The 57,671-nt window shown below is 43.3% G+C and carries 51 protein-coding genes and 1 other RNA gene (2 of these 52 only partly in view); 32 read left to right on the forward strand and 20 right to left on the reverse strand.

Annotated elements, in window-relative coordinates:
- The 11 genes from murG to RM544_RS12015 all read left to right on the forward strand — a co-directional run.
- On the forward strand, window positions 1–85 hold the 3' portion of the coding sequence (gene murG / locus RM544_RS11965; protein ID WP_311362023.1) for an undecaprenyldiphospho-muramoylpentapeptide beta-N-acetylglucosaminyltransferase. The gene continues 1,025 nt to the left of window position 1, outside the view; the window shows 85 of its 1,110 coding nt (coding positions 1,026–1,110); the start codon falls outside the window, past its left edge; it ends in the stop codon at window positions 83–85.
- A 46-nt stretch (window positions 86–131) separates the two neighbouring features.
- The gene (murC, locus tag RM544_RS11970) at window positions 132–1,571 is read left to right on the forward strand and encodes a UDP-N-acetylmuramate--L-alanine ligase (protein WP_311362104.1); all 1,440 of its coding nucleotides are present in this window, start codon (window positions 132–134) and stop codon (window positions 1,569–1,571) included.
- A complete protein-coding gene (locus RM544_RS11975; RefSeq protein WP_311362024.1) occupies window positions 1,571–2,554 on the forward strand; it encodes a D-alanine--D-alanine ligase in 984 nt (327 codons plus the stop codon). Before murC ends, RM544_RS11975 begins: the two co-directional genes overlap by 1 nt.
- Before the next feature lie 112 nt (window positions 2,555–2,666).
- Window positions 2,667–3,410 (forward strand): cell division protein FtsQ/DivIB, encoded by a 744-nt coding sequence (locus RM544_RS11980; protein ID WP_311362105.1) that lies wholly within the window; start codon window positions 2,667–2,669, stop codon window positions 3,408–3,410.
- A gap of 17 nt (window positions 3,411–3,427) precedes the next feature.
- On the forward strand, window positions 3,428–4,657 hold the full coding sequence (gene ftsA, locus RM544_RS11985) for a cell division protein FtsA (RefSeq protein ID WP_311362025.1): 1,230 nt from the start codon (window positions 3,428–3,430) through the stop codon (window positions 4,655–4,657).
- Window positions 4,658–4,737: 80 nt separating this feature from the next.
- Window positions 4,738–5,895, forward strand: a complete 1,158-nt coding sequence (ftsZ, locus tag RM544_RS11990; RefSeq protein ID WP_311362026.1) for a cell division protein FtsZ — start codon at window positions 4,738–4,740, stop codon at window positions 5,893–5,895.
- 152 nt (window positions 5,896–6,047) lie between these two features.
- A complete protein-coding gene (gene lpxC, locus RM544_RS11995; protein ID WP_311362027.1) occupies window positions 6,048–6,962 on the forward strand; it encodes a UDP-3-O-acyl-N-acetylglucosamine deacetylase in 915 nt (304 codons plus the stop codon).
- Between the two features lie 250 nt (window positions 6,963–7,212).
- On the forward strand, window positions 7,213–8,085 hold the full coding sequence (locus RM544_RS12000; protein ID WP_311362028.1) for a peptidoglycan DD-metalloendopeptidase family protein: 873 nt from the start codon (window positions 7,213–7,215) through the stop codon (window positions 8,083–8,085).
- A gap of 199 nt (window positions 8,086–8,284) precedes the next feature.
- Window positions 8,285–10,981, forward strand: coding sequence for a preprotein translocase subunit SecA (gene secA, locus RM544_RS12005; protein ID WP_311362029.1), 2,697 nt, complete (start codon window positions 8,285–8,287; stop codon window positions 10,979–10,981).
- 43 nt (window positions 10,982–11,024) lie between these two features.
- Window positions 11,025–11,420 carry an 8-oxo-dGTP diphosphatase MutT gene (gene mutT / locus RM544_RS12010; protein ID WP_311362030.1) on the forward strand — a complete coding sequence of 132 codons (396 nt, stop codon included), beginning with the start codon at window positions 11,025–11,027 and terminating at the stop codon, window positions 11,418–11,420.
- A 38-nt stretch (window positions 11,421–11,458) separates the two neighbouring features.
- A complete protein-coding gene (locus tag RM544_RS12015) occupies window positions 11,459–11,875 on the forward strand; it encodes a DUF3592 domain-containing protein (RefSeq protein WP_311362031.1) in 417 nt (138 codons plus the stop codon).
- On the opposite strand, the gene RM544_RS12020 is transcribed toward RM544_RS12015, so the two are convergent.
- Together RM544_RS12020 and RM544_RS12025 are read right to left on the reverse strand one after the other, a co-directional pair.
- Window positions 11,828–14,920, reverse strand: a complete 3,093-nt coding sequence (locus RM544_RS12020; RefSeq protein ID WP_311362032.1) for an efflux RND transporter permease subunit — start codon at window positions 14,918–14,920, stop codon at window positions 11,828–11,830. The genes RM544_RS12015 and RM544_RS12020 overlap by 48 nt on opposite strands.
- A gap of 11 nt (window positions 14,921–14,931) precedes the next feature.
- Window positions 14,932–16,092: an efflux RND transporter periplasmic adaptor subunit gene (locus RM544_RS12025; protein ID WP_311362033.1), complete on the reverse strand. Its 1,161-nt coding sequence runs from the start codon at window positions 16,090–16,092 to the stop codon at window positions 14,932–14,934.
- A gap of 186 nt (window positions 16,093–16,278) precedes the next feature.
- On the opposite strand from RM544_RS12025, the gene RM544_RS12030 reads away from it, so the two are divergent.
- Complete coding sequence (locus RM544_RS12030; protein WP_311362034.1) at window positions 16,279–16,863, forward strand: TetR/AcrR family transcriptional regulator; 585 nt, start codon at window positions 16,279–16,281, stop codon at window positions 16,861–16,863.
- Window position 16,864: 1 nt separating this feature from the next.
- Here the strand turns inward: RM544_RS12030 and RM544_RS12035 are convergent, their stop codons facing one another.
- From RM544_RS12035 to nadC, 8 genes are all read right to left on the reverse strand, one after another.
- On the reverse strand, window positions 16,865–17,773 hold the full coding sequence (locus RM544_RS12035) for an aspartoacylase (RefSeq protein WP_311362035.1): 909 nt from the start codon (window positions 17,771–17,773) through the stop codon (window positions 16,865–16,867).
- Window positions 17,774–17,791: 18 nt separating this feature from the next.
- On the reverse strand, window positions 17,792–18,025 hold the full coding sequence (gene yacG / locus RM544_RS12040) for a DNA gyrase inhibitor YacG (protein ID WP_311362036.1): 234 nt from the start codon (window positions 18,023–18,025) through the stop codon (window positions 17,792–17,794).
- Window positions 18,026–18,097: 72 nt separating this feature from the next.
- Complete coding sequence (zapD, locus tag RM544_RS12045) at window positions 18,098–18,850, reverse strand: cell division protein ZapD (RefSeq protein ID WP_311362037.1); 753 nt, start codon at window positions 18,848–18,850, stop codon at window positions 18,098–18,100.
- 155 nt (window positions 18,851–19,005) lie between these two features.
- Window positions 19,006–19,605 carry a dephospho-CoA kinase gene (gene coaE / locus RM544_RS12050; RefSeq protein ID WP_311362038.1) on the reverse strand — a complete coding sequence of 200 codons (600 nt, stop codon included), beginning with the start codon at window positions 19,603–19,605 and terminating at the stop codon, window positions 19,006–19,008.
- Between the two features lie 111 nt (window positions 19,606–19,716).
- The gene (locus RM544_RS12055; protein WP_311362039.1) at window positions 19,717–20,595 is read right to left on the reverse strand and encodes a prepilin peptidase; all 879 of its coding nucleotides are present in this window, start codon (window positions 20,593–20,595) and stop codon (window positions 19,717–19,719) included.
- A gap of 182 nt (window positions 20,596–20,777) precedes the next feature.
- A complete protein-coding gene (locus RM544_RS12060) occupies window positions 20,778–21,986 on the reverse strand; it encodes a type II secretion system F family protein (RefSeq protein ID WP_311362040.1) in 1,209 nt (402 codons plus the stop codon).
- A 78-nt stretch (window positions 21,987–22,064) separates the two neighbouring features.
- The gene (locus RM544_RS12065; protein WP_311362041.1) at window positions 22,065–22,499 is read right to left on the reverse strand and encodes a pilin; all 435 of its coding nucleotides are present in this window, start codon (window positions 22,497–22,499) and stop codon (window positions 22,065–22,067) included.
- Between the two features lie 207 nt (window positions 22,500–22,706).
- A complete protein-coding gene (gene nadC, locus RM544_RS12070) occupies window positions 22,707–23,564 on the reverse strand; it encodes a carboxylating nicotinate-nucleotide diphosphorylase (protein WP_311362042.1) in 858 nt (285 codons plus the stop codon).
- 207 nt (window positions 23,565–23,771) lie between these two features.
- Between nadC and ampE the strand changes: the two genes are divergently transcribed.
- From ampE to RM544_RS12115, 9 genes are all read left to right on the forward strand, one after another.
- Window positions 23,772–24,659, forward strand: coding sequence for a beta-lactamase regulator AmpE (gene ampE, locus RM544_RS12075; RefSeq protein ID WP_311362043.1), 888 nt, complete (start codon window positions 23,772–23,774; stop codon window positions 24,657–24,659).
- A 294-nt stretch (window positions 24,660–24,953) separates the two neighbouring features.
- On the forward strand, window positions 24,954–25,712 hold the full coding sequence (locus RM544_RS12080; RefSeq protein WP_311362106.1) for a GntR family transcriptional regulator: 759 nt from the start codon (window positions 24,954–24,956) through the stop codon (window positions 25,710–25,712).
- Between the two features lie 138 nt (window positions 25,713–25,850).
- Complete coding sequence (gene aceE / locus RM544_RS12085) at window positions 25,851–28,523, forward strand: pyruvate dehydrogenase (acetyl-transferring), homodimeric type (RefSeq protein ID WP_311362044.1); 2,673 nt, start codon at window positions 25,851–25,853, stop codon at window positions 28,521–28,523.
- Between the two features lie 14 nt (window positions 28,524–28,537).
- A complete protein-coding gene (gene aceF, locus RM544_RS12090) occupies window positions 28,538–30,541 on the forward strand; it encodes a dihydrolipoyllysine-residue acetyltransferase (RefSeq protein ID WP_311362045.1) in 2,004 nt (667 codons plus the stop codon).
- 120 nt (window positions 30,542–30,661) lie between these two features.
- Complete coding sequence (gene lpdA / locus RM544_RS12095) at window positions 30,662–32,080, forward strand: dihydrolipoyl dehydrogenase (protein WP_311362046.1); 1,419 nt, start codon at window positions 30,662–30,664, stop codon at window positions 32,078–32,080.
- Between the two features lie 300 nt (window positions 32,081–32,380).
- The gene (locus tag RM544_RS12100) at window positions 32,381–32,623 is read left to right on the forward strand and encodes a DUF1289 domain-containing protein (protein WP_409220053.1); all 243 of its coding nucleotides are present in this window, start codon (window positions 32,381–32,383) and stop codon (window positions 32,621–32,623) included.
- Between the two features lie 96 nt (window positions 32,624–32,719).
- On the forward strand, window positions 32,720–33,547 hold the full coding sequence (locus RM544_RS12105; RefSeq protein ID WP_311362048.1) for an HDOD domain-containing protein: 828 nt from the start codon (window positions 32,720–32,722) through the stop codon (window positions 33,545–33,547).
- 90 nt (window positions 33,548–33,637) lie between these two features.
- Window positions 33,638–34,450, forward strand: coding sequence for a DUF481 domain-containing protein (locus tag RM544_RS12110; protein ID WP_311362049.1), 813 nt, complete (start codon window positions 33,638–33,640; stop codon window positions 34,448–34,450).
- A 104-nt stretch (window positions 34,451–34,554) separates the two neighbouring features.
- Window positions 34,555–35,307 carry a DUF481 domain-containing protein gene (locus RM544_RS12115; RefSeq protein WP_311362050.1) on the forward strand — a complete coding sequence of 251 codons (753 nt, stop codon included), beginning with the start codon at window positions 34,555–34,557 and terminating at the stop codon, window positions 35,305–35,307.
- A gap of 69 nt (window positions 35,308–35,376) precedes the next feature.
- Here RM544_RS12115 and RM544_RS12120 read toward each other — a convergent pair whose 3' ends face one another.
- Complete coding sequence (locus RM544_RS12120; protein WP_311362051.1) at window positions 35,377–36,120, reverse strand: tryptophan 2,3-dioxygenase family protein; 744 nt, start codon at window positions 36,118–36,120, stop codon at window positions 35,377–35,379.
- Between the two features lie 137 nt (window positions 36,121–36,257).
- Between RM544_RS12120 and RM544_RS12125 the strand changes: the two genes are divergently transcribed.
- Complete coding sequence (locus tag RM544_RS12125; protein WP_311362052.1) at window positions 36,258–36,710, forward strand: Lrp/AsnC family transcriptional regulator; 453 nt, start codon at window positions 36,258–36,260, stop codon at window positions 36,708–36,710.
- 91 nt (window positions 36,711–36,801) lie between these two features.
- Here the strand turns inward: RM544_RS12125 and serA are convergent, their stop codons facing one another.
- The 6 genes from serA to ssrS all read right to left on the reverse strand — a co-directional run bounded on the left by serA (window position 36,802) and on the right by ssrS (window position 41,759).
- On the reverse strand, window positions 36,802–38,031 hold the full coding sequence (serA, locus tag RM544_RS12130) for a phosphoglycerate dehydrogenase (RefSeq protein WP_311362053.1): 1,230 nt from the start codon (window positions 38,029–38,031) through the stop codon (window positions 36,802–36,804).
- A 222-nt stretch (window positions 38,032–38,253) separates the two neighbouring features.
- On the reverse strand, window positions 38,254–38,907 hold the full coding sequence (gene rpiA / locus RM544_RS12135) for a ribose-5-phosphate isomerase RpiA (RefSeq protein WP_311362054.1): 654 nt from the start codon (window positions 38,905–38,907) through the stop codon (window positions 38,254–38,256).
- Window positions 38,908–39,044: 137 nt separating this feature from the next.
- On the reverse strand, window positions 39,045–39,641 hold the full coding sequence (locus RM544_RS12140; protein WP_311362055.1) for a 5-formyltetrahydrofolate cyclo-ligase: 597 nt from the start codon (window positions 39,639–39,641) through the stop codon (window positions 39,045–39,047).
- Window positions 39,642–39,665: 24 nt separating this feature from the next.
- Window positions 39,666–40,607, reverse strand: coding sequence for a nucleoside hydrolase (locus RM544_RS12145; RefSeq protein ID WP_311362056.1), 942 nt, complete (start codon window positions 40,605–40,607; stop codon window positions 39,666–39,668).
- Between the two features lie 31 nt (window positions 40,608–40,638).
- Window positions 40,639–41,535: a ribokinase gene (locus tag RM544_RS12150; protein WP_311362057.1), complete on the reverse strand. Its 897-nt coding sequence runs from the start codon at window positions 41,533–41,535 to the stop codon at window positions 40,639–40,641.
- Between the two features lie 40 nt (window positions 41,536–41,575).
- Window positions 41,576–41,759: non-coding RNA, 6S RNA (gene ssrS / locus RM544_RS12155), on the reverse strand.
- A gap of 357 nt (window positions 41,760–42,116) precedes the next feature.
- Between ssrS and RM544_RS12160 the strand changes: the two genes are divergently transcribed.
- From RM544_RS12160 to RM544_RS12180, 5 genes are all read left to right on the forward strand, one after another.
- Window positions 42,117–43,088, forward strand: a complete 972-nt coding sequence (locus tag RM544_RS12160; RefSeq protein WP_311362058.1) for a PEP-CTERM sorting domain-containing protein — start codon at window positions 42,117–42,119, stop codon at window positions 43,086–43,088.
- 197 nt (window positions 43,089–43,285) lie between these two features.
- On the forward strand, window positions 43,286–43,855 hold the full coding sequence (locus RM544_RS12165; RefSeq protein WP_311362059.1) for a UPF0149 family protein: 570 nt from the start codon (window positions 43,286–43,288) through the stop codon (window positions 43,853–43,855).
- Between the two features lie 23 nt (window positions 43,856–43,878).
- The gene (pepP, locus tag RM544_RS12170) at window positions 43,879–45,201 is read left to right on the forward strand and encodes a Xaa-Pro aminopeptidase (RefSeq protein WP_311362060.1); all 1,323 of its coding nucleotides are present in this window, start codon (window positions 43,879–43,881) and stop codon (window positions 45,199–45,201) included.
- Between the two features lie 14 nt (window positions 45,202–45,215).
- Window positions 45,216–46,529, forward strand: a complete 1,314-nt coding sequence (locus RM544_RS12175; RefSeq protein WP_311362061.1) for an FAD-dependent oxidoreductase — start codon at window positions 45,216–45,218, stop codon at window positions 46,527–46,529.
- 18 nt (window positions 46,530–46,547) lie between these two features.
- Complete coding sequence (locus RM544_RS12180; RefSeq protein WP_311362062.1) at window positions 46,548–47,744, forward strand: FAD-dependent monooxygenase; 1,197 nt, start codon at window positions 46,548–46,550, stop codon at window positions 47,742–47,744.
- A 21-nt stretch (window positions 47,745–47,765) separates the two neighbouring features.
- Here RM544_RS12180 and RM544_RS12185 read toward each other — a convergent pair whose 3' ends face one another.
- Entirely contained in the window at window positions 47,766–48,665 is a 900-nt protein-coding gene (locus RM544_RS12185) for a DMT family transporter (protein WP_311362063.1), read from the reverse strand.
- Between the two features lie 5 nt (window positions 48,666–48,670).
- Window positions 48,671–50,263, reverse strand: a complete 1,593-nt coding sequence (locus tag RM544_RS12190) for an amidohydrolase family protein (protein ID WP_311362064.1) — start codon at window positions 50,261–50,263, stop codon at window positions 48,671–48,673.
- A gap of 247 nt (window positions 50,264–50,510) precedes the next feature.
- Here RM544_RS12190 and RM544_RS12195 point away from each other — a divergent pair, with 247 nt between their 5' ends.
- Window positions 50,511–51,626 (forward strand): alkaline phosphatase D family protein, encoded by a 1,116-nt coding sequence (locus tag RM544_RS12195; protein ID WP_311362065.1) that lies wholly within the window; start codon window positions 50,511–50,513, stop codon window positions 51,624–51,626.
- A gap of 59 nt (window positions 51,627–51,685) precedes the next feature.
- Window positions 51,686–52,186: a hypothetical protein gene (locus RM544_RS12200; RefSeq protein WP_311362066.1), complete on the forward strand. Its 501-nt coding sequence runs from the start codon at window positions 51,686–51,688 to the stop codon at window positions 52,184–52,186.
- Here RM544_RS12200 and RM544_RS12205 read toward each other — a convergent pair.
- Window positions 52,162–53,007, reverse strand: a complete 846-nt coding sequence (locus RM544_RS12205) for a LysR family transcriptional regulator (protein ID WP_311362067.1) — start codon at window positions 53,005–53,007, stop codon at window positions 52,162–52,164. The genes RM544_RS12200 and RM544_RS12205 overlap by 25 nt on opposite strands.
- 474 nt (window positions 53,008–53,481) lie before the next feature.
- On the opposite strand from RM544_RS12205, the gene gcvT reads away from it, so the two are divergent.
- From gcvT to gcvP, 3 genes are all read left to right on the forward strand, one after another.
- Entirely contained in the window at window positions 53,482–54,564 is a 1,083-nt protein-coding gene (gene gcvT / locus RM544_RS12210) for a glycine cleavage system aminomethyltransferase GcvT (RefSeq protein ID WP_311362068.1), read from the forward strand.
- A 63-nt stretch (window positions 54,565–54,627) separates the two neighbouring features.
- Window positions 54,628–55,017, forward strand: a complete 390-nt coding sequence (gene gcvH / locus RM544_RS12215; protein ID WP_311362069.1) for a glycine cleavage system protein GcvH — start codon at window positions 54,628–54,630, stop codon at window positions 55,015–55,017.
- 137 nt (window positions 55,018–55,154) lie between these two features.
- Window positions 55,155–57,671: the 5' portion of an aminomethyl-transferring glycine dehydrogenase gene (gene gcvP, locus RM544_RS12220; RefSeq protein ID WP_311362070.1), read on the forward strand. 408 nt of this gene lie beyond the right edge of the window; only the first 2,517 of its 2,925 coding nucleotides appear in the window; its start codon is at window positions 55,155–55,157; the stop codon falls past the right edge of the window.

Genomic DNA, 57,671 nt, shown 5'->3' on the forward strand with positions numbered 1-57,671 from the left:
CGCCAGACAGTTAAGTATACAAGATGCCACCCAACGGGTTGCGCAAGCTTGTATACAAGAAGGATTAAGGAAGAATAGTGAGTAATCGAGATAAGGCCTCGGCTAATAAAGCAAGTTTACGCCCGCATAAAATGAGGCGCGTACAGCGATTGCATTTTATTGGTATTGGTGGCGCTGGAATGGGCGGTATTGCCGAGGTCGTCTTAAATTTAGGGTATGAGGTGAGCGGTTCTGATGTGAAAAGCAGTGCGATGACCGGTCGCTTGGAATCCCTTGGGGCAAAAGTGTATTTAGGTCACGATGCCTCAAATATTCAGGATGTTGATGCGGTTGTCGTTTCAAGTGCAATTAACCCTGAGAACCCAGAGATAGCGCTAGCCACCGAAGAGCGTATTCCAATCATCAGAAGAGCTGAAATGCTCGCAGAATTAATGCGTTTTCGCTATGGCATTGCCGTCGCAGGAACGCACGGTAAAACAACAACAACTAGCTTGATTGCCACTATCTTTTCGCAAGCGAAACTAGACCCTACTTATGTTATCGGTGGCTTACTCAATAGCGCTGGCACCAATGCAAAACTGGGAGATAGTAAGTATTTGATTGCGGAAGCTGATGAAAGCGATGCGTCATTTTTACATTTGCAACCCACAGTGTCGGTAGTCACTAACATTGAAGCTGACCACCTAGAAGCGTATCAAGGCGATTTTTCAAAAATGAAATCGGCCTATATTGAATTTTTACATAATTTACCTTTCTACGGTTTGGCTATTGTTTGCGGAGATGATCCGGTCATCAATGAACTGCTTCCTAAACTCGGTCGCAAATACATTACCTACGGACAGCAAGCGCACAATGATTACCAAGCTGTGGATGTGCGCTTCGAACTCAATTACAGCTACTTCATCTTGAAACGCAAAGGACTTTGCGATTTGCCCGTTAAGCTGAGCTTGCCAGGTATTCACAATGTTTTGAATGCCAGCGCGGCGATTGCCACAGCCTGTGATGAAGGAATAAGTGATGCAGATATTCTGCTCGCCCTCGAGAGTTTCCAAGGTATTGGGCGACGCTTTCAAGTCTTGGGCGAATACCAGAATGACTATGGTGAAGCCATTTTGGTAGATGATTACGGGCATCACCCAACAGAGGTTTCGATGACAATTTCAGCAGCTCGAAACAATTGGCCAGATAAGCGTCTTGTCATGATTTATCAACCGCATCGTTACTCTCGAACGCGAGACTTGTATGAAGACTTTGTCGAAGTCTTATCACAAGTTGATACTTTATTATTGCTCGATATCTACGCAGCAAGTGAAGCGCCTATTGAAGGTATTGATAGTAAGTCACTTTGCCGTTCGATTCGTCAACGAGGCAACTTGGAACCTATCTATGTGAGTTCACAAGATAACTTGATGAAGATACTTGCTGATGTACTGAGTGACGGTGACGTAGTTTTTGCGCAAGGCGCGGGTAATATTGGCGATATTGCACAACGGCTTGCAAGCACTGGCTTAGACAAGACAAATTTACTTGCTTCGATGAAAGAAATACAGAGTGGTGAGGTAAGCGGCTAATGACGAACGCAAATCTAGGGTTTGACAATAAAACCATCCAGCCAAGTGATTTTGGTAAAGTTGCAGTCCTGTTTGGTGGCCATTCGGCGGAACGTGCAGTGAGTATGGCTTCAGGCTCATGTGTGTTAAGCGCTTTGCAAGAGGCGGGCGTGGATGCACACAAGTTTGACCCAGTCGAGTACCCCATTGGCGAGTTACTTACGCAGGGTTTTGATCGTGCATTCATTATTTTGCATGGCCGTGGTGGAGAAGATGGCAGTATGCAAGGTGCATTGCAGACTTTAGGTATGCCTTACACCGGCACCGGTGTCTTAGGTTCAGCCTTAGCCATGGATAAAGTTTACTCCAAGCAAGTTTGGTCGGCCTTGGGTTTACCCACGGCAAAATACCGCGTGGTGAGAAAGTCGGATATTGCTGGGGGCGCTGGTGTTGCAAGCTTAGATTACGATGAGATTCTCGCCTATTTAGGTGGCGTTGCTATGGTCAAGCCTGCACGCGAAGGTTCTAGCATTGGCATGGCTAAAGTGTCTGACCAAAACGAATTGTGCGCTGCGATTGCTGAAGCGTTGAAATACGACGACGATGTATTGGTAGAAAGCTATATCGATGGACCAGAATATACGGTTAGTATTCTTAACGGTCAGGCTCTTCCTTCCATTAGGATGTCTACACCCCACGTATTTTATGATTATGATGCAAAATATCGAGACTCAACAACCGAATACTACTGCCCAAGTGGCTTAGACGACAGCACAGAAAAAGCCTTGGGTGAATTGGCCCTTTCTGCCTTTTCCGCGCTGTCAGGAATTGGCTGGGGCAGAGTGGACGTCATGCGCACTTCGGATGGGAGTTTTATGCTACTGGAGTCAAATACAGTCCCGGGTATGACAGAAACCAGCTTGGTGCCGAAAGCAGCAAAACAAGCTGGGATGAGTTTCCAAGAACTCGTATTACGAATTCTAATGTCGAGTTTGGAGCGGTAACTTGGCAGAAAAACGGTCGCTTCAACGTACATCAAAACGGCAAGAGTTGCTTGCCGCTGATCCCGCGACCAGTAAACAAAATGAACTCGCTGCCTCGGATGCGCCAGATGAATTGGAAAGAGAGTCTGACGCTAACCGATTGAGTGGCTTTATCTTTTTCCTTTTAGTGATTGGTGGTTTAGTTTTTGGCGCGATAAAAGTGCAAGCATGGCTGCAAGATGAGCAGCAATTACCGGTTCAGCGGATTATCTTCAGTGGTGAGAGGAAAGTGCTAGAGGATGCTCAAATGGAAGCGTCGATTCGTGCGTCGCAAAAAGGCAGTTTCTTTGCTCTCGATGTTAACGAAGTTCACCTCTTGCTGGAAGATATGCCGTGGGTGTATCGGGCATCGGTGAGGAAGCGTTGGCCAAGTAGTTTGCATATTTACTTGATTGAGCAAGTCCCCGTCGCTTCTTGGAATGATGATTTGTTGCTGAATACCCAAGGTGAAGTGTTTGATGGTGGCAAAATGTCGGCGGGTTTACCAAAGCTTTTTGGCCCTGGTGGAAGCGAAAAAACGGCGCTTGCGGGATTCAATGCCATGCAGTCATTGTTAAGTGAAACTGGTCTGTCGATTGATGAACTATTTTTGAGTGAACGCTTTGCTTGGAGAGTCAAATTAAACAACGGAATCAAGCTAAATATAGGTCGCCAACAGTTTATCGATAGGTTACAGAGTTTTATTGATATTTTTCCCTTATTAAAGGCACAAAATAAGGCGATTAATTACATTGATTTAAGGTATGATATAGGCCTTGCTGTAGGTTGGCAAAAAAATGATGAAAAAGTACAAGAAATTACTGATAATAATGATTAAAATGAGTGAAGAAAAACATGTCTAAGACAATGGATAGAGACTTAATTGTTGGTTTAGACATAGGCACCAGTGTGATTAAAGCCATTGTTGGCGAATTGCTAGATGATGACAGTATTAGTATCATCGGTGTAGGCACACATAAATCCCGTGGTATGGATAAGGGTGGTGTGAACGATTTGAACCTAGTGGTTCAGTCTGTTCGACAAGCGGTTAATGAGATGGAATTGATGGCCGACTGCAGCGTATCTTCAGTATTTATGTCAATTTCAGGGCGTCACGTACAGTGCCAGAATGAAAGTGGCATGGTGCCCATCAATAATCAAGAAGTCACCCAAGATGATGTCGACAACGTCATCCATGCCGCTCGCTCTGTGCCTATGGCTGCAGAACGTAAATTATTACATGTTTTGCCACAAGAATTTGTTATCGATGTACAAGAGGGAATTAAAAACCCCATTGGTATGTCTGGCGTAAGAATGGAAGCAGCCGCACACATCATTACGTGTGCCGACGATATGGCAAAGAACTTAGTGAAATGCGTCGAGAGTTGTGACTTGAGCGTCGACCAAACTATTTTCTCAGCATTGGCCTCAAGTTATGCCGTGTTGACAGATGATGAAAGAGAGCTAGGTGTTTGCGTCGTCGATATTGGCGGCGGCACAATGGATATCGTGATTTACACTGACGGCGCTATTCGACACACTGCCGTGATTCCATTAGCTGGTAATCAAATTACTAGCGATATTGCTAAAATATTCCGCACGCCAATGAGCAATGCGGAAGAAATAAAAACGAATTATGCATGCGCACTAAAAGATATGGTCAGCATGGAAGAAAGTATTGAGGTACCAAGTGTTGGTGGAAGACCAGCTAGAGTCATGTCACGCCATACTTTGGCAGAAGTGATTGAACCTCGATACCAAGAATTGTTTGAACTTGCTTATGAACAGATCAAAGCGAGTGGCCTTGAAGAGCAGATCGCAGCGGGTTTAGTTATCACTGGCGGCACTGCTAAAATGGAAGGCGCTGTTGAGTTTGCTGAAGAGATTTTCCAAATGCCAGTAAGAGTAGGAAATCCTCATTCAGTGCGTGGATTAGCAGAATATGTGGACGATGCCTGTTTTGCTACAGCGGTAGGTCTGTTACAGTATGGTAAACAAAATATAAATAATAAAAGAACGTCTTCAAAGAAAGGCGAAGATAGCGTGTTAAAACGCATACAAAGCTGGTTTAAGGGCGAATTTTAGGGGGCCTTTAAGAAAGCGCTAAATCAATATGAAACCGAAATAAAAAATATAATTAGGTTTCAGTACACCGGAGAAGCAGAATGTTCGAGCTAATGGACAGTCAAAGCGACGAAGCCGTCATTAAAGTTGTTGGCGTCGGAGGTGGCGGTGGTAACGCCGTCGAATATATGGTCAAGCAAGTGATTGAAGGCGTAGATTTTATCGCCATGAATACCGACGCCCAGGTATTAAAAACATCATCTGCACATACAAAATTACAAATTGGTAATGAAGTTACCAAAGGGCTTGGTGCGGGTGCCGATCCAAATGTTGGTCGTGAAGCGGCACAAGAAGATCGTGAGAAAATTCGTCAAACTCTTGAGGGCGCTGACATGGTCTTTATTACTGCCGGAATGGGCGGTGGTACAGGAACTGGCGCAGCACCAGAAGTTGCAAAAATTGCCAAAGAAATGGGTATTCTAACGGTTGCTGTTGTTACCAAACCGTTTCCTTTCGAAGGTAAAAAGCGTTCAGACTTTGCAAACCAAGGTATTACTGAGTTATCAAAGCACGTTGATTCATTGATCACAATACCAAACGAAAAGCTACTCAAGGTTATGGGTAAGGGTACGCCTTTACTTCAAGCTTTTAGTGCAGCAAATGATGTACTTCGTGGCGCAGTTCAAGGTATCGCCGAACTAATTACTCGCCCGGGTTTAATCAACGTCGATTTCGCCGATGTGAAAACTGTCATGTCTGAAATGGGTACAGCGATGATGGGTAGTGGCATTGCTTCTGGTGAAGACCGTGCTGAAGAAGCAGCTGAAGCAGCGATTGCCTGTCCATTACTTGAAGATATCGACCTTTCAGGTGCACGCGGTATTCTAGTTAATATTACTGCCGGACTTGATTTCGCTATCGATGAGTACGAAGTTGTGGGTAATGCGGTGAAAGCCTTTGCTTCTGAAAACGCGACGGTTGTTGTCGGTACGGTTATCGATCCAGAACTTAGTGATGAAGTTCGTGTTACTGTCGTTGCAACGGGTATCGGCGCAGAAAGAAAGCCTGACATTACTTTAGTGAATGATAATGCGCGCGTTAATGCAACGGGACGCGATTATGCATCTAGCACTAATGAAGTAAGAAGTTCTGGTGGTACTGATGGTAACCAAGCCTTAAAACTTGACGATGAAGCACAGCCAGGCAGTGAATTAGAGTATCTTGATATTCCAGCATTTTTGCGAAAACAAGCAGACTAGGGCGTTCAACCCTAGTGCTGTCGCTATTTTGCTACAGTGGTCTGAACAGTTTGTTTTTTGACAAAAAAAGCTTGAAATATTGTAACTCTTTGACATTAAAGGGGTGAGCAAGTATACTGCGTGCCGTTTTTCTGTTTGGTGAACAAAATTAAATGATAAAACAACGTACTATCAAAGAATCTGTTAAAGAAACAGGTATCGGATTGCACAAAGGACGCAAGGTAACCATGACCTTGAGACCCGCGCCTGCAAATACCGGTATTGTGTTTCGTCGCGTTGATTTACAACCTTATGCAGATATCCAAGCCAAAGCTGATTCAGTCGGCGATACTATGCTATGCACATGTATTACGAATGAAGATGGCCACTCCATACACACAGTTGAGCATTTAGCTTCTGCACTGTCTGGACTTGGTATAGATAATATTATTGTTGAAGTGGACAGCCACGAGCTTCCAATCATGGATGGCAGTGCGTCTCCGTTTATCTTCCTACTCCAAAGTGCCGGTGTGCAAGAGTTGGATGCCCCTAAAAAGTTCATCAAAATAACCAAAACAGTACGCGTTGAAGACGGTGATAAGTGGGCTGAATTTCGCCCGCATGATGGCTTTAAAGTGAATTTCGAAATTGACTTTGAACATCCAGCGATCGCTGCAAGCAGACAGAAAGTCCAACTCGACTTCTCCACAGACTCCTATGTCGACGAAGTTAGCCGAGCGAGAACCTTCGGTTTCATGAAAGATTTAGAACTCATGAACTCTATGAACCTCGCGTTAGGCGGTAGTATGGACAATGCCGTTGCGTTAGATGAATACAGAGTATTAAACCCTGAAGGTTTACGATATTCAGATGAATTTCTAAAACATAAGATACTAGACGCTGTTGGTGACCTTTATTTAGGTGGCCACAGTCTTATTGGCGAGCTTGTTGCATATAAAACAGGGCACGGTTTGAACAATAAGTTATTGAATGCAATACTCAATGATGCGAGTGCATGGGAATACGTTGAGTTTGAAAATGAAGAAAGTTTGCCCATTCGTTATATTGAACCTTCACTAGCTTTCTAGCAAAGGTTTTATAAAACAAAGGGTAGCGCTACATTTCGCTACTCTTTTTTGTTGGGTATTATATAAGATAACTAGGTGTCTTATAGAAAATTCACTTGTGCCGATAACCTAGGTAGACTATAAGTCATAAAAGTCGCCATCAACCTTTTTGTTGGCGACACCAAAATGCCGATAATGGCTTTTTATAAAAACGAAGCGATAAGCTTTTATCCTTCAAAGTAAACATATTAAATAGGTCGACGAGAGTAAAATGAGTTTTACCATCTTATATAAAGGCAAGAATCGCCGATTTGCGAAGCGGATATCCGCTCGTAAGTTGTTGAGCCTTTCTGTGATGGCTTCTTTACTCTTCCTTATTTCTAGTCGCTCTACAGAATCAGTCTATGAAAACCATGTGAGAGTCAACGTGGTGAAGACGGGGCTTGAAGAACAAGCTAAGCTGGTTCAACAACTACATACAAATACTGAGCAACAGTTAGGTGGCATTGTCAATCAGTTGGCTACCTTGCAAAATCGCATCAATCAGATGGAGACGCTCACTGCTACGATGGCAGAAAATGCCGGATTAAACGCAGAAGACTTCACCCTTAGCGAAGAAATGAAAGCACTTGACCTCAATGAGGTGTCGCTAACAAATCAGATTGCGAAGATGTCTGATACTCTAGATTTTAAAATTCAACAACTCACAGCCCTTGAATCTTTGATGATGGGCCTCAATATAGAACAAGAGAGTGAGTTAGGCGGACGTCCTGTAGGTAAAGGATGGCTGTCATCTTATTATGGCGTGCGAAAAGACCCGTTTACAGGTCGACCAGCAATGCACAAAGGCATCGATTTCGCAGGCAAAGCCGGAGACGATGTCATTTCTACAGGTGCTGGCGTAGTAACTTGGTCCGGCGATAGATATGGATATGGCAAATTAGTAGAAATTGATCATGGTAATGGTCTTAGAACAAGATACGGACACAACGCCGACTTAACTGTTGAAGTAGGCGATGTAGTAACAAAAGGTCAAACGATTGCAGTCGTTGGTAACACAGGTCGCTCTACAGGTGCACATGTGCATTACGAAGTCTTGAAGAACGGCCAGCAAATCGACCCACTTCCGTACGTTTACCGCTAACAATCCCCCTATCGAACATTATTGTTCAAATGCTGGTCAACTACATACAAGCTCACCAACTTGCGCTTAGCTAAGTGGCATAGAACGCAGAAAAAGCGCTCTTTTGTTATGGATAGCCTAGGTTTTATAGTTTATTCGTCTCATAATTGTTATTATGTCGGCGTTTTTTATTTTAGTCATTTTTGGAAAATCAAATAGCATGTTTGCAAGCATTTTTAAGAAAGTATTTGGCAGTCACAACGACCGGTTACTCAAAAAATTAAAAAAGACAGTTGTGGTGATAAATGGTTATGAGCAAGCATTTGAAGCCCTATCTGATAACGAAATACAAGCTAAAACCACTGAATTCAAAGAGCGCCTAGAAAAGGGTGAATCTCTTGAAAAGATTGCACCAGAGGCCTTTGCTATCGTTCGAGAAGCGAGTAAGCGTGTATTCAACATGCGTCATTTTGATGTTCAAATGAAAGGTGGTTTAGTTCTACATCAAGGCAAGATTGCTGAAATGAGAACGGGTGAAGGTAAAACCTTAACGTCTACCTTACCAACGTACTTAAATGCGATTACCAATAAAGGTGTTCACGTAATTACCGTGAATGATTACCTAGCTAAACGTGATGCTGATTGGAGCAGACCGTTATTTGAATTCTTAGGTTTAAGCGTTGGCTGTAATATTCCGGGTATGAATCCAGCTGAAAAACGTGAAGCCTATCAATGTGATATCACCTACGGTACTAATAACGAATTTGGCTTCGATTACTTAAGAGACAATATGGCGTTCAGTCCACAAGATCGTGTACAACGTCCGCTGCACTATGCGGTGATCGATGAAGTAGATAGTATCTTAATCGATGAGGCGAGAACGCCGCTAATTATCTCTGGTGCAGCTGAAGATAGTTCAGAATTGTATCGAGAAATTAATAAAATTATTCCTGAGCTTCAGCAACAGGAAAAAGAAGACGAAGAAGACAATATTGGCGATGGTCACTACACCATTGATGAAAAAGGGAAGGACATACACCTGACCGAAACGGGTCAAATCTATGTAGAAGAGTTGCTCAAGAAACACAAAATGCTGGAAGAGCATGAGTCTTTGTTTGCAGCAGCCAATATCTCCCTGTTGCACCATATTAATGCCGCATTGCGCGCCCACAAGCTGTTCTCAAAAGATGTTGATTACATCGTGAAAGGCGACGAAATAGTCATTGTCGATGAGCATACTGGTCGTACGATGGAAGGTCGTCGTTGGTCGCAAGGTTTGCATCAGGCAGTTGAAGCAAAAGAAGGCGTTAACATTCAAAATGAAAACCAAACGCTAGCCTCCATTACATTCCAAAACTATTTCCGCTTGTATGAAAAGTTAGCTGGTATGACAGGTACCGCCGATACAGAAGCGTTCGAATTTCGTCATATTTACGGTCTAGAGACGGTTGTTATTCCAACTAACAAACCGATGATCCGTGATGACCGCGCAGATAAGATCTATTTAACGGCAGCTGAAAAATATGACGCCATTGTGCAAGATATTTTGTCATGCGTTGAACGTGGACAACCGACGCTTGTAGGTACCGTATCAATTGAGAACTCTGAGTTACTCTCTTCAGTGTTAAAGAAAGCGAAGATTGAGCACAAGGTACTCAATGCAAAATTCCACGAACAAGAAGCGGATATTGTAGCAAACGCGGGTTTACCCGGCGCGGTGACAATTGCAACCAACATGGCCGGCCGTGGTACTGATATTGTGTTAGGTGGTAACTTACAAGCTGAAATTGATAAGCTGAAAAAGCCTACCGAACAACAACTCGAGCATGTCAAAGCCGAGTGGAAAAAACGTCACGATGCTGTTTTGGCTTCCGGTGGTTTGCATATCATCGGTACAGAGAGACATGAGTCACGTCGTATCGATAACCAATTAAGAGGACGTTCCGGTCGTCAAGGTGACGCAGGTTCATCACGTTTCTATCTTTCTCTCGATGATGCTCTTATGCGTATCTTTGCCTCTGAAAAAATGGGCAACATGATGAAGCGCTTAGGCATGGAGAAAGGTGAGTCGATTGAACACCCTTGGGTATCTCGCGCTATCGAGAATGCACAGCGCAAAGTAGAAGGACGTAACTTTGATATTCGGAAATCTCTGCTTGAGTATGATGATGTTGCTAATGATCAGCGTAAAGTTATCTATGAACAACGTAACGAACTGCTTGACGAAGGTGATATTGGAGCGACCATTGCTAACATCCGCAAAGATGTTGTCTCTGACGTTATCGACCAATACATTCCGCCACAATCCTTAGACGAAATGTGGGACATCAGCGGTTTGGAAGAGCGCTTAAGAAGTGATTTTTCAATCGATTTGCCAATTCAACAATGGCTTGATGATGACGATAAATTGTTTGAAGAGAAGTTGCGTGAGCGTATCGCTGAAGACGTAGACAAAGCCTACGCCGAGAAAGAAGAAGCGGTAGGTGCAGATGTTATACGTCAATTCGAAAAAGCGGTAATGTTGCAAAGTTTAGATAGTTTATGGAAAGAGCATTTAGCCGCCATGGACCATTTGCGTCAAGGCATTCATTTGCGTGGTTACGCGCAAAAGAACCCGAAACAAGAATACAAGCGTGAGTCTTTTGAGTTGTTTTCTCAAATGCTTGATACCTTGAAGCTTGAGGTGATCAGTATTCTTAGCCGCGTGCAAGTTCAACAGAAATCAGATGTAGAAGCGGTGGAAGAGCAACGCCGTGCAGCTGAAGTTGAGAAGAAGTTCGAGCATGAGTCAGCGAGCGCTACCGAAGAGAAACCGCAAGCTGCAGTGCAGCGCTCTGGACCTAAAGTAGGGCGTAATGATCCATGTCCTTGTGGTTCGGGGAAAAAATATAAACAGTGCCATGGTAAGTTGTCGTAAGACACTTGCCTAAGTATCTTTTGACTACGATAAGAGAGCAGAAGTGAAACAAGTTCATGTAGCAGTGGGTGTCGTTTGTAGAAACGACACCTTTTTTGTTTGTAAGCGCTCGGTGGAACAACATCAGGGCGGTAAGTGGGAATTTCCCGGTGGTAAGGTTGAAGCTCATGAAAGCGTCGAGGAGGCACTCACGCGTGAGCTAATGGAGGAAATTGGTATTCAGCTAAGCTCATCCGAAAACCTTATCGAAATCGCACATGACTATGGTGATAAGCGAGTATTATTATCTGTGCTGATAGTAGATGCGTTTACAGGCGAACCCTATGGAAAAGAAGGCCAAGACAGTCAATGGGTAGATTTATCTGGCTTGGCAAGCCTAGATTTCCCTGAGGCGAACCAGGCAATTATTCAAGCGCTTGTTGAGAGAGCCCAATCGTAAACTCAATTTTAATATTCAAACACTGAGTGGAGTCTGTCATGGTAAAGAGGAATGCGGCTATCGCGTCGCTCATCGTTGGTTTATTGCTAAGTGCCCTAGCTTACTTGTTTTACGCTAACTCTCAAACCTACTTATCTACCGCGAAACAGGCCACTGGGTTTGTTACTGAAGTGCAAGCATTCACTGAAAAAGACGAGTTGTCTTATAAGGTCTATGTTACGTTTGACTCAGAAACGAGAAAAGACGTGCGCTTCGTTTTCGACATTGTGAAAGACAAAGACGCATTTACGGTAGGTCAGAGTATCGACTTAGTCTATAGCCCACATGTTAACGAAACCGCCGTCGAGACCTCACTTTTCGACTTATGGGGTTTCGCTATCTTGTTCGCTAGCATTGGCTTTATCAGCTTACTCGCTGGCCTCTTTCTGTTGTTTTCCAGGCATTCTGAACAGTAAGCTATAAAGCACGGGCACAACGCCCAGCGTTAGCAACGAGCCAATACCAAGTCCAAAAGCTAAGGCAGAGGCCATGCCAAAAAACAGCGCATCTTGGCTAATAATTAACGGTAACAAACCTAATATGGTGGTGACTGTCGACATGACGATCGGGCGTAGTCTGCGCATACATGCCTCTACCAAGGCTTCATACTGATCGTCCTGCTCTTTCCTTTCTATATCAATGCGGTCTATCAAAACGATGGCATTATTCACAATAATACCAGCCAAAGCATATAAACCTAGGATGACCATAAAGCCAAAGTTAGCTTGCACCGTGAGCAAACCAAGCACTGCGCCAATGAGAATAAGGGGAACAGTTAAGATCACGATGCCAGCCCGGCGTAAGGAGTTGAACTGTGCTATTAATACCAGCATAACAACAGCCAAGCATAAGGGGAGGTTAGCATTTAGTGAGGCTTGAGATTCTTTTGAATCTTTAACTACACCGTCAAATTCAAGGCGATGAGCTGGAGGTAGCTTGGCTCTAATTTCGTCAAACTGTGATTCAAGTAGCGGAACCATATCTTCTGCGGTCATGTACAAGTTTTTAGCTTCGATAGTCACGGTTCTGAATAGATTCTCTCGAGCAATGCGCGCATATTGCGGGGTAAAACGAATATCGGCTACTTGCTCTAAAGGCACGTTAATATTGCGTTGTGCAGAATACACATTAATGTCATAAATACGACTCAAATCGAAACGGTCTTGTGCTTCACCACGGATCAGGATCGGGATAAGATCGTCACCTTCTCTAAACTCAGAAATAACACGACCAGAAAAGAAAGTTTCTAATGATCTCGCGATATCGGCTGAAGTGAGACCTGCTCTTTTTGCTCTAGCTTGGTCAATTTGCACATCAAGCTGAATCACCTTATTTTCCCAGTCATTCTTAATTTCAACAGTACCGTCTAGCTGTCTAAATATCTCCTGAATTTCAAGTGCAGTTTTATAGATGAAGTCTTTGTCTGGACCAATTACCTGCACATCAATTTTATTAGAATCGCTCGGACCTAAGAACATCTTGGTCACGCGCGCATTCACTTGAGGAAAGTGTTCAGCGAAGTCTTCACGAAGTTTCGCAATGATTTCATCTTGGTAACGCCTATCACTTAAATTCAGCATGATGAAAGACTTGCTGGCTTCGGGTGTGATTGGTGTGAGCGATAAAACAAAACGAGGCCCGCCAAAACCACCGTACGCAGCATAATTATCTACATGAGAATAACGCTCTTTATTATCCAATTTCGTGAACACGTCATTCAATACGGCTTCCGTTTCTCGCATCGATGAACCTGCAGGCAGATCAATATACGCGAGTACTTGTGCTCGGTCTGAGTCAGGGAAGAACTTAACGGGAACGGTGCTCATCGCCGCCCCGGCACCAATAAAGAGCAGCACCGATAATATGATGGTGAATGCCCGATACTTCAGAACAAAATGCAGAATACTTTTATACGCGGGATTAAGTAAATCAAAGAAGCTAGCGACTTTGGCTTGCAAAACATTTGGCTTTTTAGTCCCTTTGTCCCTGATAAATAAATAACACAGAAAAGGAGTGACCATTAAGGATAATAACCAAGATGTGAACAAGGAATAGATAATGACAATAGACACCGAACGTGTGTATTCACCTGAGTCACTTTCAGCCAACATTAATGGCAGAAATACCAACATGGTTGTTGCCGAAGAGGTTAATAAAGGTATCGCTAAGGAACTGCCGATATTCGACACAATGTCTCTGCGCTTTTCACCATTCTCCAAACGCTTCTTGAAGTCTTCTGCAACTACTATCCCATTATCGACGAGTAAACCCAATGATATGATTAAGGTTGCTAAACTCATGCGTTCTAGGGCCATACCGCTGAAGTTCAATATGGCTAGCACAATTAATACGACGGCAGGAACGATAGCACCAACGATGATCCCAATACGAAAACCTAAAAACAAGATAACCACCCCAAGGACGATTGCGAGGGTTTGAATCACGTTCATGGATACACCATCGACAGCAGCATTCACCTGGTCTGCTTGCCGGGTGATCACATTTAAGTAGATGCCGGCTGGCATCTGCTGTTCAAGCTCCTTAATCATGGCTTCAAGCCGAGGACTGAATTCAGTGACGCTGTAGGTGTTATTCTTTGCTACCGCAAGCACAATTGCTCTCTTGCCATTAAAATAAGCGGTTTGAAAAGCTGGGTCTTGAGTTGTTCGGTATACTTTTGCAATATCTTCAAGGTGAATGGTACTGGTTGAGTTGGGTAGGGTGAAAATGACTTCGCGCAAAGATTGGATATTAGAGAAGTCACCGCTAGGCACTACATTAAAACTCTTTCCACTTAAGTTGATGGTGCCGCCAGAACGCAGCACATTCTGCTGTTGCAATGTATCTATCAACTGATTTGGTGACAGCCCTAGTTGCGCCGCTTTCACATCAGATACTTCAATCACGATGTTTTCTTGTTGCGCGCCCAGAATATCGACTGATTGGGTGCCCTCTACGGTATACATCATGTCCCGAGCATGTTGCGCCATGTCAAACATATCGCCCATGGAAATACCATCATCGGCCTGCAGGGCAACCGTCAAAATAGCAACGTCACCAAAATTATCATTGATGATATGATCTTGCGTGCCGTCAGGAAGTTGATTTTGAACTTTATCTAATTCATTTCTTACCTTGTCCCATATTTGGTCTAGGTCAAAAAAGCGGTCATATAAGTCAACATAGACAACGGAAGTTCCCTGCATCGAAATAGACCGAATCTCTTCAACTTCATCAACATTACGCACGCCTTCTTCCACCGTCTTGGTGACAAGCAGTTCTATCTTTTCAGCGGGCATACCGGGGAAGTTAGTCGTAATCACCGCTTCACGGATTTTTATTGAAGGGTCTTCCTGCGCAGGCAATGTAAAATAGGAAATGCCACCAAAAATCATCAGTGATAAGACTAGAGTCATAATAAGTCGGTTGTATTTCAAACCAATGTCGGAGAGATTTAACATACAGCTATCCCTTATTGGTTATATATACGGGTTTCGGTCTCAACTACGGAAACGCGTTGTTTGTCGCGCAGGAAGTCTAAACCAGTGCGCACAATGCGTTGTTCTGCTCGCAAGGGCGTTTGGACCTGAATACGGATCACTGCGCTATCAGACTTTAATTCCATAATATCGATAAGTGTTTTATGCACTTTTAAGTCATTGGCTTGGTTCTCTGTCGGCTCAATGAGATAAATAAACGATTCTTTCCCATCGGTACTAAAAGCACTGAGCGGAATGTCAAAAAGCGCTTCATTGTCATAATCAGATTTTACTTGCAGTATCAGTTCAGCCGACATGCCGGGATAAAACCCTTGATGATTTTCATCAAAGGTAACCGTGATAGGAAACGCATTGGCTACAGACGCTTGTGCGCCAATTTCGCTCAATGTTGCAGGGAAGCTTTGCTTAGTATCGATTGATGGTACCACAACGCGCACTTTATCAAATAAACTCACTTTACCAATTAGGCCTTCTGGGATGGCGGCACTGACTTCAAGCTTCGCATTGCCTTGAATACTTAATACAGATGAGCCAGCTACAATTTGTTGCGATGGTTCAACCATTCTCGCAGAGACTCTGCCCGCATAAGGAGCATGCAGTTTTGTATCTGAGAGGTTTTCCTTGGATAGGGCTAAAGCACTGCGTGCTACTTCTACTCGTTGCTGTGCAATGTCGTAGCTGGCTTTTGCATTATCTAAAGCGGCCTGGGCCACTAAACCTTGCTTTCTTAGCGTATTATTTCTCTCGAAGGTTTGTTTAGCATCAGTGAGCGCCGCTTCAGCCTCACCTAAGTTGCTTTCATTTTGTTTAACCGCTAGCACATAGACAGCAGTGTCCAACTCAGCTAATAACTGACCCTGTTCAAATGATTGGCCTAGATCGACATGCATTTTGGCAACAACCCCAGTAACCTCAAATGATATTGATACAGCATCGGCGGCCTGAATCGTTCCGGTTAAGTGTCTTTTACGTCCCTCAGAGGCGGGCACTAAAACAGTTGACCATACTTTTTTTCCAGCAGGCACATCTTCACCAGCCGATGTCGACTCGCTAGCGTCGGTCTCAGATTTGCTACATGCCGATAACACCATCACCAGAATGACCACTACACCGAAACCCATTTTAATTTGCATGACTACGCCTTTTATCATCTCCAAGCAGGAAAATAGAGCCTTCTCGGACAAATTTATAAACCAACATTTGCACTTTCTAAAAGTGTACTGTACTGTACAGTACCATCTATTTTGATGAATGTCATGAGAATCAAAAATTTTAATCACAAGCTCCTATTGGGGTTCTTAAAAGAGGAAGAAGCGTGAATGAGCAGTAGAACAGCGCAAAGTAGAATTTTAGAGACCGCACGCACACTATTTCTTCAGCATGGGGTTGCTGCGGTCACTACTGATATGCTGGCTAAAGCCGCTAAAACTTCAAAGATGACACTGTATAAGTATTTTCCGAATAAAGATGAGTTGCTTGAGGCTGTGGTCGAAAAGGAAGTGGCTAGAATTTATGAGCCTACAAGGGTCGAAATTAATAATCGTCAAGATTTTAAAAAGGTTTTACACTCTTTCTGCACTAATCTCTTAGATATTATCTTTGACCCGCAAATTGTGCGTTTTGACCAGTTAATGATCAGTCAGGCGCTAAGCAATCAAGAGATGTCGAAAGCACACTACAACCGCTGTTATTTACCTACAATAAAAGAGCTTGTTCGTTTAATAAGCGTTGGAAAGAAGCAGGGTTATATTACGAAAAAACAATCATCGAATGTGCTAGCAGACATTGTTATTTCGTCAATTTCTGGCTTAACTTACACCCGAGGCTTGATGGGATTTCAAATCGATAACGAAGATGTTGGTGTGAAAGTCAAACAGGTATTGGATACGCTGTTCGACATTTAGATTAAATCCGAGTGAGCTTGGCTAAAGCGAACGCGATATTAAGGTGATAGTAAGCTGCCTCTCCAATAAAATGTGGGTATACAGCATCTTCACCCTCCCATAATATTTCTTGATGTTCAAAGCTCAGAAACGCAGGTGAGCCGTTACTCAGTTTATGAAAGTCTTTCCAATGGAGATCCGGGTGAATCATCGCCGTTTTGTTGTTTTCATCGTCAAGTGGAAACATCACTTCTTCGCTTAAGCGAAAAGCGTCAACTTCAGGATTCTCAACATTACCGGCCTGAGTGTTCCATGTTTCACAAAATGCCAAGATAAGACGTGTCATTTCTTCTGTTTGCAAATAAGCGTCTGGGCATAGTACCCCTTGAGCTTGTGGTCCCACTTCAATCATCAGGCCGCGTTTGCCCACCGTGCACAAATAGGCATGCTGTTTCATTGGACATTGGTCCTCAATGAGGATTATCGCTTCAGGCATATTGATTTTAACAAAGCGAGCCAACTGAGTATGGAAAGCATCGCTTTCTAATATAATGAGCGTTGGGCCCATATTGCTTGTCGTGTTATGAATATCAATGATTAAATCAATGCTGGATTCGTGTTTTGGGCCGTACTTAGTATTAAACTCAATTGCCAATTGATGCTCTAAACTCTCACCGGCGAGCCAAGATAACTTCTCTTGACTGAATTGACGGTTGAGGTCTTCTTCAACATAACGCGTGCGTTTGGCCACTGCCATTTTGTTCACTATTAAGGTGTCTATACTCAATGTTGTCGGGTTTGCAAAAACCTTCTCAGCAATTGACGGCTGTCGCTTGATATTGTTTAGCAGTTCAATGCCGGACAATTCATTGCCATGCGTACCAGCGGTAATGAGTACTTTTGAGATCGGTTCAAAAGGAGATGAGTTCATAGTGATGATGGGCTGCTCTTAATTATTGAAAAAGTCTTTTTCTTGTTTAGCGATCATAGCTTCGATATCTTCAATATCGATTTCTGGTACCGGAGCTTCAGCATCTTTATTGGCTCCGCTTGGAATTGCATTTTCTTCGTTTGCCCATTGACCTAAATCGATCAATTGGCATCTTTTCGAACAGAAGGGACGGAACTGGTTGTCGCTTACCCATTCGACGGTTTTCTTACAAGTGGGGCAATTTACGTTCATGCTTACTCTTTTTTATTGCTACTGATGGTTGGTTAACAGCGGACGTTATTTTTATAATAATAGTTTTTATCACTAACAACACGCAATTTCAAAATTGATATTATCGCTTACGCTACCCGAAGAACCTTCTTCCGGAACTAAGTGCATAAATCGAATGCCGTAGCGATATTTATTGCCGCTCAGTACAGGGTAATAGCCCTCGCTATTGGCACATCTAAGGCGAATTAAATCAATTTTATCGGTTACCACGCCTTGATAAAAGCCGTTGTTTGCAACGACCTGTTCGTATTGATTCCGCTCTCTCAAAAATTGCATGAGTAAGGTGATATTTTGGCGAACTAGACCGAGTTGCTGCACCCACATGTGAATATCTTTCTCGCGGACTGCTTTGGCTTGTTTCAACCAGCAAAATAAGTGAGGCAAATCAAAGCTCATGGCGCCACCAGGAATTGAGAAACGCTGGCGTATACTTGCTAAAAAACGGTCATCTTTTAAGCTTGAGCCGAGCTTATTAGTGCGCTTTAACTCGGATAGCAATTGGTGCAGTTTTTTTAGCGTCTGTTCTAAGGCTGCGCTGTCGATGTTGGGATGCTTTGACCAATGGACAAGGTTTTTTTCATGCACATCAATATCGCGAATGAAATCAGTTCGGATATCGAGTCTTTCAAGAAGGTCGAGCAAGGTAAAAAGCACGTCAAAAAAATAAAGGCTTTCATATTCACTATCGAATTCAGAGGTGTGATCGAGTTGCTTAAAAAGCTGTTCTAATCGCAAATAATTTCTCACCTTTTCACAAAGTGGGAATTCGTAAATTGCGATTGGCATTCAGGTCTCCTTTAAGCTCGATGTCCGTTTAGACAGAGTTTACAGGTTTTTGTTCATAATGTTTAGACAATGTTGCTCGAGAAAGAATGTATTTTGCATTGTCTATTATGCAATTGGACAATGCCGAGATACTCAGTATGACCTTTGCAAGCGTGTTAATAGGCCAGTTGCAGATAGTATTCGTGCAACTGTTTGACTTGTTCCTCTAAACGATAGATATCTTTGTCATTATAGATAATGTCATGGGCGACTTTGAGTCGTTGTTCACGAGTCGCTTGGGATTGCATAATGCCCTCGATGACAGACTTACTGCTGTTGTCACGAGCCATGGCTCGCATCAACTGTAATTGTTCGTCAATATCGACTACTAAGGTTCTATCAACAATTTCATCCAACTTATTTTCAATCAATAAGGGGACGCTTAAAATACAGTAGCGTGATTTTGCTTGTGCAGTTTGTGCCAGCATTTGCTCACGGATCATTGGATGTAGGAGGGCATTCAACCAAGCTTTGTCTTCTGGCTGAGAAAATACGATTTCGCGCAAAGCTGGTCGGTTAAGTTCGCCGTTTTTCAGCAGTATTTTGTCGCCAAATCTGGCAGCGATTGCTTGTAACCCTTTTGACCCTAGCGCAACAACGTCACGTGCAATCACATCGGCATCGATAATATCAATCCCCAGATCTGCAAACATATTACTGACAGTCGTTTTACCTGAGGCGATGCCGCCAGTTAATCCGATAATTAGCGAACTCATATTTAGTCTGTCCCTGTTAGCCTAAATTCTACTTACGTAGACTATATTACCGTGTGCCCTAATTACCTAGCAATGATTCTCTTGTTGCTGCCTTAGTTTTGGCCTTGCGAATTATACAAAACTCGATAAGTACCAATCTGCAATCGCATCACCATATAGCATGGTTAACCATCCTGCGGCAGCGAGATAAGGGCCAAAAGGAATTGCAAGATTGCCATCTTTGCGTTTGATGAACATTAAGCTAATGCCCACAATCGCACCGACAACAGAGGATAGTAGAATGACGATAGGCAAGTGTTGCCAACCAACAAAAGCACCGATGGCGGCGAGTAATTTAAAATCGCCGTATCCCATGCCTTCTTTACCGGTGAGTAATTTAAAACCCCAATACACTGACCATAAACTCAAATAACCGACCATTGCGCCTATGATTGCATCTACGGGGCTGATGGTTGATTCAAAACAACTAATGCCTAAAGCTACCCACAACATCAATAGAGTGAGTGAGTCAGGTAAGAGCATTTTATCTAAGTCGATAAAAGTCATTGCCACTAATAACCATGTAGCAAAGATAAAGGCAAATGCGGTTAAGCCCCAGCCCAGTTGAAATGCAACTAAAGCGGAAAGGACTGCGGTTAGCAGTTCTACAGCCGGATACCTCGCTGATATTGGCGTTTTGCATCCACTACACTTTCGGCCAAGTGCAAGCCAACTAATTACCGGGATATTTTCCCAAGCGCGGATTTTGTGCTTGCAGTTCGGGCAAGTTGAATCTGGTTTGATAAGGTTGAAAGTGGCTTGTTGACTAGGCTCTTTATCTGGGTTTTGCGTGAGTTCTATATCGCGTTGCCATTCTCGCTCCATCATAATAGGGAGGCGATAAATAACGACGTTCAGGAAACTGCCAACCAGTAGGCTCACAATAAAGGTGCACACAATGAATGCTGTAGGTGAGTCGGCAATCAATTGAATGATAGCAATATTTTCCATGAATAAATTCCAGATAGTAAATGATTTGTGCCAGTTTTAGGTAGTTGCTCTGACGGGCTTCTAAACAGTATATCGCCTGTGCAGTGCACTTACATTAAGGATTTTTATATTGTGAGTGTAATGGTTTGGTCGAAAATAAAAAACCAGCACAAGTGCTGGTTTTTAGATTCCAAATTTGTGACTTATACCACGTTACCCATTTCGAATATGGGCAAGTACATTGCCACAATCAGACCACCGATGACCACGCCAAGTACCGCCATGATCATAGGCTCAAGTAGGCTGGTTAAGCCGTCGACCATATCGTCAACTTCCGCTTCATAAATGGTAGCAATTTTATCTAGCATGCTGTCAACCGAACCAGATTCTTCACCGATGGCTATCATTTGCGTCACCATATCGGGGAAGATATTTGTTGCTCGCATCGCGACGTTCATTTGTAAACCGCCCGCTACTTCTTTTTTCACGAATAAAATCGCATCACGAAAAACTGCATTACCCGACGCGCCAGCAGCAGAGTCAAGTGCACCAATTAAAGGAACACCTGCAGCAAAAGTAGTTGACAGTGTACGTGTGAATCTAGCAACCGCTGCTTTTCTCAAAATCTCACCAATGACAGGGATCTTCAGAATCATTTTGTCGACTTTATCTCTTAGGTCAATTGACTTCGAGTGGGCTTTCTTAAAGAGTACTGCGCCAATAACAACCGCGACTCCGACGAAGGGGCCATAGTCTCGCATCATGCCCGATAGACCAATTACCATCTGGGTAAATGCAGGTAATTCAGCGCCAAAACCATTAAAAATTTCTTCAAACTGCGGTACCACAAATATCAATAGAATGGTGGTTACGATAAATGCCACGACCAAAACGGCGATAGGATAAAACATCGCTTTTTTGATTTTCGATTTCAGCGCTTCTGCTTTTTCTTTGTATAGTGCTATTCGATCATAAATCGTTTCTAGTGCACCGGATTGTTCGCCGGTCTCAACCAGGTCACAGTATAAATCATCAAATTTGTCAGGATGCTTACGTAAAGCGGAAGATAAGGGGTTACCTGATTTAACCTCATTGCCAATACTGTTCAGCAATTCACGCATAGAAGGATTGGCATGGCCTTGGGCAATCATGTCAATACTTTGAATAAGGGTAACACCTGCGCCAAGCATGGTCGCTAGCTGACGGGATAATACAGCAATGTCTTGTGCGGTGATTTTTTGCTTGCCACCAAACAAAGGTTTGGCAACTTTTTTTACTTTTGTGGCTGAGACACCTTGTCTACGAAGTAAGTTTTTTGCTTCATGAAGCGAGCCTGCGGTAATTTCACCTTTACCAGACTTTCCGCCCTTGGTAGTGCCAACCCAAGTGAATGTTTCTGCTGTTTTCGCCATGGTAATCTCTACTTGTGGAGTGTTGAGACAAAAAAGCCCAGTTAAACTGGGCTTTGAAACTTAGTTACTAGCCTTTGATTAGCAAAGAGTAGTTGGGTTACAGGTTGATACCCAAGTCACTTTACCGTTCGCATATGTTGCGTCTAGTAAGAATGTAGCTGGAGTTGAACCGTCTGCTTGGTAAATTTTAGAATTTACAGAAGCCGTCGCAGTGATGTCACCGTCAGTAGTTGTCATTAGTACACTGTCATTTGTCACGCCAGCACCGCCAGAAACGATGTTAGCAGGGATGCCTTCAGCACCACCGTCACAATCTGTGATTGCGCCATTGATTTGAGCACATACTTCAACAGCTGATTTTGCTGCTGCAGTTGCATTCGTTACTTCAGTGAACTTCGCTTTCTCTGTGTAACCTTGGTAAGCTGGTAACGCGATAGCTGCAAGAATACCGATGATTGCTACAACGATCATTAGTTCGATTAGTGTAAAGCCTTTTTGAGCTGAATTTTTCATGTTAAATCTCCGAGCGTGGTCAACGCGTTTTAAATATTTGTTTATGATTAGTTAAAAAGGTAAGTGCGGTAATTGCTTACCTCCTTAACCTCGAGACCAAGTATAAGAGGAGAGATTCATATGTGAAGTATGCAGGGGCATACTCAAGTCTTTGTTCCTACACATCCAAATATACCTAACAGTGACATGAGGGTATTTTGAGGAGCCTTAACTATAGGTGATTAACGATAAATCTATCGCGTTAACGTGCTTAGTTAATGCCCCTGAAGATATATAATCCACGCCTGTTGCAGCCAATTCTTGTAGTCTTTCAATCGTAATATTGCCAGACACTTCTAGCTTACATCTTTGTGCATTAATAAGAACTGCTTCTTCGATCAGTTTTGTTGAAAAATTATCTAACATGATGGTGTTGACACCCGAATTTATCGCTTGACGAAGTTCATCAAGATTTTCAACTTCCACTTCAATTGGTAGGCCCGGGTACATCGATTTTGCTTTGGAGACCGCATTCTCTATACCTTTGCATGCATCAATATGGTTTTCTTTAATGAGGAATGCGTCGTAAAGACCCATTCGATGATTGACACCGCCTGCGCATGCAACCGCATACTTTTGTGCTTGACGCATTCCTGGTAGGGTCTTACGAGTATCTAAGAGCTTGGTTTTACTGTGTTTTATTGCGTCAACATATAAAGCTGTTGTGGTTGCAGTTGCGCTTAAGGTCTGCAAAAAATTCAAAGCGCTGCGCTCAGCTGTCAAGATGCTTCTTGCGTTTCCAAGAATGTTAACTAAGGTTTGGTCGCATTCTACGCGCTCACCATCTTTGCATAGCCACTCTAATTGCACAGAGGGGTTAACTTGTCTGAATACTTCATTTGCCCATTCTACACCACATATTACAGCTGGCTCACGGGTGATGATTTTTGCTTGCATCTGTGTGTCTGCATCAATCAACATTGCAGTAATATCGTTTTGAGCATCAATTTTCCCGCCTAAATCTTCTAGCAGAGCATCGGTAACTTGGCGTGGAATATCGATTTGAAATTGTTTAATCAGTGACATATGGCTTCTTTTATTCTTTTTTTGGATGCGTTAAGCGGGTTATTGACGTAAATAATCAGACTACAATGTGGAATATTACTTGTTTCATCTTTATAAAGGAATATAAGTGCGCACTTTCTTGTTAAACATCTTGGCACTTATTTACTTGGCTCATATACTTACTTTAGTTCTGCTGATAATAGTTGTCCAATAACGCAAGGATATCCAATGACACTGATTTCACTTTTGATTGTAATGGCACTTGAAAGGGTGACTTCTAAAGCACCCGAATGGCACGTTCATGCTCTAGTTGGCCACTATATTCAGTTCTTGCAATCGCGCTCATGGTTTAGTCAAACTGCTTCCTTATTAAATGTATTGCTAATAATAGCGGCTCCCGCGGTGCTATTAATACTGATCGATCACTTAATCAATAATGGTTTCTTCACTTTTTTGCTACAGCTACTCACCTTGTGGGTTTGTCTAGGCTGTCCTATTACCCGTAAAAATTACAAGCGCTATTTACAAGCGGCGACAAGAAAAGATTTTGAGGCTTGTTCCTTACACAGTATTTCATTGGGAAATGAAGACGGCGATCTCACCAAAGTAGGTCGGCAACTCGTATTTATTAATTATCGCCAGTACGCTGCAGTTATCATTGCCTTTGTCATTTTCGGCGTGCCTGGTGTCGTGTTTTATTCAATTGCAAAAGAACTCCAAATATTCATGCATAAAATGAGTTCGTGTAACCCAGATAACATGCTTGAAGAAATTGACGACGAAGTGTTGGGCGAATGCAAAAAGGATAACGCTGAACTCGCAATCGATAAAGTGATGCATGTGATTGATTGGGTACCCGTTCGCTTAACAGGTTTAGGTTTCTTAATTGTGGGTCACTTCTCACGCGCACTTTCATTATGGCTTCCTTTATTGGTAGATACTAAAACCACATCTAAAGATGTTTTGGTGAGCGTTGCTGTTGCCGCTGAAGAAGTGGAACCTGATACACAAAACTGTATTGATGAACCGTGTATTTTAGTGAGGCTGGTAAAGCGAAATGTGATGTTTATGTTGGTGGGAGTATCCTTGCTCACAATGGTCGGAGCAGTCGCATAAACAGCATTTTGTTTCTATCATTGTAGAATTATATAAAAGCAAAAGTTCATGAATAACAATGACTTTTGCTTTTTTTTTGCCTGCAAGTTACACATTTAAAAAGCGTTAGCGTAAATAAAAATAGGCACTCAACAGTCTATTAGTTGCGACAGTACTTGTTCAAATGCAAAAAGTTGCTTACACTAGTTTGGTTAATTGGTATTACCATTGAGTGTTTAGTAACATTTTTATTTACATATCAATTCAACAAAACACGACTAAATTTGGCCACGAGGCGAACACTTGCACACAAGCATTAAACAACAAAAGCTGTCTGATGTTATTACCGAACGTTTAGAAACGATGATTCTAGACGGTACATTGGTGGCGGGTGAAAAGTTATTGCCAGAGCGTTTGCTCGCTGAAAAATTTCAAGTTTCTCGCCCTTCTTTGCGAGAAGCTATTCAAAATCTCCAAGCTAAAGGTCTTATCGAACGCAAACAAGGTGGCGGTACTTTTATCACTCAAAACCTGAGTGCGAAAATGACTGATCCCTTATTAGCACTCGTTGGCAGTAGACCAGAAACGCAATTTGACCTACTTGAATTTAGACACGCACTGGAAGGCATGGCTGCCTACTATGCTGCACTGCGTGGTCAGCCAGAAGATTATCAAGCATTGAACAATGCCTTGAATAGCTTACCGAATACATCAACAGACAGTAAGCAAGAAGCCATAGCGCTAGTTGAGTTCTACTTAACCATGGCAAAGGCTGCCCACAACATGGTGTTATTACATGTGATGCGCAGTATGCAAGGAATGCTGGTGGAGAACATCCAACGTAACTTAGAAATGTTGCGAGGTGGTGCCGATGTTGAAGCTCAAATAAGAGAGCAACGTCATGCCATCGTGAAAGCCATCAGTGCTCAAGACCCTGAAGCCGCAAGAAAGGCAAGTAATCAGCACTTAGGGTTTGTTGAAAGTACTCTTTTGGGTATAAACCAACGAGATATCAAATTACAACGCGCTATGCGCAGAATTGCAGTAAAAGAGAGCGGTGACATCGCGTCATAAATCTCTGATGAATATAAGTTCCGGTCGATTGGTTATTTGCGACTAAATAACCGACGCTCGGATTTTTTATAGGTAGTTAAACGGGAAGTGGCTCAAACGAGTTACTTTCAAAGTTAAAACATAGAATAGGAAAGCACCATGACCGATGTGATGCATCCAGATGTGGATCCAACAGAAACGCAAGAATGGTTAGACGCACTAGAAGCGGTTTTAGAAGAAGAGGGCGTTGATCGTGCTCATTACTTACTTGAATCGTTGATTGAAAAAGCCAGACGCAGCGGAGCGCACTTGCCTTACGATGCGACAACGGCATACATAAATACCATTCCAGCTGGCCAAGAGCCTACCATGCCTGGTGACCAGACTATCGAGACTAAGATACGAAATGCTATTCGTTGGAATGCAATGATGATGGTATTGCGTGGCTCAAAAAAAGATCTTGAGCTTGGTGGACATATCTCTAGTTTCGCCTCTTCAGCGATGTTATACGATGTTGGCTTCAACCACTTTTTCCGTGCACCAAATGACAAAGACGGCGGCGACTATCTATTTGTTCAAGGCCACGTTTCTCCGGGTATTTATTCTCGTGCATTTATCGAAGGTCGTTTGTCTGAAGGTCAATTAGACGGTTTCAGACAAGAGGTTGATGGTGAAGGTTTGTCTTCATACCCGCATCCGAAACTCATGCCTGACTTTTGGCAGTTCCCAACCGTATCGATGGGCCTGGGCCCAATGCAAGCGATTTACCTTGCGCGTTTCTTGAAGTATCTCACAAACCGTGGTTTGAAAGATTGTTCCGACCAGCGCGTTTGGTGCTTTATGGGTGACGGTGAAGTCGATGAGCCAGAATCATTGGGCGCTATCGGTTTAGCATCACGTGAAGGCTTGGATAACTTGACCTTTGTTATCAACTGTAACCTCCAACGTTTAGATGGTCCTGTACGTGGTAATGGTAAAATTATCCAAGAATTAGAGGGAACATTCCGTGGCGCAGGCTGGGAAGTATTTAAGGTAATTTGGGGTCGTTATTGGGATCCATTACTTGCTCGTGATACTTCAGGCAAGTTGTTAGATGTCATGAATGAAACCGTTGATGGTGAATACCAAAACTATAAATCAAAGGGTGGCGCTTACACGCGTGACAACTTCTTTGGTAAATATCCTGAATTAAAAGATATGGTTGCCAATATGTCAGACGATGATATTTGGCGTCTGAACCGTGGTGGCCATGACCCAGTTAAAGTCTATGCAGCTTATAAACGTGCAACAGAAACCGTTGGTCGTCCACAAGTGATTCTAGCTAAAACCGTAAAAGGTTACGGCATGGGTGAAGCGGGTGAAGGTAAAAACATTGCGCACAACGTGAAGAAAATGGACGTTGAAGCGGTCAAGCATTATCGTAATCGTTTCAATATTCCTGTATCGGACGAGACCATCGGCGACTTGCCGTATTACCGTTTTGACGAAAATAGCCCTGAAATGAAATATTTGCGCGAGAAGCGTGAAGCACTTCATGGTTATATGCCGGTCCGTTTGAACAAGAGCAACCACGATCTTCCAGCGCCGCCATTGAAGTCTTTTGAAGCCATTACCAAAGGCTCGGGTGACCGTGAAATTTCAACCACGATGGCCTTTGTTCGAGTACTCACGGTGTTGCTGAAAGACAAGCAAATGGGTAAGAACGTTGTGCCTATTATTCCTGATGAAGCACGTACGTTTGGTATGGAAGGCTTGTTCCGCCAAGTTGGTATTTACTCAAATTCAGGTCAAAAGTATATCCCTCAAGATAAAGACCAAGTCGCGTACTATCGCGAAGATAAAAAAGGTCAAGTATTGCAAGAGGGTATTAACGAATTGGGCGCTATGTCGTCATTTGTTGCTGCGGGTACTTCATACTCAACTAATGACTTGCCGATGCTGCCTGTTTACATCTACTACTCAATGTTTGGTTTCCAACGTGTTGGTGACATGGCTTGGGCGGCAGGTGATAGCCAATGCCGTGGTTTCCTTGTTGGTGGTACAGCGGGTAGAACAACGCTGAATGGCGAAGGCTTACAGCATCAAGATGGCCACTCTCACGTTCAGGCTGGTTTAATTCCTAACTGCATCAGCTATGACCCAACTTATGGTTATGAAGTAGCAGTCATTACTCAAGACGGTACTCGCCGAATGTTAGAAGAACAAGAGAACGTGTTCTATTACCTAACTGTAATGAATGAGAACTACGTACAACCTGAAATGCCAAAAGGCTGTGAAGAAGGCATTATTAAAGGTATTTATAAATTGGATACCGTCGGCGACAAGAAAGCGAAATTAAAAGCGAAACTCTTGGGCTCTGGCACGATCCTAGTGCAAGTGCGTGAAGCCGCGAAGATACTCGCCGAAAAATACGACGTTGAATCAGAGGTCTACAGTGTCACTTCGTTTAACGAATTGACTCGCGACGGTATTGATTGCGAGCGTTGGAATATGCGTAATATCGAGAAAAAGGCGCGTGTACCTTACATTACCCAAGTGCTTGAAGACGGTAATGACGGCCCAACAATCGCGGCAACAGACTACATTAAGGCGTACAGTGACCAAGCGCGTTCATTTGTTCCTGGTAGTTATCGTGTCTTGGGTACTGATGGTTTTGGTCGTTCAGATTCTCGTGAAAATCTACGTCGTCACTTTGAGGTTGATGCAAACAGCGTGGTTTATGCCACTTTGTATGAGCTTTATTTGGCCGGTGATTTTGAGAAGAAAGCATTGCTTAGTGCAATGAAAGATCTCGATATTGACCCAGATAAAATCAACCCGCTATACGCGTAATAGGGAGAATTAATATGGCAAATCTAATTGATATAGTTGTTCCTGACGTTGGCGACGATGAAGTTGAAGTGATTGAAATCTGCGTGAGTGAAGGTGAAGAGGTAGAAGCTGAAGCCTCCATCGTCACGGTAGAAAGTGACAAAGCAAGTATGGATATTCCTTGTACTGATGCTGGCACAATCAAATCATTGAGCGTGAAAGTCGGTGATAAAATTAAACAAGGTGATGTGCTTGGACAGCTTGAGTCTGGAGCCGACGCGAGTGAGTCTTCTTCTGATGATGCTGCAGTAGAGCCAAAAGAAGAACCGAAAGCTGAAGCCGCACCTGAAAAGAAAGCTGAGCCAGCAAAATCAAGTACTTCCACAGGCGGCAGCAAAACAATTGAAGTGACTGTCCCAGATATTGGCGATGCAACGGACGTTGAAATTATCGAGTTGTTAGTTGCTGAAGGTGACAGTGTTGAACCAGAAGACGGTTTGATTACACTCGAAACAGATAAAGCGACAATGGATGTTCCTGCGCCTGAAGCCGGTAAAATAGTTAGTTTGGCAGTAAACGTGGGCGATAAAGTATCAGAAGGTTCGCTCGTATTGACGCTTGAAGTTGCCGGTGGCGAAGAATCTGAGGCTTCAGCGCCTAATGAAAGTCGTTCTGAACCTGAGTCGTCTTCTTCACAAAGCAACGAGGCGTCAAGTGAAAGCAAAACAATTGAAGTCATGGTGCCGGATATCGGTGATGCTACTGATGTTGATATCATTGAAGTCTTGGTTGCGGAAGGTGACACGGTTGAACCAGAAGACGGTTTAATTACCTTGGAAACTGACAAAGCGACCATGGACGTGCCTGCAGCTGAGGGCGGTAAAGTCCTGAGCTTAGCGGTGAAAGTGGGTGATAAAGTGTCGGAAGGATCTTTAGTTCTGACACTCGAAGTGGCAGGTAGCAGCGAATCTCCTACTCCAAAAGCTGAGTCAGCTCCGAAAGCACCAGCCAAATCTGAAGCACCTGCAGCGAGCAGGCCTGTTGCAGATACACCAAAAGCGCCGCCTGTTCCTCATCATCCATCTGCGGGTGATAAAGGGAAAACAGGTAAGATTCATGCGTCTCCATCGGTAAGACGATTGGCACGAGAGTTTGGTGTCGATCTTTCTCAAGTAAAAGGTTCTGGTCGCAAAAACCGTATTCAGAAAGAAGACGTTCAATCGTACGTTAAATATGAGTTGTCTCGTCCGAAAATGAATCCGGGCAGTTCTGCTGGCTCCGGGACCGGTGGTGGCTTGCAAGTGTTAGCGCAACCAAAAGTTGATTTTGCCAAGTTTGGTGAAGTTGAAGAGGTGCCATTAACACGTATTCAAAAACTATCAGGTCCGAATTTGCACCGTAACTGGGTAACCATTCCACATGTTACGCAGTTTGACGAAGCTGACATCACTGAGTTAGAAGAGTTTAGAAAAGAACAAAATGCAATTGCAGAGAAGCGTAAGCTCGGGGTGAAAATTACACCTCTAGTGTTTATGATGAAAGCCGTTGCTGATGCACTCAAAGCTTATCCTGCATTCAATAGCAGTCTATCAAGCTCGGGTGAATCATTGGTCATGAAAAAGTATTATCACATCGGCATAGCAGTAGATACGCCAAATGGTTTAGTTGTGCCAGTGGTGCGTGATGTCGATAAAAAAGGCATTATGGATATATCCAAGGAATTGATGGACATCAGCGTTAAAGCACGAGATGGAAAACTCAAATCTGCCGATATGCAGGGCAGTTGTTTTACTATTTCAAGTCTTGGTGGGATCGGTGGTACGGCGTTTACGCCTATCGTTAACGCACCAGATGTTGCTATTTTGGGGGTTTCTAAGTCAGAAATAAAACCAAAGTGGAATGGTAAAGACTTTGAGCCTCGTTTAATGTTGCCATTATCACTGTCCTATGATCACAGAGTCATCGACGGTGCTCTTGCAGCGCGATTTGCTGTCCATGTCAGTGGTGCATTATCAGATCTACGACGCATATTACTGTAATAGAAAACGAGGGCGCACTAGCGCCCTTAAAAACAAGTTAGCGAAAACTTTGCAGCTTGGCGCTGGAATCGGTAAGATCCGCGCATTGCATGCACTTAACCATAAATTTTTGAGGTCAGAATGAGCGAGATTAAAACTCAGTTGGTCGTACTAGGCGCAGGTCCTGGTGGATATTCAGCGGCATTCCGCGCAGCCGATTTAGGCATAGATACAGTAATCGTTGACGTACGTGAAACCCTTGGTGGCGTATGTTTGAACGTGGGTTGTATCCCTTCAAAGGCACTTCTTCACGTTGCTAAAGTGATTCAAGAAGCAAAGCATCTTTCATCTCACGGTGTGACTTTCGGTGAGCCGACCTTTGATTTGGACAAAATTCGTGGTTGGAAAGATAGTGTTGTAAGCCAACTGACTAAAGGCTTAGCCGGTATGTCGAAAATGCGCAAAGTAAAACATGTGCAAGGCTATGGCAAATTTACAGGTCCAAATACGCTAGAAGTAGAAGGGAACGATGGTAAAACCACAATCACTTTCGACAATGCGATCATTGCTGCTGGCTCTGAGCCAGTAAACTTACCGTTTATTCCAGATGACGAGCGTGTTATAGACTCCACTGGCGCATTAGAAATGCGTGACATCCCAGAGAAAATGTTGGTACTAGGTGGTGGTATTATCGGTCTTGAAATGGGTACCGTTTATCATGCGCTAGGCTCTAAGATTGATGTTGTTGAGTTCCTTGATCAACTTATGCCGGCAGCGGATAAAGACATCGTCAAGATGTACATGAAAACAATCAAAAACAAATTCAACACGATGCTTGAAACTAAAGTGACCGGTGTTGAAGCAAAAGATGATGGCTTGTACGTAACCTTCGAAGGCAAACAAGCACCATCTGAGCCAGTTCGTTACGATCGTGTTTTAGTGGCAGTAGGTCGTAAGCCAAATGGTTCTCTAGTGGCGGCAGAAAAAGCTGGCGTAACCGTTACAGACCGAGGCTTCATTGACGTTGATAAGCAAATGCGTACTAACGTTGATAACATTTTTGCAATTGGTGACCTAGTGGGTCAGCCGATGCTTGCTCACAAAGCTGTGCATGAAGGCCATGTTGCTGCTGAAGTGATTGCCGGCAAGAAGCACTACTTCGATCCTAAATGTATTCCTTCAGTTGCTTATACTGAGCCAGAAGTCGCTTGGGTTGGTTTAACCGAGAAAGAAGCGAAGGAACAAGGTATTAATTATGAAGCAGCTACTTTCCCTTGGGCTGCATCTGGCCGTGCTATCGCATCAGCTGCTACTGACGGTATGACTAAGATGATTTTTGAAAAAGATTCTGGTCGTGTTATTGGTGGTGCCATTATCGGTACTAATGCTGGTGAAATGTTAGGTGAAATTGGCTTAGCGATTGAAATGGGTGCTGATGCAGAAGATGTTGCATTAACTATCCACGCTCACCCAACGCTAAACGAGTCAATTGGTCTTGCTGCTGAGATTTTCGAAGGTAGCATCACGGATATGCCAAATCCGAAAGCGAAGAAAAAATAAAGTCGCTACTTAAGACGCAGCTGAATTTCAGCAAAAGAGTCTAATAGAATGAAGCTTAAAAGCCGATACTTCTCATGTATCGGCTTTTTTTATGCGAGCTTAGGTCCTATAAGTCGCTTGAAATTCGCATATAAACAGTCGAAATGTTGGTTTTTTAAGATTTCAAGGATAGCCGCTTGCTAAACGCTATTCTGAAATCATATGATAGCAGTCCAATAGGCGAGCAGTTTCGTATATGAAGAGACAACAAAGCAAGCTATCTTGTTTTTGAAATTGAGGCACACAACCACGATGAGCGACATGCAACAACTCGAATTCTTTGCAATTCCCAGTCCGTGCATTGGTGTGTGCCAGTCTGGGCCTAGGGGTTATTGTAAAGGCTGTTTTAGAAGTCGAGAAGAGCGTTTACATTGGTTAAAAATTGACGATCAAACAAAACGTATAATTGTGAAAGCATGTAATCGTCGCAAACAATCTTGGTTGAAAAAACAGTCAGCTAGCAAACTTGTTGGCGCTAGCCCGGAGCAACAAGACCTTTTCTAAGGTATGGATAGGCTTCAATAGGTATTATCCTCACAACCTTATCGATAACTTTATTTTGTATAATCACTTCAATCCCATTTTAGAAGATGAAAACCCATGTCAATAAAGCCGCTCGTTAAATTTGCCTCCAAGTCATTTACGCTTCCCGACACCTGTGTGAATTTAAGAGCTGCCCTAGATGACCCTAAAAAAGACTTAAGTGACATCGCTCAACTTATCTCTGTTGACCCGTCATTAAGTGCTAAGATTTTAAAGCTTGCCAACAGTGCTTTATTTCGTTTCCCCAGTCAAATTGAAACGGTCACCAAAGCCTTAAATGTTATTGGTGGTGAAGCGGCCTACAATATTTCCATTGCCGAAACCGCAAATATTGCTTTTAAAACGTTTAACACGCCGGTGATAAATTTTGCCGAGTATTGGCACAAAGCGGTGATGTGCGGTGTTATCGCAAAAAGTATAGCGCAACAGAAGCAGTCACGTGGTAGTGAGCGATTCTTTGTTCTTGGTATTCTGCAAGGCTTAAGTGAGTTGATTGTGGCGAGTAAACATACCGAAAGCTACACCAAATATATCAACGACCAGAGTTTTGTTGCGCCACTCGCGAAGCAACAACGGCATTTTGGTTTTACTTTTCCTGAGTGCAGTGGGCATATCATTCAAGAATGGAAATTACCGGATTCTTTAGTGCTACCGCTACAAAAGCTCTTGCACCCTGCGTCACAAAAAATGAGCTTAGAAGAGAGTATTCTATATGTTGCAATGAGCATGGTGGCTTGTGAAAGCATTGAAGGTGAACTGGAAGATATGGCTAGTTTCAACCAACAAGCCCTAGAGACTGTTGGATTGAGCGATGAAGATTATGATATGATTCTAAGTTATTCGCGACTTGAAACATCAAAGATAGCGAATGTAATTAATTCGTAAGTTCAAGCGACGCTTTTGGCCATTAGATAAACCGCTGGGCGAGTCACGAACCTAACAACAAAAATATTAGCCTAGTTAGAAAATTTACTCATGTTACCAATAAAAACAACGATCACTTTTATTGTATTTTGCTCTCTTTTCTTCGCTCCTCCGTCTGTATCGGCGTCCAATGATTTGCTGAAAATGCTTTATCTCAAAGAGAAGAAAAAGAAAGAGAAGGATGAAGGAATCAATCTTAGTGGCGAATTTGGCGTCCTAGCTGCCAACGGTAACACCAACACCACAACATTCAAAGCAGCCTTGCGCTCCGAACACGAAACCACCCATTGGAGCAACAACTATGGTGGTGAAATCACTTATAAGCAAAACGAAGTTGAGAACGACATCATTGTCAGTGCACAACGTTTATTGTTGAACGCTCAGTTAGATTACAAACTACCCGCAAAAAATAAGCGTCTGTTTGTCTATGCTGAGTATGAAGACGATCGCTTCAATGGCTTTCGTTATCAGTCTGCTTTAGCAACAGGCTGGAGCGCCCACGCTTGGAAAGAAGAAAACAGTCAGTTGCGCTATAGCATTGGTCCTGGATATAGCTACTCCGAGAGAGAAGTTGTTGATGCAGAAAATCACAAGTCATATGACATACTCAAAGAAGTGATCGTAAGAGCTTCTCTTGATTATCGTTTTTCTTTCAATAAAAACGCAAAGTTCAGGCAGTTCTTAAGTACAGAAGCCGGGCAAGAAAGTAATCGTTCACGCTCAGAAACGAGTATCTCTGCCAATTTGGTTGAGACATTGGCCATGAAACTATCCTTCGTGATGTCGTATAACGACGGGACCTTGCAACAGAATGAAGATCTAAGCACAGAAACCAGTATTTCTCTGGTTTACCAGTTTTTTTAGTTTGTCATTTTATAATTTCGCGATACCATATGTAAGCGCTAACTGAGGGTTATGCATTTCGCTGTTTCTAACCTTCATCATTTTTAAATTTTATGGGATAAATTATGAGACTTTCAACTATATCTGCGCTTGTCGCTTTAGGCTTGTTTGCGTCTGCTTCACAAGCTGAAGAAGAGCAAGGATTTACAATGGACGGCGAGTTTGGTTTTATCGTTACCTCCGGTAACACAGAAACGACCTCTGCCAATGGCGCGTTGAACGCCAAGCATGAGCTTGAAATGTGGAGTAACGAATACACATTTAAAGCTTTATACAAAAAGGATGAAGTGGATGGTGTTGAAACTACTTCAGCAGATAAAAAGTTTGCTTCTGCTCAAGCTAACTACAAGCTAGATAATCCAGATCATCGTCTGTTTGGTTTTGCCTCGTATGAAAATGACCGTTTTGGTGCGTTTGATTACCAAGCGACTATCGCAGCGGGTTGGAACCAAAAAGTGTGGAAAGATACTACAAGCAGCTTTGAATACAGTATCGGTCCTGGTTATACCTTCGCTGACCGTTTTGAAGTAGATGAAAATGACAATATCATTACTGTTGAAGAAAACAGTGCAATTCTTCGTGGTGCATTTAACTACGCTTACACGATTTCAGAAACAGCTAAGTTTACGCAGACCTTTTCGACTGAAATTGGTTCTGACAACACAAAATCTCGTGCTGAAAGCGCAGTGAGTGCAAAAATCGCTGGCGGTTTGTCATTAAAGGTCGCGTTGAAGTTTGACCATAACTCAGATGTTGCTGATGGTCGTGAAAACTTAGACACAGAAACGTCTGTGAGCGTTGTTTATACTTTCTTCTAAACAGAGCTGAAGTAGAAGCCAGTTACGGTAAAGATAACTGGCCATGAAGAGCTGAGTCGACTGCGTCGCTCAGCTTTTTTGTTTGCGGAGGGAATCCCTGACTTTACCGTTTTCTTGTCCCCAGCGGTCGCTCATTGTCCCTCTGACGTCCCACAACTCAGGAAAGAACTGCTGGCGAGCGCCAGTTTGCAGTATTTCGACAGGTCTGCCTTTCAAAGAGTTAGCGTCAATACCTATTGAACGTCTTATTAAGAAAATATGATTCCAACGGAATTTTTGCATTAATTCGTCAAACTCAATCAAGCTTTCAGCAATCGCGTAAGCATCACAATGTGCAAAGGCTTGGTCATAAATATCATTGACGGTCTGCTCTCTTGCCACTAAATAGTGCTTCTCAAACAAGTGCCAAATATCTTTAGGCATCTTAAGCAGAGTGACGAAGCCTGGAGACTCTTGACCGCTGCCATTACCTAGTTGCAAGCGAATTTCTTGGTACTCTTTAGGTGACATTGTTTCGAGTAAATCGAGTTGCTGGATCATCAGGCGCTGGATCATATGAACCCGCTTCATTTGAGATAAGACAGCGATAGACTTTCCTACACTGAGCTTTTCCATCACATCAATGAGTGTGAAGATAATTTGCTTCATCCATAATTCTTCCACCTGATGCACTAATTGAAACTGCAGCTCATCATGGGTAGCCAATTCATCTAGAGGTTTTTGACAAGATAGTAACTTATCGCACTGCAAGTAAATGCCGTAATCAAGCATTTGCGGATTGTTTAACTCATCAATGTACTTTTTTGTAAACATACGTTCTACGCACCTTATTTCTTGTTTATTTGATGGTGTAGTTATCGTGATTGGTCAATAATGGTATTCTGTTTTTTGAAAAACATTGTTCTTTATGTTTTTATTATCTTTTTATTAAGTGAACAAATGGCGCAAATATGTCAAATAATCAGAATATTGTTTTAAGTGATGTTGATATTCAAATCATGGCGTTACTCGTGCAAGATGCCCGTCAATCCTTCGCCGTTCTTGGGGAGAAAGTAGGCCTAAGCAAAACACCTTGCTGGAACCGAGTGAAGCGCCTCCAAGAAGCCGGCGTGATCCAAGGCTATAGCGCAAAGATAGATCAGGCTAAATTAGGCTTAGAAATAAGAGCGTTGGTGCATGTTGTTGTCGAGTTTTCAGAATACAAAGCGTTTGAAGCCGCTGTTCAGGCGCACAACAGTATTCATTGGTGCCATGCTATTACGGGTGAGTTTGATTATGTAATGGAGGTGCTGTCGTCAAATATCACAGAGTTTGATCACTTACTCAGAGCTGAGTTGAGCGGTTTACCGGGTGTACATCGCTTTACCACCTCAATATCAACAAGAGTTATAAAAGCGGCGTAAAAGCGGCGTATTGGTATACGCCGCTTTCTGTTCTCATCTCAAACCATTTATTCTATTGGGCGCGGTTGAGACTAGTTTGGAACAATTTGACTTAGTGCAACAAACGGGTCTTAATCGTGCCTTCAATTGCCTCTAATTGTGCAAAAGCATCGTCCGCGCGATCAGCTTCGACATCAACGACCACGTAACCAATCTCTTCACTGGTCTGAAGGTATTGCGCAGCAATATTGATATTTTGATCAGCAAACGCTTGGTTAATTTGTGTTAAGACGCCAGGGCGGTTGACATGTATGTGCAACAAGCGTGAACGGTCAATATGTGAGGGAAGTGATACTTCAGGGAAGTTTACTGCTGACAAAGTTGAGCCGTTGTCACTGTATTTTGCTAACTTTCCAGCAACTTCGATACCGATGTTTTCTTGGGCTTCTTGAGTACTCCCACCAACGTGAGGTGTTAAAATGACATTATCAAAAGCACGTAGAGGCGATTCAAACTCTTCTGAATTCGATTTTGGTTCCACTGGGAAAACATCGATTGCTGCACCATTCAACTTGCCAGACTCCAGTGCGCTGACTAGTGCATCAATATCGATGACTGTGCCACGCGCGGCGTTGATCAAAATAGCACCGTCTTTCATTTGCGATAGTTCTTTTTGACCAATCATATTTTGCGTATGAGTTGTTTCAGGCACGTGCAAAGAGACCACGTCGGACGTATTCAACAATTGCTTTAATGACTTCACTTGCATTGAGTTGCCCAACACCAGCTTGTCTTCAATATCATAGAACTGGACTCGCATACCTAGGTGCTCAGCAAGAATACTCAATTGAGTACCAATATGGCCGTAACCAATAATACCCAATGTTTTGCCTCGCGCTTCATATGAACCGATGGCAGATTTATCCCATTCGCCGCGATGCGCTTTTGCATTTTTAGCTGGAATACCACGCAATAAAATGATGATTTGTCCTAAGACCAACTCAGCCACTGAACGGGTATTAGAAAAAGGGGCATTAAAAACAGGAATACCGCGAACCAAAGTCGCTTTTAAATCGACTTGGTTAGTACCAATGCAGAAACAGCCTACAGCAACAAGCTTCTGGGCGGCATCGATGACACGCTCGTTCAGTTGAGTTCGTGAGCGGATCCCAACAAAATGAACGTCTTTGATTTTTTCGATCAACTCGTCTTCTGGAAGTGACGTTTTTAAGGTTTCTATATTGGTATACCCATTGGCTTGTAGGGTTTCAACCGAACTAGGATGGAGGCCTTCAAGTAATAGAATTTTAATTTTTTCTTTCGGAAGTGACACTTTAGTCATGTAGCTGAACCTTAAAACAACAAATTTATTTCACGTGCCTTCTATGTCAGCAACAGAGCTTCCTCATAGAAGATTGATTTACAATGGGTTTTAGATAGCCTGATGATACTGTCTATTAGCGTAATGCAAATAATTTACCATCAGACATCTAGACGTCCAATTCAAGTATCGAAATATATCAGAATAAAAACCCAGTGCCTAGCGTCAGATTGCGTTTAGCAATTAATTTTTTACCACGCCGTTTTCTGTTCCGGTCAACACAATGTCGGCGCCTCTGGCAGCGAAAAGCCCGTTTGTGACAACTCCGACGATATTGTTAAGCTTGTCTTCCAGTTCAACTGGGTTGAGAATGTCGAGATTGTGAACATCTAAAATTACGTTGCCATTGTCAGTAACAACGCCAGAGCGGTAAGCGGGGTCGCCTCCCAGTTTCACAATTTCTCTAGCCACATATGAACGCGCCATTGGGATAACTTCTACTGGTAGTGGAAACTTTCCTAATACCGGAACATGCTTTGTATCGTCGATAATACAAATAAATGTTTTGGCCACGGCGGCAACGATTTTTTCACGAGTAAGCGCAGCGCCACCCCCTTTAATCATATGCTTGTGTTCCGTAATCTCATCTGCACCGTCCACATAAATATCAAGTGCATCGACAGAGTTCAGGTCGAAGACTTCGATACCAAGCTTTTTTAAGCGCTCGGTAGAGGCGTCAGAACTAGAAACAGCACCGATGATGTCGTTTTTCTTTGCTGCTAAAGCATCGATAAAATAGTTAACAGTGGAGCCGGTGCCAACACCGACGATGGTATCAGCTTTTACATAGGCTAGTGCTGCATCAGCGGCTGCTTTTTTCTTTTGATTTTGGTCCATGACAGAGTTCCTTAAAGCTTGGATAAAATTAGGTTTTGAGATTTGGCGTTGTTGTTTCAGATAATGGAGACAGTATCGCAGATAAAGAAGGACTATGACGGTAATATTTTTAAATATTTATTAAGGCTTGTTCTAAATCAAAATTCATACAAACGCGAGGGGGTTAATACCGCCGGCAAGGGAATATCCCATGCCTCAACCGGCAAAGTCTCTGATAACTGTAAATTGTGGGCAAGGCCGACTATGCGAGTTTTCGAAGAATCATTCTGAAGTAAAAGGGAGAGGGTTCGATCATAAAAGCCTCCGCCCATACCTAGCCGATTTCCCAGCTTATCAAAAGCAACAAGAGGAGTGAATAAGATGTCTAATTGATTGCAAGGGAGTGTTGCAGTGACATCTAGCTTGGGTTCATTAATCCCATATTTGTTTCGAATCATTTGAGTTTTGTCAGTATATCTTTGAAAAAGTAAATGACCGGAACTAAAAGGGTGCAACACAGGAATGTAGACTTCAACGCCTTTATGCCAGCAACTTTGTATTAGAATGTTGGTATCAAGTTCGCCGTCGAAGCTAAGATAGAGTCCAATCTTCTTGGTGTCCGCTTGAAATACAGTTGAGTGGGCTTGTTCTGTTATTTCTTTTGCAAACTGCGTTTGTTGTTCAGTCGACAGGGAGAGTCGCTTGCGTCGAAACGACTCTCGAAGTGCTTGCCGAAGTGTTGATGTACGCATCATCAATTTTTATTTTGAATGCAGCAGTTATAGTGCGTAGGTATCAATAAACATTTGCGTTAAACGTGGATGGTCAACTTTCGTTGCTACATTAATGCTCGCTGCATTTGTCCAGTCTGGACTGGCTGTTGAACCATAAGGGGCAAAGATAGTTTGCCCTTTGTTTAAACTGTCTGTCGACACCCGAACATTTCCTTCGGTAAGTTCAAATAGCGAGGGATCAACAATATAAGCAATCGGAAATGCATCGTGGAAGAAGCACTGTCGAGTCTCCTTTCCTTCAGAATAAAAATCTGTATAAAACTCTGAAGATCGCTCAACAAAGCCACCTAATGTTGGGTTCTTTTCAGCTAACACTTGAGTAAAGTTAGGTGGGAACGGTAAATCGTAAGTTACGTCTAAGCCAAACATATTCAGTTTCCAATCTGCAGCAAATACAATCTCTGCCGCATAAGCATCATTCCATATATTCGCTTCGGCTACCGGCGTAACGTTACCAGGAACAAAAGCGGCTCCACCCATAAGATTGACAGCTTTTAAAAGCTTAGGAAGTTCAGGTTCTAAGCGTAGTGCCAACGCTAAGTTGCCTAGCGGCCCAACAGCGACTAAGGTAATCTCACCAGGATACTTGCGTGCCATCTCAACGATAAATTCAGCTGAACTTCTCGGATCCAACTGGCCCTTTGGGGCAGGATGATTAATGTTGCCAAACCCATCGTCACCATGCACAAAGTGCGCATAAGTGGACTCTGGACCAACCCAAGGCATGGCCACACCTTTACATACAGGAATATCCATATTTGCTAATTCACATAGAGAAAGCGCATTTTGTGCGGCCATTGTTACAGGAACATTGCCATACACTGTGGTTAGACCGAGCACTTCAATGTCCGGAGACTGAAAGGCAAAGAAAATAGCCATAGCATCATCGATGCCCGGATCGGTGTCTAAAATTATCTTATGAGTCATGTGTTTCTCTATGTTTAATTGATTTTATTAATTATTTCTGTGATATCAAGAAGTCGTGTACTTCTTTTGCACTGGGTATTGATGGGGCTGCCCCCGCTTTTGTAACCGCTAAGGCTGAGGCTGCACTCGCATAACGTAAGGCTTCTTCAGCACTTTCTTGACGTTGGAAGGCAGCCAGAAAGAAGCCAATAAATGTATCGCCAGCTGCGGTTGTATCTACCGCTTTGACCTTAAACGCCTCGCAAAACGCTGAGGTTTCTTGGTTTATATACCAAGCGCCTTGTTTACCCAAAGTAACTACAAAATTGGTCGATGGATAGGCCGCTAACAATGCCTGTTTCATTTTTTCAATGTCATTGAAACCGGTCAATTGCTCAGCCTCAATTTCGTTCACGACAAGTAAACTCAATTTTTGTAATGGGAGACTTTTCACCGACTCCGTCATTGGGGCAGGATTGAAAGCGATATTTAAGCCAAGTTCATGTGCTTTATCTATGATGTCTGCAATGGCATTCGTTTCATTCTGCAATAATACCCAGTCACCCTGTTTGGCCGTTGCCAAAGCAGTTGCTATGTGGTCATGGCTTAAGGTTTGATTTGCACCGCCGAACAAAATAATGCTGTTTTCAGCGTCCGGTGTCACTTGAATTATCGCATGGCCCGAAGCAACGTCACTCATTTCTCTAATATGCGCACAATTGACGCCTGCACTTTTCATTTGGGTGATGAACGCGGCATCAGAGCTGCCAATTGCGCCAACATGAAATACGTCATTCTCTGCTTTTGCTAGCGCTACTGACTGATTTGCTCCTTTACCACCTAGAATAGATTGGTAATCTTTGGATGAGAGCGTTTCGCCAGGTTGAACAAAATGAGGAACAGAGTAAACGTGATCAATATTGATCGAACCGAAGTTGAACACTGCCATGATATTTCCCTGCAGATCTACTGTTTGAAGAATTTAATTGGTGCTTCCCAAAATGCCGCTATACATTTTTCGTCCGTGTGCCGACAAGGACACGGTGGAGGTATCTACATTGCCTCAGGTTTCTCGATACGGGTCGAGCATACACAATAGCAATAGTGTCAACTTCCTAAGTTTTAAGCATCGGCCAGGAACATGAAATGCACGTGCAAACATTCCAGGAAGCGCAGAACCTAATGATATTTTCATCAGGGGGAAGCGATATTACATGAATCTGGACTCGCATTGAAGTGTTATTCGGAACAGTTGTTTAGAAAATCGATTGAAAAATTGATCACAATTATACGAATTATTGTCAGATTTTTTTACATGTATAGGAATTTGAATAGTCAATATATCTATAAGTATCTGATATTATTTGTATATATTCTTTTGGTGTAATAATTGCTTTGTTATGGTGATTGATACGAAAGTATTTCGTGTCATAACAAAGCGCCTGTTTGGTACGTGAATAAGGTCAAACATGCACTTGATAGAGACCACATAAATTGAATGACTCAATTGTTTTATATGGAATATGTACTATGAAGAACTTCGCAAAAACCAGCATTGCTCTGGCCTTGCTCAGCACGGTTTCACTGCACTCCAAAGCAGAGCTGATAACTTACAGCGTAACTGCCACGAGTGAGACAAAGAGTTACTTTTTAGGTGTGTCAGATGGTCCAGTCACCGAAACCAATCAAGCGGGTCAAACTACAGCTAGCGCGTCAACATCGGTTGGGTCGTTTATTCCCGGAGATAGCGACGAACTAAGCCAAGGTATGCAGAGTATCTTGCCAGTTGATGCTAGATCGGATGCGATCGCAGGTGGAGACAACGGTTTTGTTCTCAGTTCGGTGGGCTTCGGTGATTATTATACAGAAGCGAACGTCACTCAAACGTATACGATTGAAACGGGCAATACTGGAAACAGTTTTTTATTCGACTTCTTAATTGACCAAGGCTCACTTTCAGCGTTTTGTTCTCCACTTGAAGAAGTTGTTTTGGTCGAACAAGAAGGCCCATTTGATAATGCTGGTTGCATCACACAAAACGATGCTTCGGCCTCTGCTGAATATCAAATCGATATTACATTCGGTGGCATGAGTATTTTCTCGAGTTTTGCTAGGTTTGAGACGCTTGGCCAAAATAACTTCCAACAACTTGTGCCAAATCAACTGACCAAAACGGGAGTGTCGTTGAGTGATGATGATGCATCCGATGGCCTTTATTCATGGTCTGAATTAAGCGTTGAAGATTTTAACCTTGGCTTTATCGGTGCTAATGAAACCGTAGAGCTTGTGTACAGTGCAACGGTAAAAAGTGAAGGCTTTTTTGGCTTTAGTCCAGATGGCCCTAGCTTAACTCTGGCTAACTCTGCTGCTCGATTCGGCGATCCTAGTAATATCCGCGGCATTTCTAATGTGCGAGCTGTCGTTGAAGCCTCAGCACCTGGAAGTATTCTTTTCCTTGGCATTGGAGCACTTGCTCTTGCCTTCAGAAGAAAGCGCGGGTAAAAGTAAAAACAATAATCAACGCGCTGATGTAAAAACAAGACGCTGAATGACAAAGATACAAACCATGTTGAGCAAAAGCCACTTTCTTCGATTGTGGCTTTTTTTTATGGTCACTTTTTGATTTCAATACCTCTGGCTTATTTCCCTTTGCTTGCTGCTTTGGTAGGATTGCAGCAATTGAATTGTGGGATGGATCTGTGTCTAAAAACGAAATAAGTTATGAAACCTTCAGTGCGATGCTCTCGCAAAATAATATCATTGTCGATGCGTCAGAGGTGCATGGAATATTGTGCGGTATGCTGGCGGGTGGAATGTCAGCGAACGACCAGTCTTGGTTAGAGGCATTGAGTGATGTTATTAATCAAGGCGATGGCTTTACAGGCACTGCCAAAACTGACATCACCGATCTGTTTAATGAGATCTGTCAGCAATACCTTGACGCTGATTTCGCTCTCCAACTCTGTTTACCTGATGATGCCGCACCAATCAATGAACGCGGCGCCGCATTGCTCGTATGGGTACAAGGGTTTCTGCTAGGCTTTGGCCTACATCAAGCGGACCTTACAGCTTGCTCAGCAGATGTGAAGGAAGCCTTGGAAGACTTCAGCGAAATAGCTCGCATGGATGAAGAAATGAATGATGATGAGGAATCAGAGCAAGCTTTATTTGAGGTGATGGAGTATGTGCGCATTACCGCAATGCTTTGCTTCAATGAGTTAGGAAAACCGCTCATTGATGACAACACCAGTTCTACCTCTGTGCACTAAATCTAAAAAAAGGACATCTATTCATGGCGATTAGCGCTGCTGAATTTTCTGAACGAAGACGAGCATTACTCTCTCAATGTGAACCCAATAGTTTGTGCATCGTGGCAGCCAACAGCTTGGTGACTCGTAGCAATGATACTGAGTATCCGTTTCGGCAGAATAGCGATTTTTGGTACCTGACCGGTTTCAACGAGCCTGAAGCCTATTTGCTATTATCGAACAAAGGTACCTCGGACAAACAAGCTGAAACTTCATATATGTTTGTTCAACCCACTGATGCATTTGCTGAGGTTTGGCACGGAAGGCGACTCGGTGTTGAAGCGGCTAAAAAAGCTCTTCAAGTCAGTCACGCTTTTGATGTTGAAGAAATTGATGAGTATCTTGCAGACATTATCGATGGACATCAGCATTTATATTATTCCTTTGACGATAGACCTGCGGTTGAGTCGACTATTTCGTTAGCATTGGCTGAATGCCGCAATGCCCCAAAACAAACGAAACTCGCACCAAATCATGTACACGATATCCAACCTTTGATTCATGGTATGCGGCTAATCAAGTCAGACGCAGAAATCACTGTCATGCAAGAGGCTGCTAGCATTTCTTGCCTAGCTCATCGCCGTGCAATGCAATTTAGCGCACCGGGTAAATTTGAATATCACTTAGAAGCTGAATTGCTTCACGAGTTTGCTATGAACGGCGCTCGCTATCCGGCTTATGGAACTATTGTGGGAAGCGGTGATAACGCCTGTATTCTGCATTACACTGAAAATTGCAGTGAGTTGCATGATGGCGATCTAGTGTTGATTGACGCCGGTTGCGAACTACACGGATATGCTGCGGATATCACGCGTACCTTTCCGGTGAATGGTAAATTTAACGATACACAAAAAACACTCTATCAATTAGTGTTGGACAGCCAAAAAGCAGCGCTTGATGTACTTATACCAGGTAAAACAATATCTGAAGCGATGCAAGCCTGCGTCAGAGTGATAGTTGAAGGTCTACTAGAACTGGGTATTTTGAGCGGCACACTCGAGTCAAATATAGAAAATGAAACGTGGCGAGTTTTCTTTATGCATGGACTAGGTCACTGGCTGGGCTTAGATGTGCACGATGTAGGTATTTATAAAATTAACGGTGAAGATCGTCCCTTGGAAGCGGGCATGGTGATGACAGTTGAACCAGGATTATATATTCCAGAGTCGGCCGACGTTGAACAGAAGTTCAAGGGGATAGGTATTCGTATAGAAGATAATATCGTGCTGACTGAAACAGGCCACAGAAATTTAACGGAAAATGCGCCCAAAGAAATTGATGACATTGAAGCGCTGATGGCGAAATAAGTGACGAAAACTTAATGACAAAGCAAAGCTATGACATTGTAATTGCAGGTGGCGGCATCGTCGGGTGCGCCGCCGCTTTGGCTTTGAGCAATCATACTGGCTACTCAATCGCTGTCGTGGAAGCATTCGCTCAAGACACGCAAGCAAAACCACTAGAAATATCAAGCAACAGTAAGGTTAAAACAAGCTCAACTGGAAATCAAACTCACCCCAGTTTTGATACTCGAGTCGTTGCTTTAGCACAAGAGTCATATCAACAGCTGTTAGCGTTCGGCATAGATATGGACACAATCACAAGCTGTCCAATAAAGCATATTCACGTCTCAGATCGTGGACATCTTGGACAGGTTCAGTTAAGAGCTCAAAATGCTATTGGCGCTTTGAATAATGATGAGGCGAGTATGGGGCATGTTGTCTCACTGGCTGATATGGGCACGCATCTTTTGAAGCTAATTGAATCAAGTCGAGTTGATTATTTAAGCCCATTTAAAATTACTGAGTTAGAAAGAGGCGAATCGTCGACCAGCTTGACCTTAATTAACAGCTCGTTTGAAGACTTTGATAATACACCAGAGCAAAAGGCGAGTAAGCAGACACTGCTGCTAGAAGCGAAGCTAGTGATTGTTGCTGAAGGTGCTCAATCGCCAACACGGGGCTTGTTTAAACTTTCTCATGAGGTTGACGCCTATCAGCAAAGTGCCATTATAGCCAACGTGCTTTGTCAACGTCCTCATCATAACCGTGCGTTCGAGCGTTTTACCTCGCAGGGTCCTATCGCACTGTTACCGATGCAAACGGAAGGCGGCAATCAAATGTCCTTAGTTTGGACTGCTCAAACAGAGAATGCCAAGCAAATCACGGCGTTGAGTGATAAGGCGTTCTTGCTAGAATTACAAGGACTCTTCGGTGACAAGCTAGGTAAAATAGTAGCAACATCACCTCGACATTCTTATCCTCTCATGCTCGTAAAAACACCGATATTCGCCTCCCACCGCGTAATTTGCATGGGCAACGCAGCACAGAGCTTGCACCCCATCGCGGGACAGGGCTTCAACTTGGGGGTAAGAGATATTGATGGTTATTTACAGTGCATCCAAAAACAAGATGCAATACCGCCTGACCCGGGTACGTTTGAAATAACACATTCGTACAAGCAACTGCGAGAGAAAGACAAAAGTAGTGTTATTCAGGCAACCGATGGCTTAGTTCGTATTTTTTCAAATCAGCATTTCCCCTTCGTTGTGGGGAGAAACATCAGTTTGTTTGCGTTGAATCATGCGCCGGTGTTCAAAGATAAGTTAGCCTCCTTTGCAATGGGTAAGCGCTAGAATGAGGTTAATATAAAAATGTTGAGTGTAGATGTTGCTATTGTTGGCGCAGGTATCGCAGGTCAAACACTGGCTTTAGGCTTGGCTCAAGCTGATTTTAGTGTGGCAGTGATTGATGCAGCGAAGCTTGAGTCAGTGCCTGAAGACGCTTTTTCTCCACGAGTCAGCGCAATCAGCAAAGCAAGTGAGCGTATTTTTCGAAATCTCGGCGCTTGGGAGCACATACAACGCATGCAAGCGTATTCAGCTATGCATGTGTGGGAAGACCAAAGCTTTGGTGAGATACATTTCTCAGCAAGTGAAAATCAGATCGATAACTTGGGTCACATCATCGAAAACACTGTGATCACGCAAGCTTTGTTTGAAGCGGGTAAATTACTACCTAATTTAACGGTATTAGAAGAACAAAAAATCCAATCTTTGAACCAAGGAGATGGGCAGCAGCTTATTCAACTCGAAAGTGGCGAGATGGTGATGTGTAAATTGCTGGTGGGCGCTGACGGGGGAAATTCCTTCGTACGCAAACAGGCAAAATTTGCGGTGACCTCATGGGATTATGACCATATCGCGATTGTTGCCAATGTGAAAACTCAAGAAGCACATCAACTGGTGGCTAGACAAGCATTCACACCCCATGGACCTCTGGCATTTTTGCCTCTCAGCGACCCAAACACCTGTTCTATCGTTTGGTCACAAGATACTGACGTTGCAGAAGATTTGCTCGCGCTAAATGAAGAGGCTTTTTGTCAATCCCTACAAGTAGCCCTAGATAACCACTTGGGTAAATGTGAACTCATTACCCCTCGTTTTCACTATCCGTTGAAAATGCAATACGCGCAACAATGGGTGAGCGACGGTATTGTTTTAGTTGGAGACGCCGCCCATACCATTCACCCACTGGCGGGGCAGGGGGCGAATCTTGGATTACTTGATGTTGCGTCATTGGTTCAGGAACTGACCCGTTTAAAGGCTGAGAATAAGCCTTTTCATACACTGAAGTCTTTGCGAGCTTATGAGCGCTGGCGAAAAGCAGAAGCAATGAAGGTGATCGCGACGATGGAAGGCTTTAAGCGCATGTTCAGCGGTACGTTTGCTCCGCTTAAATTAGCCAGAGGGCTGGGTCTTGCTGGTGCAAACTCTATTCAGCCGATTAAACACTTCTTTATTCAGCAAGCAACGGGCAGCGCGGGTAAACTGCCAGACTTAGCAAAGTAGGAAAAATACACGCGGGGCCAACTATATGCCAACTTCAGTACGTTTAAACATAGCGACTTTACCCATCGCAACGGCATTCCCAAAAAGAACAATGAGCACACCAATAGCCGATAGAAGCGTCCATTGATAGCCCTCAAATAGCGTCGAAATAGCCAAGGCGACAATGGGGTAAACTAAAACTACATACGCAGCCTTATCGGAACCTATTTGCTGCAGAAGCTTCATGTAAGCTCCAAACGCAAGTACCGAGCCAAACATGGCTAAATAAAGCAAGGCATAGTAATAACTTGGCGTAGTGGGCAATGTGAAATCGGCGCCACTAAATAAAGCGAAACCGAAGGTAAAACTTAAACTGTAGCTCATTGCATAGAAGTTCATTTGGATGACGGGGGTTCCGGCGTCGAGGATCTTTTCCGAAACTACATTGCCAATACCCGCACTCAAAAATGAGGCGGCAGCAAACAACAAGCCTATCATTAAGCCTTGGTTTACACTCAAGGCTTCAAACTCTGGAATAAATATCATAAAGATACCGGATAAACCAAAAGTTGCGCCCACCACGACTTCTAATCGCATAGGTTTTCCAAGTAGCAAGCGTCTTAATACTACATTGATATAAATAACGCTAGAACTTAGCAGGGCGAGTAAGGCGCTAATAATGTGTTGTTGAGCAGCGTAGAGAAAAGAGTAGTCGAGGGTGTAAAATAAGACGCCCACTAATATAAGTTTCTTGTGGGTTTGCCAAGAAAGGCGCATGGGGAGTTTTTTTAACCAGCACCACGCACCTAAAATACAAGCAGCAATCGTAAATCTAAAAGCCACCGATACCGCTGGATCGATGACATTAATTTGATAGTTAATTGCTATCCAAGTCGAACCCCATATTAAACAGGTTGCAACAAATAATAAGGGGTTGGACATTCTCTTTATTGACTCTCTTGTGTTGAGTTTTCACTTGCTTTCGCCGCTTCTACCATCGCTCTTACATCGGCAAGTAATGCTTTGGCGTCATAGACAATGCCGTCTTTGATTGTGTAATCGACCCCACCTGAACGAATTGGTTGATTATCTTCATTCAAACGATAGTGCCCAGTGCCGTACAACACTTTAAAGTTGCGCAAAGGGTTTTCTTTGATGATCAGCATATCGGCTTTCTTACCAATATTGATTGAACCAATTTCATCTGCCATACCCAAAGCTTCTGCACCATTCAGTGTGGCGGCTTGAATAACTTCAAAAGGGTTGAATCCAGCTTCGCGCAAAAGTTCTAGTTCGCTGATGTAACCAAAGCCATAAATCTTGTAAATATAACCCGAGTCAGAACCCGTTGTGACGCGACCACCGTGATTTTTAAAATCATTTATAAACTGCATCCAAAGACGGAAGTTTTCTTTCCACTCAATTTCTTCATCAGTTGTCCAATCAAACCAGTATGAACCGTGTGCATAACGACTTGGCTTAAAGAATTCCCATAAAGTCGGTAGCGTATAATCTTTATGCCAGTCAGCATTTCGTTCACGCATTAAGTCACGGCTGGCTTGATAAATTGTCATGGTTGGATTGATCGTGAAATTAAGATCAATGAGTTCATCACGAACAGCATTCCACTTTTCTGAGCCATAGGGCGCAGCTTGTTTCCAAAGCTTCCCAGCTTCAGCAAAGCGGTCTTGTTCGTTATTGTAATTATAGGTTGCTGGGTAATTCTGTATGGTTTGCGCCTCAAATAATGCTTCCGGCAAACCATACCAATGCTCCATTGTGGTTAAACCTAAGCGAGCGCTATCTAATACATTCATGCTCATCACGTTCAGTTGCGCGTGGTGCATCATAGTACCAATATTTTGTTTTTTAGCTTCCTCGAGTGCAGCGGTCATTACTTTTGGTGTCGCACCAAAGAACTTAAGACCCTTTGCACCTTGTTTTGCTGCTTTCTTTACCCAATCACGCGCTTGTTTTGCAGTGAAAATAGGCTCTTTGCTACCCATACCAAAGCCAAGGTAAGGAACAATGCGTGGCGCAACGATTTGGTTTTTCTCACTGCGCTTAGCATGATCAAGTACCCAGTCTAAACCGTTAAAACTGCCTGGTTCTCGAACAGTGGTAATACCGTGCCCTAGCCATAATTTAAAGACATATTCAGCAGGGATATTGTCAGCTGAACCACCGATATGGCCATGCATATCAATAAAGCCGGGTAAAACATAATAGCCTTCCAACTCTAAGACTTTGTCACCTTCTTGAATTTTAGGGCGTTTATTCGCCTTAATAGGCACACCAGGGTGACCGACACTGACAATGTTAGTGATGCGATTACCTTCAACCACAATATCAACAGGGCCCATAGGTGGCGCACCTTCACCGTTGACTACGGTCACACCACGCAGGATAAGGCGTTCATAAGGCCCTTCTCCTTCGTCGCTAGCTTTGTTTGGCGCTTTGGCGCCGGGAGCTGCATGAGCAACCGAAATAATCGATATGGTAATGAATAAAAATAGGTACTTGCTTAGGAGTTTCAACATGTTTCCGCCATTCTTGTTTTTTTAGCAGTATACGATGAAATATCGAGATCTTCACCGCTTTGGCAAGATTAGTAGACAATTGTATGAAATATCACCACAGTGTATTGATTTGAATGACATGAAATCCTCGACATGTCACAAAATCCTACTATCATTTGTGTAATATCGCGCCATAGGGATTTCATTTTATTTATGGCGCTCAATTCTTTTTATTAATAGTTTTCATGGAATTAAAGGATTTTTAAGGATGAAAAAGCATCTTGTCGCTGCCTTGAGTTTTTTGTGCCTGTCTGCTGCATGCTCTTCCGGTACAGCCCCATCATCTGACGATCAAAGTGAAGATAGTGTATTCACGCTTGCATTTGCATCCTGTGCAAATCAGTATGAGCCTCAAGCCGTTTGGACCGAAATAGCAAAGACTCAGCCCGATGTATTCTTGTTTATTGGTGATAATGTTTATGCTGATATCTATATGGTCGATGGCAAACGCAAAAAAAATCCAGCGCAATCAAAAGAACGCTTCGAAGAGGCTTATGCTTTAGCTAACGCGATACCTGAATTCGCTGCTTTCCGTAAACAAGTACCATTGATGTTGGGCACTTGGGATGATCACGATTATGGTGCCAACGACGCAGGAAAAGAGTTTCCACTGAAGAAAGAATCACAAGAAGCGTTTCTCGATTTCTTTGAATTTGCCGAAGACGATCCTATCCGACAGCAAGCTGGCATTTACCACTCTCGCATGCTTGAGGATGCAGGGAATCGCATTCAAATCATTGTATTAGATACTCGATATCACCGCGACCCACTTAACATGAATCCGCAAGGTAGACCGCAGAACAAGGGGCCCTATTTACCGGTTACGGACAAAAGCAAAACAATTTTAGGACTAGAGCAATGGGCTTGGCTAGAGCAGGAGTTGCTTAAGCCTGCCGACGTTCGTTTTATTGTCAGTAGTATTCAATTTGTTGCTTACGAGCATTCATGGGAAGGCTGGGGGATCTTTCCTCATGAGCGTGAAAGAATGTATCGCTTGATTGGCGAAACTAAAGCTAACGGCGTTGTATTTTTGAGCGGTGACCGACATTTAATGGAAATTTCCAAAGATAGCGGTGAATTGGGATCAGAAGTGCCATATCCAATCTGGGATTTTACCTCTAGTGACATTACGCGACAGTTTACCCCCGTGAATGAAGGCAATACATTCAGGCAAGGTTCTGTGGTTAGAGACACTAATTTTGGTGAAGTGAATGTTGAGTGGGCTGATGCGCTTTTGCAGTCCAAAATTATACTCACAGCAAGAGACAGAGAGGGTGGCATCTTGAATCAGCAGAAAATACAGCTGAGTGAACTTCAGCATTAATGAATGAGTGAGAACATCCTAGTATCAAATAAATGTGTTTAGTCGTCATGGAAAATAGATTGTCCGATATTAATATAAAAGTACCTTACAACAGTCAACCAATACTCATCAAAGCATTACTAACGACACTGTTATGCGCCTTGTTTGGTGTGTTAGCTTGGTTCGACTATGAGGCCATTAAGTTAAGCTTTCGTTTTGTTCTGTTGGCAATCAGTTGTTCTGTATTTTTCGCTATTTGCTGCGTTTACTGGTTGAAACTTCTATTCACTCGACGTAATTCGCTCAGTATTGACGCTGAAAGGATCACGTGGGTGAATGATTACAAAAAAGCCAGTGTGAAATGGTCTTTTATTCGAGAGGTGAATATTGTTGAACTAGCGAAAGCTGGACGTTCTAAGGCGACAGTCTATGACTTTACACTAGATGCTCGTGAATCTAGCCTGCCTAGCCCAGTTTCGCTTTACGCCATCGATTATCACATCTCTCATCCGCAGTTATTAGAAGTGATAGAGCAAGCAGGCAAGGAGTACAATTTTCAAGTGATTCTTGACCGAATGTAGTCCGCCAAAGTCAGGCTGACTTGCGGGTGTTGTGTGTCTTGGTTGAACAAACAAATCTTGATCTTGCCTAAGGGCGGAAGCCGTTTATTTTTGATGATATCTAGCTCTGGCGGCACACTGCTTTTTGCCAATGCAGTCACACCTAAACCTTGTTTAATAGCCGCGATCAAGCCGTACAAGTCAGCATTGGTGTAAGAAATTTTCCATGCTTTGGTTTGTTGTTTTAACTGTTGAATGACTCTCGAACGATACACGCAGCCGTCGGGCGCCAACACCAGTGACAGGTTGTTCGTGTTCATCACTTGTTTGTTATCACCCACCCAAACCAGTTCATCCTCAATCAATAGTTCTCCTTCCATAGGTTCGTCTGGGTTAACCAAGGCCAAAATAAGGTCGAAGTCATTGCGCTTATTGTTGTTTAATAATTGTCTACTCAAGGCTGACGTCACATCGAGTGATACGTCTGGATAACGAACGCTGAACTCGCCGATAATGCTGGGCAACAAACGAGATGCAAATTCGCTGGGAATGCCAAGACGCAGACGACCGCGCAAGGTATCTTGTTCTAAGTGTCGGAAGATGTCGTCATTGATCGCTAACATCTGTTTGGCTTCTTCAAATAGCCATTGGCCATCGGCATTGGCTTGGTAACGTTGACCGACTTTATCAAAGAGCTTCTTGCCGAGCTGACCTTCTAGCTTTTTTATCTGCAGGCTGATAGCGGGCTGTGAACGACCTAATAACTCGCCTGCTTTATTGTAGCCACCTAGCTCGATTATGGTCACAAAGGTGCGCAAATTATCCAGTGATAGTTGTTTCATTAGTTTTCCTTTGTGATATTTCAAAGCTTAAAAAGCTCAAAAGCTAAAAAGCTAATAAAAGCTAATAAAAGCTAATAAAAGCTAACACACTTAAAGCACGGCATGTAGCAAAGGCGCTTCAAGCCCATCCATGGGTCGCTTGGCAATCGGCGTCCTGCCGATTGACACTTTGCTACATGCCGTGCTTCAAGTGCATCAGCTTTTCATCGCAGTATGATGGTCACAAAGCATGCAGCAAAGGCGCTTCAGGCCCATCCATGGGTCGCTTGGCAATCGGCGTCCTGCCGATTGACACTTTGCTACATACCGTGCTTCAGGTGCATCAGCTTTTTACATCGCGGTTTTTATCAGTAGTTTTAATGCATTGTAGTGAATACATTTAAAAAGTAAATGTATTCATTAGGACTTTTAATTAGAAAAGTAGGGGGGCACTCCATATACTTTGATGCATTAAATCGATAGCGAGAGATACAAATGAACACGACTGCACTATACGACGCGCATATTAAAGCTGGCGCTAAAATGGTTGATTTTTTCGGTTGGAATATGCCGATTAATTACGGCTCACAGATTGAAGAGCACAATGCCGTTCGCCAAGATGCGGGTATGTTTGACGTGTCGCACATGACGATTGTTGATGTGATTGGTGCAGAGGCGAAAGCTTATTTGCGTTACTTGTTAGCTAACGATGTTGAAAAGCTACAAGCCAAAGGCAAGGCACTTTATAGCGGCATGCTGAATGAAGCGGGTGGTGTTGTTGATGATTTGATTGTGTATCACTTCGAAGCAACGAACTATCGCTTGGTTGTGAACTCGGCAACCAAAGAAAAAGATTTAAACTGGTTGAACAAGATTGCAGATGGCTTTGACGTGACCATTACTGAACGCGATGAATTCGCCATGATTGCTGTTCAAGGGCCAACAGCTCAAGCAAAAGCGCAAAGCTTATTCTCAGCGGCACAAAAAGAGGCGGTTGCTGACATGAAACCTTTCTTTGGTGTGCAAGCTGAAGACTTGTTTATTGCAACGACGGGTTACACCGGCGAAGCAGGATACGAAATTATGGTTCCAGCAGCGCGAGCTGAAGAATTTTGGGATCAGTTGCTTGCTGCTGGCGTTGTGCCTTGTGGTTTAGGTGCCAGGGATACGCTTCGCCTTGAGGCTGGTATGAACTTATATGGCCAAGACATGGATGAAACAATATCGCCTTTAGCGGCAAACATGGCTTGGACCGTTACATGGGAACCAGCAGAGCGTGACTTTGTTGGTCGTAAAGCGCTTGAAGCTCAAAAAGCTGCAGGCCACGATAAACTTGTTGGTTTAGTGATGACAGATAAAGGTGTACTGCGTGCTGGTTTGAAAGTAATTACTGCGAACGGTGAAGGTGTTATTACTTCTGGTACCTTCTCTCCAACATTGGGCCACAGTATCGCCATGGCGCGCGTTCCGGCTGGCACTGAAATTGGTGGCACGGTAGAGGTGGAAATGCGCAAAAAATTGGTTACAGTTAATGTAGTAAAACCAAGTTTCGTGCGAAATGGAAAAAGCGTGCTATAGCAAACGACTGTTTGCAATATGCCTAAACGAATAAGAACAACTGACTAATAGCTAGGAAAGATTATGAGCAATATACCAACTGATTTACGTTATGCGAGCACTCACGAATGGGTTCGTCCTGAAGGCGATGGTGTTTTCACTGTCGGTATTACTGAACACGCCCAAGATTTGCTTGGTGATATGGTGTTTGTTGATTTGCCAGACGAAGGTGATGCGGTAACTACCGGTGATGACTGCGCTGTTGCTGAATCTGTAAAAGCGGCGTCTGACATTTATTCTCCTCTTACAGGTGAAATTGTTGGTGTTAACGAGCAACTAGAAGATTCGCCAGAACTGGTTAACTCTGACCCTTACGGTGATGGTTGGTTATTTAAAGTAAAAGCAGAAGATCCTGCTGAAGTTGAAGGCCTAATGGATGCAGAAGCATACGAAGGCTCAATCGAAGAAGAATAAAACGCTTCTTTAGCGGACTTGGTTTTACTGAACAACTCCGCAAACAAACATATAGGCTGCAAGCCTTGACTCAAGACGCCGCTTTTTCAGTGGCGCTTTGATTTCTATTTTCAAATTTGTTTTTAGGTCGCCAATTTATGAGTACATCAAATACCCCAGTTTCTTTGCTAGATTTAGAGCAACCAAACGACTTTATTCGTCGTCATATTGGCCCTGGCCGTGACGAAATGGCGTCTATGTTGGATTTCATCGGTGCGGATTCATTAGATGATTTAATGCAACAAACTGTGCCGGCCGGCATTCGTTTACCTGAACCTTTAAAAGTAGGTGAAGCGCAAACTGAAGTGAATGCCTTAGCTGAGCTAAAAGCCGTTGCCAAAAAGAACGTCATCAATCGTTCGTTCATCGGCATGGGCTACAGCAATACGCATACGCCTAACGTTATTCTTAGAAATGTACTTGAAAACCCAGGTTGGTATACGGCGTATACACCTTACCAGCCAGAAATTGCGCAAGGTCGTTTGCAAGCGATCCTAAACTTCCAGCAAGTGACAATTGACTTAACTGGTTTGCCATTGGCATCTGCTTCTCTGTTAGATGAAGCAACGGCTGCCGCGGAAGCAATGGGTCTTGCTAAGCGCGTATCTAAAAACAAAAAGTCAAATAGCTTTTTCGTGTCTCAAGGCGTTCATCCGCAAACACTTGATGTAGTAAAAACACGTGCTGAAATGTTTGGTTTTGAAGTGATCGTTGGTCACGCATTGGAAGCAGCAAACCACGATGTATTCGGTGTGTTATTGCAGTATCCAAGCTCAACTGGCGAAATTAAAAATATTTCCAAAGTGATAGCTGACGTTCAAGCAAATAAAGGAATTGTTGCCGTTGCCTCAGATTTGATGGCACTTACCATGTTGACACCTCCCGGTGAGCTCGGCGCTGATGTCGTACTTGGTAGTGCGCAGCGTTTCGGTGTACCAATGGGTTATGGTGGTCCACACGCAGCATTCTTTGCAACTCGTGACTCTTACAAACGTTCATTACCGGGCCGTATTATTGGTGTGTCAAAAGACACGCGCGGCCGTCCAGCGTTGAGAATGGCTCTGCAAACAAGAGAGCAACACATTCGTCGTGAGAAAGCCAATTCGAATATTTGTACGGCTCAAGTTTTACTAGCAAACATGGCAAGCTTCTACGCGGTATATCATGGCCCGATAGGCTTAAAAACAATAGCTAATCGCATACACCGTTTTACCGACATTCTCGCTGCGGGCCTAGTTCAAAAAGGTCTTGAGCTTGCTCACACAACTTGGTTCGATACCATCACTGTGAAAGTAGCTAACAAAGCAGAAGTGTTAAGTAAAGCGACTGCAAAAGGTATGAACTTCAGAGCTGATTTGGACGGAGCCGTTGGTATCAGTCTTGATGAAACCACTACTCGTACTGATATCGATGATTTGTTCGCTGTTCTGGTAGGTGACAACCATGGTTTAGATATCGCAGCCTTGGACGCAGCTATTGTTGAAAATGGTTCTGAATCTATACCGCAAGAACTAGTGAGAACATCTGACTTTCTAACGCATGAAGTATTTAACAGCTATCATTCAGAAACTGAAATGTTGCGTTATATTAAGTCGCTTGAAAACAAAGATCTTGCACTTAATCACAGTATGATTTCATTAGGCTCTTGTACCATGAAGCTCAACGCAACAGCCGAAATGATTCCTGTGACGTGGCCTGAATTTGGTCAGTTGCACCCGTTTGCGCCAATTGATCAAGCCCAAGGTTATAAAGAAATGATTGATGAGCTGAGTGATTGGTTGATTGATATTACTGGTTACGATTCACTATCAATGCAGCCAAACTCTGGTGCACAAGGCGAATACTCTGGCCTACTAGCCATTACTCGTTATCACCAGAGTCGAGGTGAAGGTCACAGAAATGTGTGCCTGATCCCACAATCTGCTCATGGAACAAACCCTGCGTCTGCACAGATGCTGAGCCTTAAAGTTGTTGTGGTTAACTGTGATGCAAAAGGTAACGTTGACTTAAACGACCTGCGCACTAAAGCGGAAGAAGTCAAAGATAACTTGAGCTGCGCGATGATCACTTACCCATCAACGCACGGTGTTTACGAAGAAACGGTAAAAGAAATTTGTGACATTGTGCATGAATTTGGCGGACAGGTTTACATGGATGGTGCCAACATGAACGCTCAGGTAGGCATTACTTCTCCTGGCTTGATTGGCTCTGATGTTTCGCACTTGAACTTACACAAAACCTTCTGTATTCCACACGGTGGCGGTGGCCCGGGTATGGGACCTATCGGCGTTAAAGCGCACTTAGCTCCATTTTTACCAAGCCATTCTGTTGTTGGTTTAGAAGCCGGTGGTACAGGCGAAGATTTAGCAAACAATGGCGCAGTTTCTGCTGCACCATGGGGCAGCGCGTCAATTTTGCCTATCAGCTACATGTACATCAAAATGATGGGTAGTGAAGGTTTGAAAAAGGCATCAGAAGTCGCGATTTTGAATGCAAACTATGTGGCGAAGAAATTAGAAGGTCATTACCCAGTCTTGTATAAAGGCAATAATGACCGTGTTGCTCACGAATGTATAATCGACCTACGTCCATTGAAAGAAGCATCTGGCGTAACT

Origin of the sequence: Brumicola blandensis (assembly GCF_031846165.1) — a bacterium.
Taxonomy (GTDB): domain Bacteria; phylum Pseudomonadota; class Gammaproteobacteria; order Enterobacterales; family Alteromonadaceae; genus Glaciecola; species Glaciecola blandensis.

What these genes read in the sequence shown, in the direction of transcription:
- lpdA (WP_311362046.1), top strand. Translation starts at nt 30,662, where the DNA reads ATGAGCGAGATTAAAACTCAGTTGGTCGTACTAGGCGCAGGTCCTGGT.
- nadC (WP_311362042.1), bottom strand. Translation starts at nt 23,564, where the DNA reads ATGTCACTGATTAAACAATTTCAAATCGATATTCCACGCCAAGTTACC.
- RM544_RS12055 (WP_311362039.1), bottom strand. Translation starts at nt 20,595, where the DNA reads ATGGAAAATATTGCTATCATTCAATTGATTGCCGACTCACCTACAGCA.
- RM544_RS12105 (WP_311362048.1), top strand. Translation starts at nt 32,720, where the DNA reads ATGTCAATAAAGCCGCTCGTTAAATTTGCCTCCAAGTCATTTACGCTT.
- RM544_RS12140 (WP_311362055.1), bottom strand. Translation starts at nt 39,641, where the DNA reads ATGATGCGTACATCAACACTTCGGCAAGCACTTCGAGAGTCGTTTCGA.
- gcvT (WP_311362068.1), top strand. Translation starts at nt 53,482, where the DNA reads ATGAACACGACTGCACTATACGACGCGCATATTAAAGCTGGCGCTAAA.
- RM544_RS12100 (WP_409220053.1), top strand. Translation starts at nt 32,381, where the DNA reads ATGCAACAACTCGAATTCTTTGCAATTCCCAGTCCGTGCATTGGTGTG.
- RM544_RS12065 (WP_311362041.1), bottom strand. Translation starts at nt 22,499, where the DNA reads ATGAAAAATTCAGCTCAAAAAGGCTTTACACTAATCGAACTAATGATC.
- rpiA (WP_311362054.1), bottom strand. Translation starts at nt 38,907, where the DNA reads ATGGACCAAAATCAAAAGAAAAAAGCAGCCGCTGATGCAGCACTAGCC.
- RM544_RS12150 (WP_311362057.1), bottom strand. Translation starts at nt 41,535, where the DNA reads ATGGCAGTGTTCAACTTCGGTTCGATCAATATTGATCACGTTTACTCT.
- RM544_RS12120 (WP_311362051.1), bottom strand. Translation starts at nt 36,120, where the DNA reads ATGTTTACAAAAAAGTACATTGATGAGTTAAACAATCCGCAAATGCTT.
- murC (WP_311362104.1), top strand. Translation starts at nt 132, where the DNA reads ATGAGGCGCGTACAGCGATTGCATTTTATTGGTATTGGTGGCGCTGGA.
- RM544_RS12175 (WP_311362061.1), top strand. Translation starts at nt 45,216, where the DNA reads ATGACAAAGCAAAGCTATGACATTGTAATTGCAGGTGGCGGCATCGTC.
- RM544_RS12060 (WP_311362040.1), bottom strand. Translation starts at nt 21,986, where the DNA reads ATGGCGAAAACAGCAGAAACATTCACTTGGGTTGGCACTACCAAGGGC.
- lpxC (WP_311362027.1), top strand. Translation starts at nt 6,048, where the DNA reads ATGATAAAACAACGTACTATCAAAGAATCTGTTAAAGAAACAGGTATC.
- RM544_RS12025 (WP_311362033.1), bottom strand. Translation starts at nt 16,092, where the DNA reads ATGCAAATTAAAATGGGTTTCGGTGTAGTGGTCATTCTGGTGATGGTG.
- RM544_RS12145 (WP_311362056.1), bottom strand. Translation starts at nt 40,607, where the DNA reads ATGACTCATAAGATAATTTTAGACACCGATCCGGGCATCGATGATGCT.
- ftsA (WP_311362025.1), top strand. Translation starts at nt 3,428, where the DNA reads ATGTCTAAGACAATGGATAGAGACTTAATTGTTGGTTTAGACATAGGC.
- RM544_RS12185 (WP_311362063.1), bottom strand. Translation starts at nt 48,665, where the DNA reads ATGTCCAACCCCTTATTATTTGTTGCAACCTGTTTAATATGGGGTTCG.
- RM544_RS12205 (WP_311362067.1), bottom strand. Translation starts at nt 53,007, where the DNA reads ATGAAACAACTATCACTGGATAATTTGCGCACCTTTGTGACCATAATC.
- RM544_RS11975 (WP_311362024.1), top strand. Translation starts at nt 1,571, where the DNA reads ATGACGAACGCAAATCTAGGGTTTGACAATAAAACCATCCAGCCAAGT.
- gcvH (WP_311362069.1), top strand. Translation starts at nt 54,628, where the DNA reads ATGAGCAATATACCAACTGATTTACGTTATGCGAGCACTCACGAATGG.
- RM544_RS12180 (WP_311362062.1), top strand. Translation starts at nt 46,548, where the DNA reads ATGTTGAGTGTAGATGTTGCTATTGTTGGCGCAGGTATCGCAGGTCAA.
- zapD (WP_311362037.1), bottom strand. Translation starts at nt 18,850, where the DNA reads ATGCCAATCGCAATTTACGAATTCCCACTTTGTGAAAAGGTGAGAAAT.
- ftsZ (WP_311362026.1), top strand. Translation starts at nt 4,738, where the DNA reads ATGTTCGAGCTAATGGACAGTCAAAGCGACGAAGCCGTCATTAAAGTT.
- aceE (WP_311362044.1), top strand. Translation starts at nt 25,851, where the DNA reads ATGACCGATGTGATGCATCCAGATGTGGATCCAACAGAAACGCAAGAA.
- coaE (WP_311362038.1), bottom strand. Translation starts at nt 19,605, where the DNA reads ATGAGTTCGCTAATTATCGGATTAACTGGCGGCATCGCCTCAGGTAAA.
- RM544_RS12030 (WP_311362034.1), top strand. Translation starts at nt 16,279, where the DNA reads ATGAGCAGTAGAACAGCGCAAAGTAGAATTTTAGAGACCGCACGCACA.
- yacG (WP_311362036.1), bottom strand. Translation starts at nt 18,025, where the DNA reads ATGAACGTAAATTGCCCCACTTGTAAGAAAACCGTCGAATGGGTAAGC.
- RM544_RS12110 (WP_311362049.1), top strand. Translation starts at nt 33,638, where the DNA reads ATGTTACCAATAAAAACAACGATCACTTTTATTGTATTTTGCTCTCTT.
- RM544_RS12160 (WP_311362058.1), top strand. Translation starts at nt 42,117, where the DNA reads ATGAAGAACTTCGCAAAAACCAGCATTGCTCTGGCCTTGCTCAGCACG.
- secA (WP_311362029.1), top strand. Translation starts at nt 8,285, where the DNA reads ATGTTTGCAAGCATTTTTAAGAAAGTATTTGGCAGTCACAACGACCGG.
- RM544_RS12190 (WP_311362064.1), bottom strand. Translation starts at nt 50,263, where the DNA reads ATGTTGAAACTCCTAAGCAAGTACCTATTTTTATTCATTACCATATCG.
- RM544_RS12015 (WP_311362031.1), top strand. Translation starts at nt 11,459, where the DNA reads ATGGTAAAGAGGAATGCGGCTATCGCGTCGCTCATCGTTGGTTTATTG.
- pepP (WP_311362060.1), top strand. Translation starts at nt 43,879, where the DNA reads ATGGCGATTAGCGCTGCTGAATTTTCTGAACGAAGACGAGCATTACTC.
- ampE (WP_311362043.1), top strand. Translation starts at nt 23,772, where the DNA reads ATGACACTGATTTCACTTTTGATTGTAATGGCACTTGAAAGGGTGACT.
- RM544_RS12000 (WP_311362028.1), top strand. Translation starts at nt 7,213, where the DNA reads ATGAGTTTTACCATCTTATATAAAGGCAAGAATCGCCGATTTGCGAAG.
- RM544_RS12035 (WP_311362035.1), bottom strand. Translation starts at nt 17,773, where the DNA reads ATGAACTCATCTCCTTTTGAACCGATCTCAAAAGTACTCATTACCGCT.
- RM544_RS12115 (WP_311362050.1), top strand. Translation starts at nt 34,555, where the DNA reads ATGAGACTTTCAACTATATCTGCGCTTGTCGCTTTAGGCTTGTTTGCG.
- aceF (WP_311362045.1), top strand. Translation starts at nt 28,538, where the DNA reads ATGGCAAATCTAATTGATATAGTTGTTCCTGACGTTGGCGACGATGAA.
- RM544_RS12125 (WP_311362052.1), top strand. Translation starts at nt 36,258, where the DNA reads ATGTCAAATAATCAGAATATTGTTTTAAGTGATGTTGATATTCAAATC.
- RM544_RS12020 (WP_311362032.1), bottom strand. Translation starts at nt 14,920, where the DNA reads ATGTTAAATCTCTCCGACATTGGTTTGAAATACAACCGACTTATTATG.
- RM544_RS12195 (WP_311362065.1), top strand. Translation starts at nt 50,511, where the DNA reads ATGAAAAAGCATCTTGTCGCTGCCTTGAGTTTTTTGTGCCTGTCTGCT.
- serA (WP_311362053.1), bottom strand. Translation starts at nt 38,031, where the DNA reads ATGACTAAAGTGTCACTTCCGAAAGAAAAAATTAAAATTCTATTACTT.